The following is a 55,759-nucleotide window of genomic DNA, read 5'->3' on the forward strand; positions in this document are numbered from 1 at the left end:
GCGGCGCGGGTGGCGAAGAGGCCGGGGGCGGTGAAGCAGGAGGCGACCGCGATCCGGTGGCGGCCCCGGGCGGCGAGGGCGGCGACGGCCTCGGGGACGGTGGGCGCGGCGGCGGAGGCGTACGCGGGGACGACGGGCACGCCGAGGCGCTCGCCGAGGAGGGCGGCGATGCGGCGGGTCTCGGCGCCGGACCGGGGGTCGCGGGAGCCGGCGGCGGCGAGGACGACGCCGGTGGTGCGCCGGTCGTCCTCCCCCGGGGTCCAGCCCGCCTCGGCGAGGCGGTCGGCCAGGGCCTCGGCCAGGAGGGGGTGGGCGCCGAGGGGTGCGGCGACACGGGCCCGGAGGCCGGGGACGGCCGCGACGGCGGCGGGCAGGTCGTGGGTGACGTGGTGGCCGGGGGCGAAGAGGAGGGGGACGAGGACCGCCTCCCGGCCCTCGGCGGCGAGACCGGCGAGGGTCTCGTCCAGGAGGGGGGCGTTCAGCTCGATGTGGGCGAGGCGGACGTCGAGCCCGGGGCGGAGCTCGCGGACGCGGTCGAGGAGCCGGAGCAGGGTGGCGCGGGCGCGCGGGTCGCGACTGCCGTGGCCGACGGCGACGAGGGTCGCCGGTCGGCGAGCGGCGGCGGGGGCGGGGCGGTGGTGCATGGCGGGTGTACCTCCTCGTCGGGCTTCCCCTGCGGGAGGCCGTACGGACGCACCCGGCCGGATTCCTCCGGCGGGCGGCCGGGGGGCGGGGGCGCTGTGCCCGACGTCGTCGGCGGGCGGAGACCGGGCGGGAGCGTCCGCGTCTGCGGCGGACCGGTGCCGGGCGAGGGCGGCCGGGCCTCCGACGGCCGGGCTTCCAGCGGTCGCACCTCCGGTGGCCGGGCCCCCGCGCAGCGGTTGCCGTACGGGCGCACCTCGCCGAGCCGGGTGCCGAGCCGCTCGGTGATCCTGGTGAGCAGTTCGGCGGTGGTGTCGAACGTGCTGTCCGGCTCCGTCATGGACCGATCCTGCGGGCCCCTCGTTGCCTGCCCGTTGCGCGGGGGTCACGGCTGTTTTCCGTGACCTCACGGCCGCCGCGCGCGCCCTGTCAGGAGGGTTCCGGGAGCCACACGTACCGGGCGTCCGGCTCGCGCTCCTCGTTGCGCGAGCCGTCGGTGTGCTCGGCGGCGACGAAGCCGTGCCGCTCGTAGAAGCGCCGCGCCGGGGCGTTGACCTGGAACGTCCAGAGCTCCAGGCCGGCCGGGCTGCGCCGCTTGGCCAGGTCCACGAGCCGGTCGCCGACGCCCCTGCCGCGCCACGGCGGGTCGACGTAGAGCTGGTCCAGTTCGCCGCCGTCCAGGACCATCACGGCGACGGTCGCGTCCCCGGCCGTCGCCACCCAGGTCTCCCGGTGGGGGACGAGCAGCTCCCGGAACCAGTACCCGACCTCGTCGTCGGTGTGCGCCCGGCGCACGCCGGGGAGCGCCGCCGCGTAGGAGCGCAGCCAGACCTCGGCCGCTTCGGCGGCGTCGGAGCCGACCGCGCGGCGGAGGACGAGGTCGGGGCGGTCGGGGCGGTCCGCATGACCGGCGCGGTCGGCGAGTGCGTCGCGGTCGGTGGGGTCGTCGCGGTCGTCGGTCTTCGTGGCCTTCACGGTCCGGATCGTACGGACCCCGCACCCCTCCCCTCCCCCCTTTTTTCGTTCCGAATCACGGAATATCTTTTCCACCATGAGAATGTCCCCCGCGTCGCTCCCCCGGCGCGCCGCCGCCGAGTTCATCGGCACCGCCGCCCTCGTCGCCGTCGTCGTCGGCTCCGGCATCCGTGCCGACTCCCTCAGCCAGGACACCGGCGTCCGGCTGCTCGCCAACGCCTCCGCCTCGGCCCTCGGCCTCGGGCTGCTCATCGCCCTCATCGGCCCGCTCTCCGGAGCCCACTTCAACCCCGTCGTGACGCTCTCCGAGTGGTGGTCCCGGCGGCCCGAGAACGGCGGGCGCGAGGCGATCGCCTACATCGGCGCGCAGCTCGCGGGGGCCGTCGCGGGCGCCCTGCTCGCCGAGGCGATGTTCGGCCGGGCGCCCGGCGCCTGGGCCACCGAGCCGCGCGCGGAGCCGCACCTGCTGCTCGGCGAGGCCGTCGCCACCGCCGGGCTCGTCCTGGTCGTGCAGGGCCTGCGGCACATCGGCCGCCCCGGTCTCGCCCCGGTCGCCGTGGCCGGCTACATCGGCGCGGCGATCTGGTTCACCTCCTCCGGCTCCTTCGCCAATCCGGCGGCCACCGTCGGCCGTTCCCTCTCCGACTCCTTCACCGGGATCGCCCCCGCCTCGGTGCCCGCCTTCGCCGCCGCGCAGCTCCTCGGGATGCTGGGCGGCCTGGTCCTGGCGGGTGTGCTGTACGGAACAGACAGGGCGTCCGGTGAACCGAACGCGGTCGAGGCGCGTCGGACGGGGTGACAGCACACCCGTTCCCGTCCACGGAGGTTCCCGCATGCCGGCACGGTTCTCCCGGTGGCTCCCCCGTACCGTCCGGGCCCGCCGCCGCGCCGTCCAGGCCGTGATGGCGGGCGCCGTCCTCGCGCTGCTGCCCGCCACCTGGATGCACACGGCCGCCGCCGGGAAGCTCCGCACCACCGCCGACGTGCCCGCCCGGGACGTCGCCGTCGTCTTCGGCGCCGGACTGTGGAAGGGCCGCCCCACCCCGTACCTCGCGCACCGGCTCGACACCGCCGCCGAGCTGTACCGCACGGGCAAGGTGCGGGTCCTCCTCGTCACCGGCGACAACAGCCGGACCGCGTACGACGAGCCCAGCGCCATGCGCGCGTACCTCACCGGGCGCGGGGTGCCGGACGGGCGGATCGTCAGCGACTACGCGGGCTTCGACACCTGGGACTCCTGCGTCCGGGCCCGGAAGGTCTTCGGCGTCGACCGGGCCGTCCTCGTCACCCAGGACTTCCACGTCAAGCGGGCCGTCGCGCTGTGCGGCCGGGCGGGCGTCGACGCGTACGGGGTCGGGGTCGCCGAGCCCCGCGACCGCACCTGGTACTACGGCACCACCCGGGAGGTGTTCGCGGCGGGCAAGGCGGCCCTCGACGCCGGTCTGCGGCCCGATCCGCACTTCCTCGGGCCGGAGGAGAAGGGCGTCACCGAGGCGCTGGCCCTCCCGGAACCGACCCGCTGAGACACCGCCCTCCCGGAGCCGCCCCGCCGAGGCACCGGGCCTCCCCCGCTCGGGCCCGCCGGGACGGTACCGCCCTCACCCCCCGCCGCCCGCCCGGCGGAGGGCATGGCACCGCGCCCGTAATACGCCGCGCCGCCCCGCGTAACACTCCCGTCGCACCCTGGCGGCATGTCCGACGCCACCGCCGTCCCCACCCACTGCCCCTACTGCGCCCTCCAGTGCGGGATGTCGCTGCGCCCCACCGGCGCTCCGGAGGCGCCCGCCGAGGTGGTCGAGCGGACCGACTTCCCCGTCAACCGGGGCGCCCTGTGCGGCAAGGGCCGCACCGCCCCCTCCGTACTCTCCTCCCGGGTCCGGCTCACCGAGCCCCTGGTCCGATGCCCTGACACGGGGGCCCTGGTGCCCGCGTCCTGGGAGGAGGCGCTCTCCGCCGTCGCCGACGGGCTGCGCCGGACCCGCGCCGACCACGGTCCCGATGCCGTGGGGGTCTTCGGCGGCGGCGGCCTCACCAACGAGAAGGCGTACTCCCTGGGGAAGTTCGCCCGGGTCGTCCTCGGCACCTCGCAGATCGACTACAACGGGCGCTTCTGCATGTCGTCGGCGGCCGCCGCGCACCAGCGGGCCTTCGGCCTCGACCGGGGCCTCCCCTTCCCCCTGGAGGACGTCCCCCGGGCCGGGTGCGTGATCCTCGTCGGCTCCAACCTCGCCGAGACCATGCCGCCCGCCCTGCGCTACCTCACCGAGCTGAAGGAGAACGGCGGGAAGCTGATCGTCGTCGACCCGCGCCGCACCCGCACCGCCGAGCAGGCCGACCTGCACCTGGCGCCGCGCCCCGGCACCGACCTCGCGCTCGCCCTCGGCCTGCTGCACCTGGTGGTGGCGGAGGGGAGGGTGGACGAGGAGTTCGTACGGGAGCGGACCACCGGCTGGGAGGAGGCCCGCGCCGGGGCCATGTCCCACTGGCCCGAGCAGGTCGAGCGGATCACCGGGGTCCCCCTGCCGAGCCTGCGCGAGGCCGTCGCCCTGTTCTGCGACGCGCCCACCGGCATGGTGCTGACCGCGCGCGGCCCCGAGCAGCAGTCCAAGGGCACCGACACCGTCGGCGCCTGGATCAACCTGTGCCTGGCCACCGGCCGGGCGGGCAGGCCGCTGAGCGGGTACGGCTGCCTCACCGGCCAGGGCAACGGGCAGGGCGGGCGCGAACACGGCCAGAAGGCCGACCAGTTGCCCGGCTACCGCAAACTCGACGACCCGGCCGCACGCGCGCACGTGGCCGGCGTGTGGGGCGTGGACCCGGAGTCGCTGCCGGGGCCGGGGCGGAGCGCGTACGAACTCCTCGACGCGCTCGGCGGGGACGTGAAGGCCCTGCTGCTCATGGGCTCCAACCCGGTGGTGTCCGCGCCGCGCGCCGCGCACGTCGAGGGGCGGCTGCGGTCGCTCGACTTCCTCGCCGTCGCGGACGTGGTGCTCTCCGAGACCGCCGCGCTCGCCGACGTCGTCCTGCCCGTGACCCAGTGGGCGGAGGAGACCGGCACCATGACCAACCTGGAGGGGCGCGTCCTGCTCCGCCGCCGGGCCCTCACCCCGCCCGCCGGGGTGCGCAGCGACCTGGAGGTGCTGCACGGGCTCGCGGACCTCCTCGGACACGGGAAGGGCTTCCCGACCGATCCCGAGGAGGTCTTCGAGGAGCTGCGCCGCGCCTCGGCCGGCGGGCCCGCCGACTACTCGGGCATCGACTACCGGCGCGTCGAGGAGGAGCGGGGGGTCTTCTGGCCGTGCCCCGCGGCCCCGGACGGCGCCGACGCGCACCCGGGGACGCCCCGGCTGTTCCTGGACCGGTTCGCGACGGCCGACGGGCGGGCCCGGTTCGTGCCGGTGACGCACCGGGCGGCGGCCGAGGAGACGGACGCCGAGTACCCGGTGGTGCTGACCACGGGCCGGGTGGTGTCCCAGTACCAGTCGGGGGCGCAGACCCGGCGGGTGGACGAGCTGAACGCGGCGGCGCCCGGCCCCTTCGTGGAGCTGCACCCGAGGCTGGCCGAGCGGATCGGGGTGGCCGAGGGCGAGCGGATCACGGTCGTCTCGCGGCGCGGCCGGGCCGTCGCGCCGGCCCGGATCACCGCCTCGATCCGGCCGGACACCGTCTTCATGCCGTTCCACTGGGCGGGCGAGGGCCGGGCCAACACGCTGGTCAACCCGGCGCTCGACCCGGTCTCCCGGATGCCGGAGTTCAAGGTGTGCGCGGTGCGCCTGGAGCGCGCCTGAGACCGTCCCGGCCCGGCGTCCGCGCGGTGTGCCCGGAGCGCGCCGGGAACGCCGCTACGGGCGGTCGAACCAGTCGCCGCTCTCGATGACCGGGCCCAGGGGCGCGTCCGGGGCCGCCAGGAACACCCAGGCGAGGACCCGCGCCCCGTCCCGTTCCCGTACGACCTCCTTCGCCACCCGCTCGTACCCCACGGGCAGTTCGAGGCGGTCGAGCAGGCCGAACAGTTCGCCGTAGGAGCCGGGCGCGGGCGTGAGCAGGGTGCCGGTCACCCGGCCCTTCTCCGCCGGGACGACGTACGGGTAGCCGGGCCCGTCGTGCAGGACCGCGCCGTCCATGACGGCGTCCGCCTCGGCGCCGATCCGGCCGGCGAGGAACCGGTCGTGGTTGTACGCGCCCGGCCGGAGCGTCCCGTACACGAAGAACGGCAGTTCGTCGTCGGCCACCGGGCCCTCGACCGCCGGGTCCGGCGAGGTCTCCCGCTCGACCCAGCGGGCGTACCCCTCGCTGACCCGGGCGACCCGGGTGGCGAGGATCTCGGGCGTCTCGTAGTCGTGGGCGGCGAGGAGGTGTGCCTCCAGGGCGGGGTAGCGGGCCTCGGTGGTCTTGAGGACCACCTCCCACTCCTCGGTGCTCTCGATCGCGCCCCGCCAGTGGTAGACGGAGGTGACGGGCCCCGCGATCTGCGCGCAGGCGGCGAGGCGGGCCTCGACGGCGCCGCGCGCCAGGGCGTCGGCCTTGGCGCGCGCGTCGGTGGTGGTGCGGACGGTGACGATCACGCCTCCACCGTACGGGCGAACTGGGCCGCGTGCAGCCGGGCGTACGCGCCCCCGGCGGCCAGCAGCTCCTCGTGGGTGCCCTGCTCGGCGATGGCGCCGCGCTCCATCACGAGGATGGTGTCGGCGTCGCGGATCGTGGAGAGCCGGTGGGCGACGACGAAGCTGGTGCGGCCCGCGCGCAGCGAGGACATGGCCTGCTGGACGAGGAGTTCGGTGCGGGTGTCGACGGAGCTGGTGGCCTCGTCCAGGACGAGGACCACCGGGTCGGAGAGAAAGGCCCGGGCGAGGGTGACGAGCTGCTTCTCGCCGGCGCTGAGGCCGCCGCCGTCCTCGTCCAGGACGGTGTCGTAGCCGTCGGGCAGGGTGCGGACGAACCGGTCGGCGCGGGCGGCCTCCGCCGCGGCGACGATCCGCTCGCGGGAGACCTCGCCGGGGACCCCGTAGGCGATGTTCTCGGCGATGGTGCCGCCGAAGAGCCAGGTGTCCTGGAGGACCATGCCGGTGTGGGAGCGCAGCTCCTCGCGGGTCATCGCGGCCGTGTCGACGCCGTCGAGGGTGATCCGGCCGCCGGTCGGCTCGTGGAAGCGCATCAGCAGGTTGACCAGGGTCGTCTTGCCGGCGCCGGTGGGGCCGACGACGGCGACGGTCCGGCCGGGCTCGACGGTCAGGGACAGGTCCTCGATCAGCGGCCGGTCGGGGTCGTGGCGGAAGGAGACCTCCTCGAAGGAGACCCGGCCGCGCACCGGTGCGGGCCGCAGGGGTGCGGCCGGGTCGGGGGTCTCCTCCTCGGCGTCGAGGAGGTCGAAGACCCGCTCGGCGGAGGCCACCCCGGACTGGAGCAGGTTGGCCATGGCGGCGATCTGGGTGACGGGGCCGTTGAACTCGTACGAGTACTGGACGAAGGCCTGAACGTCGCCGACGGTGAGGGTGCCGCTCGCCACCCGCAGTCCGCCGACCACGGCGACGGCCACGTAGTTGAGGTTGCCGACGAAGGTCAGGGCGGGCTGGATGAAGCCGGAGACGACCTGGGCGCGGAAGCCCGCCCGGTACAGCTCCTCGCCCAGCTCGTCGAAGCGGCGCACGGCCTCCTCGCGCCGCCCGAAGGCGACGACCTCGGTGTGGCCGGTGACCATCTCCTCGACGTGGCCGCCGAGCCGGCCCGTGACCGCCCACTGCTTCACGAACTGCGGCTGGGCGCGCCGCCCGACGAGGGCGGCGACGGCGAGGGAGACGGGGACGGTGCCGAGGGCGACGAGGGCGAGCGGCGGGGAGATCCAGAACATCATCGCGAGGACGCCGACCAGGGTGAGCAGGGCGCGCACCATCTGGCTGAAGGCCTGCTGGAGGGTCTGGGTGATGTTGTCGATGTCGTTGGTGGTGCGGGAGAGGACCTCGCCGCGCGGCTGCCGGTCGAGGTGGGAGAGGGGCAGCCGGGCCAGCTTGTGCTGGGCCCGCTCGCGCAGCCGGTGTCCGGCGCGCTGGACGACGGTGGTGGCGATCCGCTGCTGGAGCCAGATGAAGACGGAGGAGCCGAGGACGACGGCGGCGGAGAGGGCGAGGACCCGGCCGACGGCCGCGAAGTCGACCCCGGCGGGGCGGGTGACGCCGGTGACGACGAGGTCGGTGGCGCGGCCGAGGAAGAGGGGGCCGAGGACGGAGAGGGCGACGCCGGTGGCGCCGGCGGCGAGCAGGGCGACGAGGAGGGCCCGGTCGGGGGCGAGGGTGCGCAGGAGGCGGAGGCCGGAGGCGCGGAAGGAGAGGGAGCGTTCGAGTGAGGGGGTGCCGGGACCGGGGCCGGTCTGCCGCGGGGGGCCGGTGCGGGCGGGGGCGGTGGGGGCCTTGTCGCGGGGCTCCGTGGTCGTGGTCACGCGGCCTCCTCCTCGGTGAGCTGGGAGAGGACGATCTCCCGGTAGGTGGGGTCGTCCCGCAGGAGGGACGCGTGGGTGCCGGTGGCGACGACCCGCCCCCGGTCGAGGACGACGATCCGGTCGGCGTGGCGGACGGTGGAGATGCGCTGGGCGACGACCACCACGGTGGAGCCGGCCGTCTCCTCGGCGAGCGCGGCCCGCAGCCGCGCGTCGGTGGCGGCGTCGAGGGCGGAGAAGGAGTCGTCGAAGAGGTAGAGGCGGGGGCGGGCGGTGAGGACCCGGGCGATGGCGAGCCGCTGGCGCTGGCCGCCGGAGAGGTTGGCGCCGCCCTGGGAGACGGGCGCGTCGAGGCCCGCGTCGAGTTCGCGGACGAAGTCGGCGGCCTGCGCGGTCTCCAGGGCCCGCCACAGCTCCTCGTCGGTGGCGTCTGGCTTCCCGTAGCGGAGGTTGGAGGCGATCGTGCCCGAGAAGAGGTACGGCTTCTGGGGGACGATTCCGACGGTCCTCGCCAGGAGGGCGGGGTCGAGGGTGCGGACGTCGGCGCCGTCCACGAGGACCCGGCCCCCGGTGGCGTCGAAGAGGCGGGGCACGAGGCCGAGGAGGGTGGACTTGCCGCTGCCGGTGGAGCCGACGATCGCGGTGGTCTCGCCGGGCCGGGCGGTGAACCGGACGTCGTGCAGGACGGGTTCCTCCGCTCCGGGGTACCGGAAGCCGACGCCGTCGAGTTCGAGCCGGCCGGGGCCGTGGAGCTCGCGGACCGGGTGTGCGGGCGGGACGACGGAGGAGCGGGTGTCGAGGACCTCGCGGACGCGTTCGGCGCCGGCCTCGGCGCGCGGCATGTGCATCAGGAGGAAGAGGGTCATCATCACGGACATGGAGGTCTGGAGCAGGTAGCCGAGGAAGGCGACGAGCCCGCCCGGCTGGAGGGCGCCGGAGTCGATGCGGTGGGCGCCGACGTACACCAGGGCGACGGTGGTCAGTTCCCAGACCACCAGGACCGTGGGGAACATGACGGCCTGTAACCGGCCGGCCCGCAGGCCGACGGCGAACAGCTCGTCGTTGGCGGCGGCGAACCGTTCCCGCTCGTGCCGGTCGCGGACGAAGGCGCGGACGACCCGGACGCCGGTGATCTGCTCGCGCAGGATCCGGTTGGTCCGGTCGACGCGGAGCTGCATGCCCCGGAAGAGGGGCCGCAGGCGCAGCACGACGGTGCCGACGGCCCCGGTCATCACGGGCACGAAGAGGACGAGGACGAGGGCGAGCGGCACGTCCTGGCGCAGGGCCATGGCGATGCCGCCGACGCACAGGAGCGGGGCGGCGACCAGCATCGTCAGGACGAGGACGGTGAACGTCTGGATCTGCTGGACGTCGTTGGTGGTGCGGGTGATGAGGGAGGCGGCGCCGAAGCGGCTCCGCTCCCGGGCGGAGAACTCCTGGACGCGCCGGAAGACCTCGGAGCGCAGGTCGCGGGCGACGCCCATGGCGATCCGGGCGCCGGTCCAGGTGGCGGCGGCGGCCGCCGCCACCTGGAGGAGGGTGACGGCGGCCATGGTGGCGCCTCCGGAGAGGACCCGGCCGGTGTCCCCGCGCAGGACGCCGTGGTCGATGACGCCGGCGTTGAGGGCGGGCAGGGCGAGGGAGGAGAGGGTCTGGACGAGCTGGAGGCCGACGAGGAGGGCGAGGAGGGGCCGGTACGGGCGGAGGCGGGGGAGGACGATCCGGAACAGCACGGCGTCGTCTCCTCACGCGCCGTACGGGCGGACGGACTTGGCGTCCCGGAGGGCGTGGCCCCACCAGGCGAGCTGGTCGAACAGGGCCTTGGCCGCGCCCTCGGCCCCGGCCGGGTCCTTGTGCCGTCCGTCCTCGTCGAACTGCTCGTGGGCGTGCTGGAAGGAGACGGTGTCGCGGACGGTGACGGCGTGCATCTCGGCGAAGACCTGGCGGAGCTGTTCGACGGCCCGCAGGCCGCCGGAGATCCCGCCGTAGGAGACGAAGCCGACGGGCTTGGCCTGCCATTCGGTGTAGTGCCGGTCGATCAGGTTCTTGAGGGCGGCGGGGAAGGAGTGGTTGTACTCGGGGGTGAGGACGACGAAGGCGTCGGCGGCTTCGAGGGCGGGGGTGACCTTGGCGAGTTCGGCGCGGACGGCCGGGGAGGGGGCGTACGAGAGGGAGGTGGGGAGGTCGACCCCGGCGAGGTCGACGACCGTGGTGGTGAAGTCCTCGCGTTCGGCGAGGCGGGAGAGGAGCCAGTCGGCGAGGACGGGGGCGAAACGTCCTTCGCGGTCGCTGGCGACGACGAGGGCGAGGGAGAGGGGGGCGGGGGGAGCGGAAGGGACGGAGGGGACGGAAGCGGTGGAGGGGACGGTGGGCTGCGTGGAGTTCGTGAGGTCCATGCCGGTGATCGTGGTACCTCAAGTTTGGTTGAGGTCAAGCGGCGTCCGGGACCGCGCGGCGGAGGGCGCCCGGGGCGCCTCGGTCACCCGTTCGGCACCGGTCGCGACCCGGCGTGTCGAAAGCACCCCCGACCTGCGGAAACGTCCGGAATCCAGCCGACGCGCCGTATCGAACGGCCCCATCCTGACGTCCCGTCAGCAGGCGGAGGGCGCGCGGCCGCCCTTATCTCGGTCCCAGAAGGTCCGTCACCGGGAAGCCCCTCCCGGGAGGACCGTCCCGGCATGACCGTACGCGCGCTCCGGAGGACCCCATGCGCACCACTGCCCGCCTGCTCACCGGTACCGCCCTGACGGTCGCCGCGCTCGGGGCGTTCGCCGTCCCGGCGGCGCACGCCGGCGAAGAGTGGAACGACTCCGGGGGGCGGCACGAGACCCTCGAGATCTACCCGTCGTCCGCGTCCCCCGGCACCACCGTCACCGTGAACACCCTCGCCTGCGGCAAGAACGGGCGCGGCGTCGGCGACGCGAACGCGCTCGGCGCGGGCGAGTTCCACCTGAAGCCGAGCACCCACAAGGAGATCGTGGTCGGCCAGTTCACCGTGCCCCGGCACGCCGAGGCCGGTACGTACGGCATCAGCGTGGCCTGCGACAACGGCAAGACGGCCCGGGGCGACCTGACCGTCACGCACCGGCGTCCCAGCGGGCACGTCCAGACCGGTGTCGGGGGCAGCGTCGGCCCCGACACCACCCAGGTCGCGGCGGGCGCGGCGGTGCTGGCCGCGGCCGCCGTCGGCGGTGCCTGGCTCCTGCGCCGCCGGGCGAGCGGCGCGCGGGGGCACTGAGGCACCGCCCCTTCCTGCCCCCGCCGCACGCCCGTACGGGCCCGGCGGGGGCAGGACCACATCCCGGCGCGTTCCGGCGGCGCCGCGAAGGACCGAAGAGACGGACGCGAAGGACCGCAGAGACGGAAGGGAGCCGGGCAGGTGAGCAACAGGAGCAAGGGCTGGGGCATAGCGGTGGCCGCCTGCGTGGGCGTCTGGCTCGTCCAGAACGGCTCGGCGGACGTCACCCCGCCCGTGCCGTCCGCCGCCCAGGCCTTCGCCGCCGGGCCGAGCGTCCACACCGACGCCGCCGCCGACCCGCTGCCGCCCTCGGCGCCCGTACGGCTGCGCATCCCCGAGACCGACGTGGACACCCCGATGACGGGGCTCGGCCTGGCGGCGGACGGATCGCTGGAAGTGCCGCCCGCCGAGGACCGGAACCTGGCGGGCTGGTACGAGGGCGGGACCGCGCCCGGCGCGAAGGGCACCGCGATCGTCGCGGGCCACGTCGACAACGCGGACGGGCCCGCCGTCTTCTACACCCTCGGCGCGCTGAAGAAGGGCCACCGGATCGAGGTGGACCGGGAGGACGGGCGCACCGCCGTCTTCACGGTCGACGCGGTCGAGGTGTACGAGAACGACGCCTTCCCGAGCGACAAGGTGTACGCCGAGGCGGACCGGGCCGAGATCCGGGTCATCACCTGCGGCGGCGGCTTCTCGAAGAAGAACGGCTACCAGGGGAACGTGGTCGCCTTCGGGCACCTCATCGGGGTCAGGGGACCCGCCTCCTGACCGCTCACCCCCACTGGTCGAAGGCGAGCTTCGCGACCAGCGAGAAGACCACCACGAGCAGCACGCCCCGGACGAACCCGGCGCCCCTGCTCAGCGCCATCCGGGCGCCGACCGTCCCGCCGACCAGGTTGAAGACCGCCATCACGGCGGCGAGCTGCCAGTACACCGTGCCCTGGTACGCGAACATCGCGAGGGCGCCCGCGTTGGTGCAGACGTTGACGATCTTGGCGGTGGCGGAGGCGGTCACCAGGTCGAGGTGGAGGACGGCGGTCAGGGCGAGGACCAGGAAGGTGCCGGTGCCCGGCCCGAACAGGCCGTCGTAGAAGCCGATCCCGCCGCCGACGACCACGATCGCGGTCACGATCCTGGCCCGGGTCAGCGGCGCCCGCTCCTCCCCCTCGGCCCGCGCGCCGAAGGACGGCCGGAGCATCACGAAGGCCGCCACCCCGAGCAGCACCACCATGATCACCGGGCGCAGCACGTCACTGCTGATCCCGGCGGCGAAGAAGGCGCCGGTCATGGAGCCGGCGAGGGCCGCGAGCCCGATCCGCACGGCCGTCCCGACCCGGACGGGGGCCTTGCGGACGTAGGTGACGGCGGCGCCGGTGGTGCCGACGATCGCGACCGCCTTGTTCGTGCCGAGGATCTGCGCGGCCGGGGCGTGCGGGAGCCCGAGCAGCAGGGCGGGCAGCAGGAGCAGCCCGCCGCCGCCCACCACGGCGTCGATCCAGCCCGCCAGGAGCGCGGCGAGGCAGAGCAGGACGAGGGTGGTCAGCGATATCTCGGGCATGGGCACGACCCTAGGGACGTGATCGTTGGCCCGTCCATCAATCCCGGGAGAGTTGAGCTACGTCAGAGCTTGCCGTGCCCGGCGGGCGGTCGGGCGCGGGTGGCGCGGCCGGGGTGACGGTGGCGGTGAGCAGGGTCGCGGCGAGCGCCCCGGTGCCGAGGAGCCCGGCGGCGAGCAGGCGGCGGGCCCGTTCCGTCGGAAGGCTCGGTGCTCCGTGTCTAGGCATGGTCGAAGTCCTCGCTGTGGATGCGGGAGGCCGGGACCCCGGCCCGGCGCAGGGAGGCGGTCGCGGCCCGGGCCATCGCGGGCGGGCCGCACAGGTACACGTCGTGGGCGGCGAGGTCGGGCACGAGGTTGCGCAGGGCGCGCGGGGCCAGGGGATCGAAGGAGCCGCCGGAGGGGCCGAGGAGGAAGTGCAGGTCGGCCCGCCGCTCGCGGGCGATGGCCTCCAGCTCCTCGCGCAGGACGACGGAGGAGGAGTCCGAGGCCCTGTAGAGGAGGGTCACGTCGCCGGGCCCGCCGGGCAGGGTCTCGAAGAGGGCCCGCAGCGGGGTGATGCCGACCCCGCCCGCGAGCAGCAGGACCTTGCGGCGGGTGCGGCGGTGGGCGGTGAGCGCCCCGAAGGGGCCGGTGGCGAGGACGCGGGTGCCGGGGCGCAGCCGCCGGACGCGGCGGGTGTGGTCGCCGAGCGCCTTGACGGTGATCCGCAGGGTGTCGTCGCGGACGGGCGCGGAGAGCGAGAAGGGCAGGGCCGTGGCCCACAGGCCGCGCCGCAGGAAGCGCCAGCGGAAGAACTGGCCGGGTTCGGCGCGCAGCCGGTCCACTCCCCTGCCCCGGATCAGGACCGAGACGACCCCGGGGCCCTCGTCGCGGACCTCGGCGACCCGCAGGTCGTGACGGAGGGCGGCGCGGACGGGGACGACGATCCGGTACCAGACGAGGAGGACGGCGACGACGGCGTGCGCCAGGGACCAGAGCCAGCGGGTGAGCAGGCCGCCGGCGATGTCGGGGCCCGCGAGCTGGTGGACGAAGCCGAGCGCGGCGGCGAGCAGCGCGCCGAGGTGGACGGCCCGCCAGGTCTCGTGCCGGAGCCTGCGGCGTACGGAGCGGGCGGAGGTGATCCCGACGGCGACGAGCAGGGCGGTACCGGCGGTGGCGGCGGCGATCGCCCCGTACGAGAGGAGGTCCCCGGCGGCGGTGACCAGGTCGGCGTGGGTGTGGACGGCGTGGCCGCAGAGGGCGAGGACGGCGTGGGCGGCGATCAGGCCGAGGACGTACCGGCCGCCGAGGGCGTGCCGGCGGGCGAGCCGGTCGGCGCCGACGCCGTGCTCGACGGCCGGGATCCGGGCCATGAGCAGCAGCAGGACGAGGACGCCGTAGCCGGCGAGGAGGCCGGTGAGGTGGGCGCCGGACGCGAAGAGGACGTCGAGCCGGGCGGAGGGCCGGGCCTGGAGCCCCCAGAGGAGCCCGACGGCCCCGGCCCCGGCGGCGACCCCGGCCCGCAGCCGCCCGGGGGCGAGCCGGAGGGCGGGGGCGGCGGAGGGGGCGGCGGACGGACGGATGGGCCGGGCGGCGACCGGGTCTGTGGGCCGGACGGAGCGGGCGGACCGGGCAGGCCGGGCGGACCGAGTAGGCCGGGCAGGCCGCGTGGCCACCGGTTCCGCGGGCCGGACGGACCCGGCGGCGGGCGGTTCCGCGGGCCGGGCGGGCGGGACCGGAGGGCGCCGTCGGCGGCGGGGCTCTTCGGCCCGCGGCGCGGTGAGGGGCGCGAGGGGTACGTAGAGGGGGTGGCTGGCCTCGGTGGTCACATCCGGCACCCTAGGGGCGCCCGTATACGGGAATCCGCAGCTCAGCCGCGCCCGCCCGATCCTTAAGGCGCCCTTGAGGCGAGGCTGACCACGGGTTAACCCGGAGGCCGGTCCGGCGGCCCGCCCCCCCCGGCCCTCACAGCGGGCGGGCCCGGGGGCGGAGATCAGCGTTCCGTACGGGAAACAGACGGGATGCCGCCGGGTAACACCGGCCCCGCACGCTTCCGGTCATGAGTACACGGATCGTGGTGGTCGGGGGCGGGACGGCGGGCGCCCGGCTCGCCCGGCGCCTGCCCGTCACCCTCCTCGGCGAGGAGCCGCACGCACCGTACAACAGGGTGCTGCTCGCCGACGTCCTCGCCGGGCGGTACGCCCCCGAGGTGATCGCCCTGCCCGGGACCCGCGAGCCGGCCCGGCTCGGGACGCGGGCGGTGCGGATCGACCGGGCGACCCGGACGGTGGAGTGCGCGGACGGCTCGCGCGTCGGCTACGACCGGCTGGTCCTGGCGACGGGCTCCAACCCGGTGCTGCCGCCGCTGCGCGGACTGCGCGGCGCGGCCCTCCCGGCGGGCGTCCACCCCTTCCGTACGCTCGACGACTGTCTGGCGCTGCGCGCGGCGGTACGGCCCGGGGCCCGGGCCGTGGTCGTCGGCGGCGGGCTCCTCGGGGTGTCGGCGGCCCGGGCGCTCGCGGAGCTCGGCGCGGACGTGGTCCTCGCCCAGCAGGGCGAGCGCCTGATGGAGCGCCAGCTCGACGCGCACGCGTCGGCGCTGCTCCGGGAGCACGTCGAGTCCCTGGGGGTCGAGGTGCACACCGAGTGCCGGGTCGGCGGCCTGCGGCAGCGGGACGGGGCGGTCACGGCGGTCGAACTCGCCGACGGCTTCGTGCTCGACGCGCAGGTCGTGGTGCTGGCCTGCGGGGTGCGGCCCCGGGTGGCCCTGGCCCGGGAGGCGGGACTCGACGTCGCCACCGGGATCGTGGTCGACGACGAGCTGCGGACCTCCGACCCGTACGTCCACGCGGTGGGCGACTGCGCGGAGCACGCGGGCCGGGTGTACGGGCTCGCGGGCCCGGCGCTCGAACAGGCGGACGCGCTGGCGGAGGTGCTGGCGAGGGAGACCGGGACCGAGGCCTCCGACGCGCCCACGCCCGTGCCCACGGCCCCCTACACCGGCACCCGTGCCCTCACCCGGCTCACCCTCACCGGCCCGCGCCCGCTCGACCTGGCCGCCTTCGGCGAGGTCACCGCGCGGCCGGGCGACGACACCGTCCAGCTCACCGACCCCACCCGCGGCGCGTACCGCAAGGTCGTCGTCCGGGGCGACCGGCTCGTCGGGGGCGTCCTCCTCGGCGACCTGGCCGCGGTCGGCGCGCTCGCCCGGGCCTGGGAGGGCGACGAAGCCCTCCCGGAGGCCCCCCTGCTCCACCTGCTCACCCACGACGGAGGCTCCTGACATGAGCGCTGACGCTGACACCACCGCGCACACCCCGACGATCGTCCTGGTCGGCCACGGAATGGTCGGCCAGCGGTTCCTGGAGGCGCTCGCCGACCGCGGCGTCACCCGGCGGGCCCGGATCGTGGTCCTCTGCGAGGAGCCGCGCCCGGCCTACGACCGCGTCCAGCTCACCTCGTACTTCTCCGGGAAGACCCCCGACGACCTCTCCATGGTCGGGGCGGGGTTCATGGAGGAGCACGGCATCGAGCTGTACGTGGGCGACGCGGCCGAGTCGGTGGACCGGGAGGCCCGGACGGTCACCGCCCGCTCGGGCCGGGTCTTCGCGTACGACACCCTCGTCCTGGCCACCGGCTCGTACCCCTTCGTGCCGCCGGTGCCCGGCAAGGACGCCCGGGGCTGCTTCGTCTACCGCACGATCGAGGACCTGCTCGCGATCGAGGAGTACGCGAGGACGGCGACGACCGGCGCGGTGGTCGGCGGCGGCCTGCTCGGCCTGGAGGCGGCGGGCGCGCTCAAGGGCCTCGGCCTGGACACGCACGTGGTGGAGTTCGCGCCGCGCCTGATGCCGGTGCAGGTGGACGAGGGCGGCGGCGCGGCCCTGCTGCGCACGATCGAGCGGATGGGCCTGAGCGTCCACACGGGGACGGGCACGCAGGAGGTCGTGACGGCGGACGGCGCCGTGACGGGCATGAGGCTGTCGGACGGCTCCGAACTGGCCGTGGACATGGTGGTCTTCTCGGCGGGCGTACGGCCCCGGGACCAGCTGGCGCGGGACTGCGGGCTCGCCGTGGGCGAGCGCGGCGGCATCGCCGTGGACGAGCGGTGCCGGACCTCGGACCCGGCGGTCTTCGCGATCGGCGAGTGCGCGCTCGCGGTCGACGGGCGGGTCTACGGCCTGGTGGCGCCGGGCTACGAGATGGCGCAGACGGTGGCGGCGGTCCTCGCAGAGGAAGAGGACCAGGGTTTCACCGGTGCCGACATGTCGACCAAGCTGAAGCTGCTCGGCGTGGACGTGGCCTCGTTCGGCGACGCGCACGGCACGGCCGAGGGCTGCCTCGACGTCGTGTACTCCGACTCCCGCTCGGGCGTCTACAAGAAGCTGGTGGTGGACGGCGAGGGCGTGCTCCTCGGCGGCGTCCTGGTCGGCGACGCCGACTCGTACGGGCTGCTGAGGCCGCTCACCGGCACGGTCCCGCCGGTCTCCCCCGAGCAGCTGGTGCTCCCGGCGGGCGCGGGCGCGCCGGTGGCGCTCGGCCCGTCGGCGCTGCCGGACGACGCGGTGATCTGCTCCTGCCACAACGTCACGAAGCACGCGATCGGCCAGTGCTCCTCGCTCGCCGAGGTGAAGAAGTGCACCAAGGCCGGCACGGGCTGCGGCAGTTGCGTGAAGGTGATCGAGAAGCTGCTGCCTGCCCCCGTCGACCAGGGGCTCTGCGGCTGCTTCTCGTACAGCCGGAGCGAGCTGTACGAGATCGCCCGCACCCTGCGCCTGACCTCGTTCGCCGCGCTGCTCGACTCGCACGGGCGGCCGGAGGCGCGGGGCGGCGAGGGCTGCGAGGTCTGCAAGCCGACCGTGGGCTCGATCCTCGCCTCCCTCAACAACGGGTACATCCTGGACGGCGAGCAGGCCTCCCTCCAGGACACCAACGACCACTTCCTCGCCAACATGCAGCGCAACGGCTCCTATTCGGTGGTGCCGCGCATCCCCGGCGGCGAGATCACCCCGGACAAGCTGATCGTGATCGGCGAGGTGGCCCGCGACTACGGCCTCTACACGAAGATCACCGGCGGTCAGCGGATCGACCTCTTCGGGGCGCGGGTGGACCAGCTCCCGGCGATCTGGACGCGGCTCGTGGACGCGGGCTTCGAGTCGGGGCACGCGTACGGCAAGTCGCTGCGGACGGTGAAGTCCTGCGTGGGGCAGACCTGGTGCCGGTACGGCGTGCAGGACTCGGTGAAGATGGCGATCCAGCTCGAACTGCGCTACCGGGGCCTGCGCTCGCCGCACAAGCTGAAGTCGGCGGTCTCGGGCTGCGCCCGCGAGTGCGCCGAGGCGCAGTCGAAGGACTTCGGGATCATCGCGACGGCCAACGGCTGGAACCTGTACGTCGGCGGGAACGGCGGCGCGACCCCGCGCCACGCGGACCTGCTGGCCCAGGACCTGTCGGACGCCGAACTGGTCCGGCTGATCGACCGGTTCCTGATGTTCTACATCCGCACGGCGGACCGCCTGGAGCGGACCTCGACCTGGCTGGATCGCCTGGAGGGCGGGCTCGACCACCTCAAGGACGTGGTGGTGCACGACTCGCTCGGCCTCTGCGACGAGCTGGAGGCCCTGATGGCGGCGCACGTCGACGCCTACCAGGACGAGTGGGCGCAGACCCTGGACGACCCGGAGCGGCTGCGGCGCTTCGTCTCCTTCGTGAACGCCCCGGACACGCCGGACCCCTCGGTCCGGTTCGTGCCGGAGCGCGACCAGATCAAGCCGGACCTGACGTTCCTCACCCTGGAAGGGGTCGCCTCCCGATGACGACGCTCGAACCGCTCAAGACGCTCGAACTCTCCCCCTCCCCCGAGTCCTGGATGACCGTCTGCGAGGAGTCCCGGCTGACCCCGGGGCGCGGCGTGGCGGTGCTGCTGCCGGACGGCCGGCAGGCGGCGGTCTTCCGGGACCGGTCGGGCCGGACGTACGCGATCGACAACCGCGACCCGTTCACGGGGGCGCAGGTGCTCTCCCGGGGGCTGGTCGGCTCGGCGGGCGGGCGCCCGTTCGTGGCCTCGCCGCTCCTGAAGCAGCGGTTCGACCTGGAGACGGGCCGCTGCCTGGACGACGAGGAGGTCACGGTGGCGGTGTATCCGGTACGGGCGGTCCAGCTCGATCCGGCGCTCCCCTAAGGAACTTGACCGATCGTTCCAGATAAATCTAGGGTCATGGCGTGGCCAGGACCAAGGAATTCGATCCGGACGCCGCGCTCCGGGCAGCCCTCGAACTGTTCTGGGCGCGCGGCTACGAGGCGACGACGATGGCGGACCTCGTGGAGCACCTCGGGGTGGGCCGCGCCAGCATCTACGCGACCTTCGGGAACAAGCACCAGCTGTACCTGAGGGCGCTGGACCGGTACGCCGAGAGCCAGGACCCCCGGCTCGTCGAGGAACTGTCCGCGCCGGGCCCCGCCCTGCCGGCCGTCCGGGCGCTCGTCCGCCGCTTCGCCGCCGAGGCGGCGACCGACGGGGAGCGCCTGACCGGCTGTTTCGTCACCAACTCGGCGGCGGAGCTGGGGCCGCACGACACGGCGGTGGCCCGCCGGGTCGAGCTGAGCTGGGAGCAGCTGGAGACGCTGCTGCACGCGGCGCTCGTCCGGGCCCGCGCCGGGGGCGAGCTCCCGGCCGGGCGCGATCCGCGCGCGCTGGCCCGGATGCTCCTGGTCCTGCTCCAGGGCGTCCGGGTGGTCGGCAAGGCGTCGAGCGACCCGGCCAGGGTGCGGGACGCGGCGGAACAGGCGCTGACCCTGCTGGACTGAACGGTCCGCCGGCCCGAACGATCCGGGGAGGGCACCCTCGCGGGTGCCCTCTCTTCGGCCCTCATATTGGAACGTACGGTCAAGAATTTGCCGTCACGACAGAAGGAGTCCCTCGTGTCCGCACGCTTCGCCGATCGCGTCGTCCTCGTCACCGGAGCCGGTTCCGGTCTCGGCCGGGCCGTCGCGCTCGCCTTCGCCGCCGAGGGCGCGAAGGTCGTCGCCGCCGGACGCACGGCGGAGACCCTGGAGGAGACGGTCGCCCTGATCGGGGCCGCCGGGGGCACCGCCGCGGCGGTCACCGCCGACGTGACCGACGCCGTCTCCACCCGGGAGCTGGTCCGGCGCACGGTCGAACTCTTCGGCGGCCTGGACGTCGCCGTGAACAACGCGGGGATCTTCCGGGGCGGCGGCCACAGCGCCGCCGACCTGCCCCTGGAGGACTGGAAGGCCCTGCTCGACGTCAACGTCACGGGGGTCCTGCACGCCCTCCAGGCCGAGGTGGCGCACATGCGGGCGCACGGCGGCGGGGCGATCGTGAACGTCTCGTCCAACCTGGGCGCACACGTCCGGGTCCCCGGCGTCTCCGGCTACCAGGTCTCCAAGGCGGCCGTGTCGGCGCTCACCCGGGCCGCGGCCCTGGACCACATCGGCGACGGGGTCCGGATCAACGCGGTCAGCCCCGGCGCCTCGGAGTCCACGATGTCGCTGCGGCCCGGCGAGACCGAGGCCGAGCGGGAGGTCCGGATGAAGGGCGAGTCGCCGCTCGGCCGGATCTCGTCCGCCGCGGAGGTCGCGGCGGCGGTCCTCTACCTCGCCTCGGACGCGGCCGGCTCCGCCGTCGGCACGGACCTCGTGGTCGACGGCGGCGTCGCGGCCTGAGTCCCCGCCCGCTCCGGGGGTCAGCCCTGGGAGGCGGGGTCCATGCGTCCGGGCTCAGCCCTGGGAGGCGGGGTCCATGCGTCCGGGCTCAGCCCTGGGAGGCGGCCGGGTCCATCCAGAAGACCTCCCAGTGGTGGCCGTCCAGGTCGGTGAAGGAGCGCCCGTACATGAAGCCCATGTCCATCGGGTCCTTCGCCGGCGTGCCGCCCGCGGCGAGGGCCGCGTCGGCCAGCTCGTCCGCCTTCTCGCGGCTCTCGGCGCTCAGCGTGATCAGGACCTCGGTGGCCTTCGTGGCGTCGGAGATCTCCTTGCCCGGGGCGGTGAACTCCTTGAACTTCTTCTCGGTGAGCAGCATCGCGAAGATCGTGTCGCTGATGACGAGACAGGCGGCGGTGTCGTCGCTGAACTGCGGGTTGAAGGAGTAGCCGAGCTTCTCGAAGAAGGCCTTGCTGGCGTCGAGGTCCTTCACGGGCAGGTTCACGAAGATCGACTGCGGGGCCATGGCGTTCTCTCCTCTTCGGCGGGCCGGCCCGCTCGGTGCGTTCCGGCGCTTTCAAGAGGTAGGACGGGAGCGCCGCCCGGAACTCATCGCCGTTCCGGAAAGAATTTTTTCGCCCGGGTCGGCCGGCCGCCCCGCCCGGCCCGGTCGCCGGGGTCAGACCGCGGCGGTGCGCAGCCGGAGGGTCGCGAGGGGTACGAACCCGCCGTCCCCGCCCCCGGTGGGCGCGTCGGGCCCGGCGAGCCGCCGCAGCAGGGCCAGGGCGATCCGCTCCCCCTGCGCCTTGGCCCGCTCGGCCCGCGGCCCCGCGTGGAGGCCGTCGACGGTGGCGCGCCAGAGCTGCACCCAGCGCCCGAAGTGGGCGGCGGTGAGCGGCCGGACGGCGTGGAGGGCGGCGTGCGGGGCGAAGGCGTCCCGCCCGTAGGAGGCGGTACGGAACAGGGCCCGCTCCCAGAAGTCGGTGATCCCCGGCAGGTGCGCCTCCAGGTCGGTCCCGGCGACCTCCGTGAAGAAGGGCCCGATGAGCGGGTCGGCGAAGGCCTCGGTGTAGAAGCGGCGCAGCAGCACGTCGAGGTCGGCGCGGTCGCGGATGTCGCGGACGACGCGGGTGTCACGGGCTTCCCGGGCGGCAGACATGCTCCCAGTCTCCCCCGCGCCGGGCCGCTCCCCCAGTGCCGAAGGTCCCGGCCCCGCCGTCCGGGCTCAGCCCTCCGCCGCGCTCCAGCGGTGCAGCGCCCCGCCCTCCTCGTCGTACGTGAGCCAGGTGCCGTCGCCGAGCGGGCGGGCCGGTCCTTCACCGGGGTGCGAGGGGTACGCGACGGATCCGCGCACCTCCAGGGTGCGGGCGTCGAGGAGCCAGTGGCGGACGCCCTCGTCGTCCTCGTCGCACTCGTGGCCGGTGCAGGCCATGACGGTGCCGGCGTCGACGAACCCGCCCGCGCAGTCCCACGGCACCTCTTCCCCGCGCTCCTCCCGCTCGGCCAGGGCCGTGCCGTCGAGGGCGTGCAGCCGCAGGTCCGCGCCGTAGTGCTCGACGGTCAGGAAGCCTTCGTGCGCCGGGTGGACGTCGAGGAGGATGCGGTCCGCCGTGTCGTTCAGGTCCCACGCGGTGACCTTCCCGCCGTCCAGGCGCCCCCAGTACAGCAGGATTCCGTCCTGGCCCATGCCGACGCAGAGCCCCATGCGGACGCCGTCCGGGTGGGAGAGGTGGTGCGAACCGGCGGCCGCGCCGTCGTCCAGGGGCAGCCGGGCGACCTCGCGCCCGTCGCGCGCGTCCAGGACGGCCCAGGCCTCGTCGTACTCCTCGTCCGCGACCGCCACGTGCGCCCAGACGAACCGGCCGTCGTCGGAGACCCGGCACGAGCCGTGCTCGAAGCCGGCGCAGACCTCCTGCTCGTCGCCGGTGTGCGGATGGCCGAGCAGGGGGCCCCAGCAGGCGTGCCGGTACTCCCACAGCGTCGCGCCGTCCGCGCCCACGGCCCGTACGGCCCGCTGCCCGGAGAAGACCGCGAAGGAGCCGTCGGGGCTCAGCGAGGCCCGGCCCCGGGTCCACCCGGGCCACGGCAGGGGGAAGACCGCCCGCGGCGCCCGCTCCCCGGCGAACAGCTCGTCCAGGTGGTGCACCTCCAGGTCGGCGCCCCGGAACAGCAGGGCACGGCGCGCGCCGCCGGCGCGGGACTCGAAGGCGCCGTCGTCCACCAGGGGCATGGCTCCGGCCAGGGGGACCGAACCGAGCAGGCGCGCGGGAACCGACGGCGGGGAGATCGACATGCCCCGAAGGTAACGGCCGCCTCCGACACCCCGACCTCCGCCCCCGGCCTCCTCCGGTCGCCCCGCACCCGCCGTCTCCCCTTCACCGCTCGTTGACGCCCCGTCAACTCTCCGCTCCTAGGTTCCGGAGACGCGCGACCCCGGCGCCGACCGGTGCGGCGGGGCGGTTCACCATCCTTCTCGGGAGTGAGACGTGGAGCGACGCGGTTTCCTGCGCGGAGCGGTCATCGGTACCTCGGCCGCCGCCTTCGGCGGCAGCCTCTGGCACGGTGCGGCCTTCGCCGCCCCGGCCCAGCCCGGCGCCGGCCCCTACGGGGCGCTCGGCCCGGCGGACGCGAACGGCATCCAGCTGCCGGCCGGGTTCACCAGCCGGGTGATCGCCCGGTCCGGCCAGACGGTCACCGGCACCTCGTACACCTGGCACAACGCCCCCGACGGCGGCGCCTGCTTCGTCGACGGCACCGGCTGGATCTACGTCTCGAACTCGGAGATCAATCCGAACGGCGGCGCGAGCGCGGTCAGGTTCAACGCCTCGGGCACGATCACCGGCGCGTACCGCATCCTCTCCGGCACCCGGCAGAACTGCGCGGGCGGCGCCACCCCGTGGAACACCTGGCTGTCCTGCGAGGAGGTGTCCCTGGGCTACGTCTACGAGTCGAACCCGTGGGGCGGCACGGCGTACCGCCGGGACGCGATGGGCCGCTTCAAGCACGAGGCGGCGGCCGCCGACCCGGTCCGCAGGGCGATCTACCTGACCGAGGACGAGTCGAACGGCTGCTTCTACCGCTTCCTGCCCACCACCTGGGGCAACCTCTCCTCCGGCACCCTCCAGGTGTTCAAGGCCTCCACGGCCACCTCCGGCACCTTCACCTGGCAGAACGTGCCGGACCCGGACGGCTCCCCGACCGCCACCCGCGACCAGGTCTCCGGCGCCAAGCGCTTCAACGGCGGCGAGGGCTGCTACTACGCGGACGACACCGTCTGGTTCACCACCAAGGGCGACAACCGGGTCTGGCAGGTGAACCTCGCCGCCGGCACGTACGAGCTGGCCTACGACGACTCGCTGGTCTCCGGCGGCGCCCCGCTGACCGGCGTCGACAACGTCACCGGCGCCGCCTCCGGCGACCTGTACGTCGCCGAGGACGGCGGGAACATGGAGATCTGCGTCATCACCCCGGACGACGTCGTCGCCCCGTTCCTGCGGATCAACGGCCAGTCCGGCTCGGAGATCACCGGACCGGCCTTCTCCCCCGACGGCAGGCGGCTGTACTTCTCCAGCCAGCGGGGCACGAGCGGCAGCTCCTCGGGCGGCATCACCTACGAGGTGACGGGCCCGTTCCGCGCGTAGCAGCGCGGCTCCACCTGCTTCTGCCGGGCGCCGCCGAGGAGGGCGGCGCCCAGCGGCGTCAGGGTGTGCAGGACCGCGTTGCCGTGGCGCAGGGTCGCGATGAGCCCGGCCTCGCGCAGGACGCCCGCGTGCTGGCTGGCCGAGGCGAGCGACACCCCGGCGCGGCGGGCGAGTTCGCTGGTCGTGCCGCCGTCGCCGATGGCGTGCAGGACCGCCGAGCGGGTCTGGCCGACGAGCTTGGCGAGCGAGGAGCCGCCGGGCGCGCGGACGGTCGGCGCCTCGCCGTGGGTGACGGGGTAGACGAGGACCGGCGGCAGCGCGGGGTCGCGCAGCACGACCGGGGTCCCCCGACAGAAGTACGAGGGCTGGAGCAGCAGCCCCCGCCCGTCGAGGTGCACGTCCCGGTCCACCGGGTAGTCGGCCTCCAGGACGGGCGCGCGCCAGCGCAGCATCGGTGGCAGCGAGGCGAGCAGCTCCTCGGCGCCGCCGTCCAGGAGGGCCCGGCCGCGGCGGGCCCGGTCGGCCTCGACGCGGGCCAGGATGTGCGGCCAGTACGGCTCGACGACGGCCCGGTGGTAGCCGCGCAGCGCCCCCAGGAGCCGGTCGAAGGGCTCCGCTCCCCCGTCGGCGAGGGCGCGCAGCGAGTGGGGCACGGTCCGCCCGCCGGAACGGTCGGCGGCGAGCAGCGAGAGCTCTCCGCGCAGCCGGCCGGGGTCGGTCGCGCGGATCGCCTGGAGGCCCTCGTCCAGGCCGTTGACGCCCTCGGCGGGCGTCAGGAAGTCGGGGAAATAACCCCGGCTGGGAACGAGGGCGGCGAGGAGACGGGTCTCACCGCCGAGCCGCGCCCGGGCCTCGGAGCGCCATTCCCCGTAGACGACGGAGCCGCGCCGGTCCCTTAAACGGTGAAAGCTCAGAATCGTTTCCCACAGAACATCCGGCCGGGCCGCCGTCCGCACCCCCGCCAAGTCGTTTCCGGTGAAATGAATCCGCAGCATGAGGTCCCCACCTGTGCACTCGCAACCACCCCCGACGACGAGTATGCACAGCATCACTGCACGTTACCAGGGTGTTTCAGCCACAGTTGAAAAGCATCGCGGCGAACGCGGCGGAACCGAAAAGCTGTACGGGTCGGGCAGGAAACCTTCTGGACCGAGGTGACGTGGTGAAGACCGTGGGGGGCTTTGCCCGTCCGGCGGCGGTCGGCGAGGGTTGCGGCTCACCTGCCCGGCATCGGTAAAGGGCGTGGCCTCCGGGTGGGGATCCGGGGGCCGCGCCCGCCCCGCCCTTTGCGGCGCGGAAACAGAAAAGTTCAACGGCGAATAATTCAAACGGCCGTAATTGAACACGAATCCACATCTGATCGACGGCTCGGCGAAATGAGCGGCCGGCCCCCGGGAGAAACACGACGGGACGGACACCTCCGCACAAAGGTGTCCGTCCCGTCCCTGTGAATCCGGAGCCGCCGCCCGCCGGTGAGGGTGGTGAAGTGGACCGGCGGCGGCCCCGGTGCTTCGGTGAATCCGCTGCTGAACGGGGGTTCAGCAGGGAATCGGGCCGGCTCCTGAACCGGGGTTCAGGAGCGGCCGGGCCTCCGGCCGGACCGGAGCCCGGCGGAAGCCCGTACCGCCTCAGCGGCTGTCGCTGCCCTTCGACTCGGCCGCCGCGCGGCCCGCCTCCAGACGCGCCACCGGGATCCGGAAGGGCGAGCAGGAGACGTAGTCGAGGCCCACCTCGTGGAAGAAGTGCACCGACTCCGGGTCGCCGCCGTGCTCGCCGCAGACGCCGAGCTTGATGTCGGGGCGGGTGGCGCGGCCGGCCTCGACGGCGCTGCGGACCAGGGCGCCCACGCCGTCCTTGTCGATGGTCTCGAAGGGGCTGACGCCGAAGATGCCCTTCTCCAGGTACGCGGTGAAGAAGCTGGCCTCCACGTCGTCGCGGGAGAAGCCCCAGACCGTCTGCGTCAGGTCGTTGGTGCCGAAGGAGAAGAACTCGGCGGCCTCGGCGATCTGCCCGGCGGTGACGGCGGCGCGCGGCAGCTCGATCATGGTGCCGAGCGCCAGCTTGAGGTCGACGCCGGTCTGGGCCCGGACCTCCTCGATGACCTGCTCGGCCTCCTCGCGGACGATCTCCAGCTCCTGGACGGTGCCGACGAGCGGGATCATGATCTCGGCGCGCGGGTCGCCCTTGGCGTCGATCCGCTGGGCGGCGGCCTCCGCGATGGCCCGGACCTGCATGGTGAACAGGCCGGGGATGACCAGGCCGAGGCGGACGCCGCGCAGACCCAGCATCGGGTTCTGCTCGTGCAGCCGGTGCACGGCCTGGAGCAGGCGCAGGTCGTTCTCGTGCGGCTCCTTGCGGGACTCGGCGAGGGCGACGCGGACCGACAGCTCGGTGATGTCGGGCAGGAACTCGTGCAGCGGCGGGTCGAGCAGCCGGACCGTGACGGGCAGCCCGTCCATGGCCTCGAAGAGCTCCACGAAGTCCTGCTTCTGGAGCGGCAGGAGGGCCTTGAGGGCGTCCTCGCGCTCGGCGTCGGTGTCCGCGAGGATCAGGCGCTCGACGTACTGGCGGCGCTCGCCGAGGAACATGTGCTCGGTGCGGCACAGGCCGATGCCCTGGGCACCGAAGCGGCGGGCGCGCGAGGCGTCCTCGGCGTTGTCGGCGTTGGCGCGGACCCGCAGGCGGCGGACGCGGTCGGCGTAGGCCATGATCCGGTGGACGGCCTGGACCAGCTCGTCGGCGTCGTCGGCGCCGGCGTGCATCCGGCCCTCGAAGTACTCGACCACCGGGGACGGTACGACGGGCACCTCGCCGAGGTAGACCTTGCCGGTGGAGCCGTCGATGGAGACGACGTCGCCCTCCTCGACGACCTGGCCGTCGGAGGTGGTCATCCGGCGCCGCTTGGTGTCGACCTCCAGCTCCTCGGCGCCGCAGACACAGGTCTTGCCCATGCCGCGGGCGACGACGGCGGCGTGCGAGGTCTTGCCGCCGCGGGAGGTGAGGATGCCCTCGGCGGCGATCATGCCGTCCAGGTCGTCGGGGTTGGTCTCGCGGCGGATGAGGATGACCTTCTCGCCGGAGCGGGACCACTTGACGGCCGTGTACGAGTCGAAGACGGCCTTGCCGACGGCGGCGCCCGGGGAGGCGGCGATGCCGCGCCCGATCTGCTCGACCTTGGCGTCCTCGTCGAACTTGGGGAACATCAGCTGGGCGAGCTGGGCGCCGTTGACGCGCTGGAGCGCCTCGGCCTCGTCGATCAGGCCCTGGTCCACGAGCTGGGTGGCGATGCGGAAGGCGGCACCGGCGGTGCGCTTGCCGACGCGGGTCTGGAGCATCCAGAGCTGGCCGCGCTCGATGGTGAACTCGATGTCGCAGAGATCCTTGTAGTGGGTCTCCAGGGTCTCCATGATGTGCATGAGCTGGTCGTACGACGTCTTGTCGATCGACTCCAGGTCGGCGAGCGGCACCGTGTTGCGGATGCCGGCGACGACGTCCTCGCCCTGCGCGTTCTGGAGGTAGTCGCCGTAGACGCCCTGGTGGCCGGAGGCGGGGTCGCGGGTGAAGGCGACGCCGGTGCCGGAGTCCGGGCCGAGGTTGCCGAAGACCATCGAGCAGACGTTGACGGCGGTGCCGAGATCGCCCGGGATGCGCTCCTGGCGGCGGTAGAGCTTGGCGCGGTCCGTGTTCCAGGAGTTGAAGACGGCCTCGATGGCGAGGTCCATCTGCTCGCGCGGGTCCTGCGGGAAGTCGCGGCCGGTCTGGGCCTTCACGATCTTCTTGAACTGCTTGACGACCTTCTTGAGGTCGGCGGCGTCCAGGTCGGTGTCGCTGGCGACCTTCTTCGCGGCCTTGACCTCGTCGAGGGCGTCCTCGAAGAGCTCGCCGTCCACGTCGAGGACGGTCTTGCCGAACATCTGGATGAGCCGGCGGTACGAGTCCCAGGCGAAGCGCTCGTTGTCGGCCTGGCGCGCGAGGCCCGTGACGGACTCGTCGGAGAGGCCGATGTTGAGGACCGTGTCCATCATGCCCGGCATGGAGAACTTGGCGCCCGAGCGGACGGAGACGAGCAGCGGGTCGTCGGCCTGGCCGAGCTTCTTGCCCATCTTCCGCTCCAGGGCGTCGAGGTGGGCGGTCACCTCGTCGCGGAGCTCGACCGGCTCCGAGCCGCTCTCCAGGTAGACCTTGCACGCCTCGGTGGTGATCGTGAAGCCGGGGGGGACCGGCAGGCCGAGGTTGGTCATCTCGGCCAGGTTCGCGCCCTTGCCACCGAGCAGGTCCTTCAGGTCCCTGTTGCCCTCGGTGAAGTCGTAGACGAACTTCTGATCATTGTTTTCCGACACGGGCCACGACTCCTCGACGACTCGGTTGGCTGCCCTGACGGCGAGGAACATACCCAGATCGAAGGCTTCTAGGGAGGTACGCCTAGCGGTCAGCTGGTCTTAACCACCCGTCCGCCAGCGCTTCGAAAGTAACCGAGCGGTAGCTTCCGCTTTCAGGGTCCGAAGACGCGATGACCGAAAACAGAGGCAAGACGCTCAAGTGAGCGATCATCGCGACTTTTGCGTTCAACTCGTGAACGCAAAAAGGGTGGCACCCGGTGCCACCCTTCAGGCGGTGCAGTCGTTCGCAACCTGCTCATGTGAGCACCCACCCCCTCAAGGGTGGCGAGGATCACTCCCCGGAAAAGGCCGGATCTCAGCCGCCGGACGTGTCCAGCTCCGCGTCCTCGCTCACCCCGGAGCAGTCGTACGGGTCCTTCAACCAGCCGTCCGGCAGGACGACTCGGTTGTTTCCGGACGTACGACCCCGGGGGCCGTCCGCGCCGACGGGCCACGGCTGGTCCAGGTCGAGCTCGCTCAACTGAGCGCGCAGCTCCTCCAGGGACGAGGTGATCGCCAGCTTCTTGCGCATCTCCGAACCGACCGCGAAGCCCTTCAGGTACCAGGCCACGTGCTTGCGGAAGTCGATGACACCGCGTGCCTCGTCGCCCAGCCACTCGCCGAGCAGCCGCGCGTGGCGCACCATCGCGTCCGCGACCTCCCGCAGGGCCGGCCGCGCATACGCGCCGGTGCCCTCGAAGCCCGCCACGAGGTCCCCGAAGAGCCACGGGCGGCCCAGGCAGCCGCGCCCGACGACCACGCCGTCGCAGCCGGTCTCGCGCATCATCCGCAGGGCGTCGTCGGCCGACCAGATGTCGCCGTTGCCGAGGACCGGGATCTCCGGCACGTGCTCCTTGAGGCGCGCGATGGCGTCCCAGTCGGCCGTGCCGCCGTAGTGCTGGGCCGCCGTCCGCCCGTGCAGGGCGATCGCCGTGACGCCCTCCTCGACCGCGATCCGGCCCGCGTCCAGGAAGGTGATGTGGTCGTCGTCGATGCCCTTGCGCATCTTCATCGTGACCGGCAGGTCGCCCGCGTTGGTCACGGCCTCGTGCAGGATCGCCCGCAGCAGCGGCCGCTTGTAGGGCAGGGCCGAGCCGCCGCCCTTCCGGGTCACCTTGGGGACCGGGCAGCCGAAGTTCAGGTCGATGTGGTCGGCCAGGTCCTCGTCCACGATCATCCGCACGGCCTTGCCGACCGTCACCGGGTCCACCCCGTACAACTGGATCGAGCGCGGCTTCTCCGTCTCGTCGAACCGGATGAGCTGCATCGTCTTCTCGTTGCGCTCGACCAGGGCGCGCGTCGTGATCATCTCGCTCACGAACAGCCCCTTGCCGCCGGAGTACTCGCGGCAGAGGGTGCGGAAGGGGGCGTTGGTGATGCCGGCCATGGGGGCGAGCACCACCGGGGGCTGCACGATGTGGGGCCCGATGGCGAGGGGGGTGAACGCGGTCATTCGCCCATTGTCGCGCACGGCGGAAGTGACGGGTCGGCCGTACCGGAGGGGGCCGGGGCGCGCGTGCGCCCCGGCCCCCTCCGTCATGTCGTGCCTACTCCCGGCCGGCGACCTCGGAGGCGGCGTCCGGAGCCTCCGAAGCGGAGTCCGAGGTGCCGGAGGCGGCCTCCGGGGTCTCGGAGGCGGTGTCCGGGGCCTCGGCCCCCTGGGCGCGGTCGCGCATCTTCCGCAGGAGCTCCTGCTTCTGCTCGTCGGCCGTGCGCCGGTCGGCGGCGCGGTCCCGGGTGGTGGCCTGCTGGTCGGCGCGGGACAGCTTCTTGCGCTGTCCGCCGACGCCGAGGAGGTTGTTGCGGCTCTTCGCCATGGTGTTCTCCCGTCGTTCGGTGAGGTGGTCGGTGGTCGCGGGCCCGGTCAGCCCCGGCGCTGGGCGCTCACTCGTAGATCTGGAAGAACGAAGACATGCCGGGGACGCTACCCCGGCCGCTCCCCGGAAGCACCCGGTTTTCCCCGCACCACTCGAAGGAATGACAGATATTGAAATCTGTCATCGCCCGTGCCAAGGTTGAACCATGACCACGACACCGAGCACCACCCCCGCCCCCGACCGCCTCCCCACCCGCCGGCTCGGCGCCACCGGCCCCCGGGTCTCCGCCCTCGGCCTCGGCTGCATGGGCATGTCCGCGCTGTACGGCGAGAGCGACCGCGCCGAGTCGATCGCGACGATCCACGCCGCCCTGGACGCCGGGGTGACCCTCCTGGACACCGGCGACTTCTACGGGATGGGGCACAACGAACTGCTGATCGCCGAGGCGCTGCGGACCGCCCCCGCCGCCGCCCGCGAGCGGGCCCTCACCAGCGTGAAGTTCGGCGCGCTCCGCACGGTCGAGGGCGGCTTCACCGGGTACGACGGGCGGCCGGCCGCCGTGAAGAACTTCGCGGCCTACTCGCTCCAGCGCCTGGGCGCCGACCACATCGACGTCTACCGGATCGCCCGCGTCGACCCGGACGTGCCGATCGAGGAGACCGTCGGCGCCATCGCCGAGCTGGTCGAGGCGGGACACGTGCGGCACGTCGGGCTCTCCGAGGTCGGCGCGGACACCCTGCGCCGGGCGGCGACCGTGACCCCGATCTCGGACCTCCAGATCGAGTACTCGCTGATCTCCCGGTCCATCGAGGAGAAGATCCTGCCGACCGCCCGCGAGCTGGGCATAGGGATCACGGCGTACGGCGTGCTCTCGCGCGGCCTGATCAGCGGCCACTTCACCCGGGACCGCGAGCTGGCCCCGGACGACTTCCGGGGCATGAGCCCGCGCTTCCAGGGCGAGAACCTCCGGCGGAACCTGGACCTGGTGGACCGGCTGCGGGCGCTCGCGGAGGCCAAGGGCGCGTCCGTCGCACAGATCGCCGTCGCCTGGGTCCTGGCCCAGGGCGAGCGGCGGGGCGCGGACGTCGTGCCGCTGGTCGGCGCCCGGCGCCGGGACCGGCTCGCGGAGGCGCTGGGCGCCCTGGACGTCGTGCTCGACGCCGCCGACCTGGCCGCGATCGAGGAGGCCGTCCCGGCGGGCGCGGCGGCCGGCGAGCGGTACCCGGCGGCGCAGATGGCGCACCTGGACAGCGAGCGCTGACGGGTGGCCGGCAGAGGCCGGCGGTCCGGGTCCGCCGGGTACTGTCCTTCCATGGCCGCCACCGAGACCCTGACCGCAGAGCGCATCCTCGAAGCCACCGAGGAGGTGCTGCGGCGCTACGGCCCGGCGAAGGCGACCGTGGTGGACGTGGCCCGGGTCCTCGGCGTCAGCCACGGCAGCGTCTACCGCCACTTCCGCACCAAGGCGGCGCTGCGCGAGGCGGTGACCGAGCGGTGGCTCTCGCGCACCGAGACCGCCCTCGCCGAGCTGACCGCGGCCCCGGACCGGCCGGCGCCGGAGAAGCTGCACGCCTGGTTCGCCCACCTCTTCGAGGCCAAGCGGCACAAGGCGGGCGACGACCCCGAGCTGTTCGCCACGTACAACGTGCTGATCGACGAGAACAGCGGAGTGGTCGAGCAGCACATCGGCGTCCTGATCGACCAGGTGCGGTCGATCGTGGCGGAGGGCGCCCGGGAGGCGGAGTTCGCCGCCCCCGACCCGGACGCGACCGCCCGCGCCCTCTTCGACGCGACCTCCCGCTTCCACGACCCGGCCTACGCGCCGGAGTGGCGGCGCCCCACGATCGAGACCGAGTTCGAGGCCGTGGTGGGACTGCTGCTGCGCGGCCTGCGCGCCTGACGGGCCCCGTACGACGGGAAAGCCCCCGGCTCCGTGGTCCGGAACCGGGGGCTTCGCCGTACTGCCGTATGACAGGAGTGCCGCGACTCAGCAGCCGAGGAGGCGGCTGCCCAGGTAGCCCTGGATCTGGTCGAGGGAGACGCGCTCCTGCTTCATGGTGTCGCGCTCGCGCACGGTCACCGCGTTGTCCTCGAGGGTGTCGAAGTCGACGGTGATGCAGAACGGGGTGCCGATCTCGTCCTGGCGGCGGTAGCGGCGGCCGATGGCGCCGGCGTCGTCGAACTCGATGTTCCAGTTCTGGCGCAGGTCCGCCGCGAGGCCCTTGGCCTTCGGGGAGAGCTGCGGGTTGCGGGAGAGCGGCAGGACCGCGGCCTTGACCGGGGCCAGGCGGTGGTCGAGACGCATGACGACGCGCTTCTCCATGACGCCCTTGGCGTTGGGGGCCTCGTCCTCGGTGTACGCGTCGAGGAGGAAGGCCAGCATCGTGCGGCCGACACCGGCCGCGGGCTCGATGACGTACGGCGTGTAGCGCTCGTTGGACTCCTGGTCCAGGTAGGTCAGGTTGGCGCCGGAGGCCTTGGAGTGGGCGTTCAGGTCGTAGTCGGTGCGGTTGGCGACGCCCTCCAGCTCGCCCCACTCGCTGCCGCCGAACTGGAAGCGGTACTCGATGTCGGCGGTGCGCTTGGAGTAGTGGGAGAGCTTCTCCTGCGGGTGCTCGAACCAGCGCATGTTCTCCTCGCGCAGGCCCAGGCCGGTGTACCAGTTCCAGCGCTGCTGCATCCAGTACTCCTGCCACTGCTCGTCCTCGCCCGGCTTGACGAAGAACTCCATCTCCATCTGCTCGAACTCGCGGGTCCGGAAGATGAAGTTGCCCGGAGTGATCTCGTTCCGGAAGGACTTGCCCATCTGCGCGATGCCGAACGGGGGCTTCTTGCGCGCGGTCGTCTGCACCTGGGCGAAGTTGGTGAAGATGCCCTGGGCGGTCTCGGGGCGCAGGTACGCGACGGAGCCGGAGTCCTGGGTGGGGCCGAGGTGGGTGGAGAGCAGGCCCGAGAAGTTCTTCGGCTCGGTGAAGGTGCCCTTGTTGCCGCAGTTGGGGCAGTTGAGGTCGGCGAGGCCGTTCTCGGGGAGGCGGCCGTGCTTCTCCTCGTACGCCTCCTCCAGGTGGTCGGCGCGGAAGCGCTTGTGGCAGGAGGTGCACTCGGTCAGCGGGTCGGTGAAGGTCGCGACGTGGCCGGAGGCCTCCCAGACCTCGGTGGCCAGGATGACCGACGAGTCGATGCCGACGACGTCCTCGCGCGAGGTGACCATGTAACGCCACCACTGGCGCTTGATGTTCTCCTTGAGCTCGACGCCCAGGTGCCCGTAGTCCCAGGCGGCGCGCTGACCGCCGTAGATCTCACTGCAGGGGAAAACGAAGCCACGGCGCTTGCTCAGGCTGACGATGGTGTCGATCTTGTCGGCGGCCACGGTGCTCTCTTCATTACGACGACGAAGTGCGAATGCCACAGGTTACCGGCGCCCGTACCCTCCGCATCAAATCGGTTCCCGGTGAGGAGGGGGCGCGGAGGGGCGGGCCGTCGCGTGGGTAGGACCACATACAAGGCAATTGACAACCGTTTCCAATTTTGTTGAAAATGAGTGTCATGAACGTACGCCGTCTGATACCCACCACCGCCCTCGCCGGAGCCGTCGCGCTCGGCCTCGTCTCCCTCTCCGCCTGCGCCGGGACCTCCGACGCCGCCGACGGGGGGAACGGCGGCAAGCTGGACGTGGTGGCGTCGTTCTATCCGATGCAGTACCTGGCCGAGCAGATAGGCGGCGGCCACGTCGCCGTCGAGACGCTCACGAAGCCCGGCGTCGAGCCCCACGACCTGGAGCTGAAGCCGAAGCAGATCGGCGCGCTCGGCGAGGCCGACGTCATCCTCTACCTCAAGGGCATCCAGCCCGCCGTGGACGAGGCCATCGCCCAGGCCGGTGTGAAGAACACGGTCGACGCCGCGACCCTCACGAAGCTCGAAGCGCACGGCACCTCGACCGGCCACGACCACGGCCACGGCGAAGAAGGCCACGAGCACGCCGACGAGCACGGGGCGGAAGAGGGCCACGAGGGTCACGACCACGGCTCCGAGGCCGGCGCCGACCCCCACGTCTGGCTCGACCCCGTGAAGTACGCCGAGGTCGCCAAGGGCGTCGGCAGCGCCTTCGAGAAGGCCGACCCGGACCACGCGGCCGACTACAAGAAGAACACCGACGCCCTGGTGAAGAAGCTCGGCGACCTGGACACCGAGTTCGAGACGGGCCTGAAGAACACCGCGACCCGCACCTTCATCACCACCCACTCCGCCTTCGGCTACCTCGCCGAGCGCTACCACCTGGACCAGGAGGGCATCTCCGGCCTCGACCCCGAGTCCGAGCCGAGCCCCGCCCGCATGAAGGAGCTCCAGGAGGTCGCGGCCAAGGACAAGGTATCCACGATCTTCTTCGAGACCCTGGCCAGCGACAAGACGGCGAAGACCCTCGCGGGCGACACCGGTCTGAAGACCGACGTGCTCGACCCGCTGGAGGGCATCACCGACAAGTCCCGGGGCGGCGACTACATCGAGGTCATGCGCTCCAACCTCACCGCGCTGAAGAAGGCCCTCGGCGCCAAGTGACCACAGCACAGCAGGAGGTACGGCCCATGGCACAGGGAACCCCCGCCGAAGCCGCCGACACCACCGAGGCCCCCGAAGCCGTCGTCTCCGTCCGCGGGGCCGCGGCGGCCCTCGGCGCCCGGCCCGTCCTCCGGGGCGTCGACCTCACCGTCCACCGCGGCGAGGTCGTCGCGCTGCTCGGCGCCAACGGCTCCGGCAAGTCCACCGCCGTCCGCTCCGTCATCGGCCAGGTGCCGCTGACCGGCGGCACGATCGAGCTGTTCGGCACCGAGCGGAAGCGGTTCCGCGACTGGGCCCGCATCGGCTACGTGCCGCAGCGCACCACCGCCGCGAGCGGCGTCCCCGCCACCATCCGCGAGGTCGTCACCTCGGGCCGCCTCTCCCGCCGCCGGTTCGGCCGCCTCTCCAAGGACGACCGGGCGGCCGTCGAGCGGGCCATCGCCCTCGTCGGCCTCGCCGACCGGGCCGGGGACTCCGTGGACGCCCTCTCCGGGGGCCAGCACCAGCGGGTCCTGATCGCCCGCGCGCTCGCCTCCGAGCCCGAGCTCCTGATCATGGACGAGCCGATGGCGGGCGTGGACCTCGCCAGCCAGGAGGTCCTGGCCGCGACCCTGCGCGAGCAGGTCGCGGGCGGCGCCACCGTCCTCCTCGTCCTGCACGAGCTGGGCCCCCTGGAGCCGCTGATCGACCGGGCCGTCGTCCTGCGCGACGGCTGCGTCGTCCACGACGGGCCGCCGCCCGAGGCCGTCGGACAGCACGCCCTGCCCGGCCACGACCACGTACATCCGCACGCGGCCGGAGAGCCGCTCCGCACGGGACTGCTGAGCTGATCATGGAATTCCTCGAACCCGCCTTCATGCAGCGGGCGCTGATCGCCGCACTCCTGGTCGGGATCACCGCCCCCGCCGTCGGCGTCTACCTCGTGCAGCGCCGCCAGGCGCTGATGGGCGACGGCATCGGGCACGTCGCCATGACCGGTGTCGGCCTGGGCTTCCTGCTGAACTCCAGCCCGATCTGGATGGCGACCCTCGTCGCCGTCGCCGGCTCGGTCGCGATGGAGCTGATCAGGGCGTACGGCAAGACCCGCGGCGACCTGGCGCTCGCGCTGCTCTTCTACGGCGGCATGGCGGGCGGCGTCCTGCTGATCAACCTGTCGCCGACCGGCTCGAACGCCAACCTCACCTCGTACCTCTTCGGCTCGCTGACCACCGTCTCGCCGGAGGACGTCACCGCGATCTCGATCCTGGCGGCCTTCGTGGTCCTGGTCACGGTCGGTCTGCGCCGCCGGCTCTTCGCGGTCAGCCAGGACGAGGAGTTCGCCCGGGTCACCGGACTGCCGGTGCGCGCCCTGAACCTGCTGATCGCGATCACGGCCGCGGTGACCGTCACCGTCGCCATGCGGGTCGTGGGCCTGCTCCTGGTCAGCGCGCTCATGGTGGTCCCGGTCGCGGCGGCCCAGCAGCTCTCCCGCTCCTTCCGCGCCACGTTCGCCGGCGCGGTCCTCATCGGGGTCGTCGTCTCCCTGTCGGGCACGATCACCACGTACTACGTGGAGGCCCCGCCCGGCGCGACGATCGTGCTGTACGCGATCGGGGTCTTCGTCCTGCTCACGCTGCTCGCCACGCCGCTCGCGAGGCGGCGGGCGCGGGCGGCCGAGGCGGAGGCGGCGGACCCGGCGGCCTGCGACGTACGGGTTCCGGCCGGGCGGCGGCCGGGCGACGACGCGAGGGTGTGAGCCACGACCGATTCCGGGGGCGCGGGGGGCTGGCAGAATGGCGGGGGCAGACAAGCATCCAAGGAGGCCCCCGTGGTGACGGCAGGACCCCCCGTACGCGGCCGCTCGACCAAGCAGCGGGCCGCCGTGTCGGCGGCACTGAACGAGGTGGACGAGTTCCGCAGCGCCCAGGAGCTGCACGACATGCTCAAGCACCGCGGCGACTCGGTCGGCCTCACCACCGTCTACCGCACGCTCCAGTCCCTGGCGGACGCGGGCGAGGTGGACGCGCTGCGCACCAGCGACGGCGAGACGGTCTACCGCCGCTGCTCGACCGGCGACCACCACCACCACCTGGTCTGCCGCCTCTGCGGCAAGGCCGTGGAGGTGGAGGGCCCGATGGTGGAGCAGTGGGCCGAGGCGGTCGCCGCGGAGCACGGCTTCGTGAACGTGGCGCACACGGTGGAGATCTTCGGCACGTGCGCGGAGTGCGCCGCGAAGTGACCTGACATACGTGGAACACGCGGGAGGGCCCGCACCGGACGCTTCCGGTGCGGGCCCTCCCGCATGCCGTGCGGCCGGTCAGCCCTTGTCGAGCACGGCCATGTCGGCCGGGTCGACGCCGCCGAAGCGGCGGTCGCGGGAGGCGTACTCGACGCAGGCGCGCCACAGGTCGCGGCGGTCGAAGTCCGGCCAGAGCACGTCCTGGAAGATCATCTCGGCGTAGCTGCTCTGCCAGATGAGGTAGTTCGAGGTGCGCTGCTCGCCGCTCGGGCGCAGGAAGAGGTCCACGTCCGGCATGTCCGGGTAGTACAGGTACTTCTGGAAGGTCTTCTCGTTGACCTTCGACGGGTCCAGCTTGCCGGCCGCCACGTCCCGGGCGATGGCCTGTGCCGCGTCCGCGATCTCGGCGCGACCGCCGTAGTTGACGCAGAAGTACAGGGTCATGGCGTCGTTGCCGACGGTCTGCTCCTGGGCGATCTGGAGCTCCTGGACGACCGACTTCCACATCTTGGGCATGCGGCCGACCCAGCGGATGCGGATGCCCAGCTCGTCCATCTCGTCGCGGCGGCGGCGGATGACGTCCCGGTTGAAGTTCATGAGGAAGCGGACCTCGTCGGGCGAGCGCTTCCAGTTCTCGGTGGAGAAGGCGTAGAGGGAGAGGTTCTTGACGCCCATCTCCAGGCAGCCCTTGAGCACGTCCAGGACGACGCCCTCGCCGACCTTGTGGCCCTCGGTCCGCGGCAGGCCCCGCTCCTTGGCCCAGCGGCCGTTCCCGTCCATCACGCAGGCCACGTGGTTCGGCACCAGCTCGGCCGGGAGCTTCGGCGGGCGGGCGCCGGACGGGTGCGGCTCGGGGAGCTTGTACTCCCGGCGCTGCCGTCCGAGGATTCCGCGTCGTGCGATGGCCATGGCGATGGATCTCCTACCTAGGTCTTCTCTACGTATCGCAGGGAGCGCAGGCCGCGCTCCAGGTGCCAGTGCAGGTAGGCGGAGACGAGTCCGCTGCCCTCCCTGACGTGACGCGGCTCGCACGCGTCCGCCGTCGCCCAGTCGCCGGTGAGGAGCGCGCTGAGCAGGCCGATGGCCTCCGCAGAGGGTACGACGCTTCCGGGCACCCGGCAGTCGCCGCATATGACTCCGCCCGCCGCGACCGAGAAGAACCGGTTCGGCCCCGGGAGTCCGCACTTGGCGCAGTCCCCGAAGCTGGGTGCGTAGCCGTTCACGGCGAGGGAGCGCAGCAGGAAGGCGTCCAGGATGAGGTGGGGGGCGTGCTCGCCCCGGGCGAGGGTCCGCAGCCCCCCGACGAGGAGGAGGTACTGCTGGACGGCCGGCTCGCCCTCGTGGTCGGTGAACCGCTCGGCCGTCTCCAGCATGGCCGTGCCGGCGGTGTAGCGGGCGTAGTCGGTGACGATCCCGCCGCCGTACGCGGCGATGGTCTCGCTCTGCGTGCAGAGCGGCAGGCCGCGCCCGATCAGCTCGCTCCCCCGGGCGAAGAACTGCACGTCCACGTGGGAGAAGGGTTCGAGCCGGGCCCCGAACTTCGACTTCGTGCGCCGCACGCCCCGCGCCACGGCGCGTACGCGCCCGTGACCGCGCGTGAGGAGGGTAATGATGCGGTCCGCTTCACCCAGCTTCTGGGTGCGCAGCACGATGCCGTCGTCGCGGAACAGGCTCATGCGGCCCATTCTCCCGTACGGCACCGACACCCGGGTCCGGGGCCGGGCGCCGCTGCCGTACGGGGGGGTCTACGGGGCCCCGCCGCCGCTCAAGGCACCTCGCCCCGGCTGCGGGCGTTGACGTGCGCGGTGGCCGCGCTCAGCCGCTCGGCCGAGGTCGCCTCCCGCACCCCCTCGGGCTCCACGTCCCACTCGCGCCCGCCGCCCAGCGGACGGATCTGGACATAGGGCCCCTCGTGCCCCATGAGCCTCCCGACCCGTCCGGTGCGGATCTCGACCACGTACGACCCGATGGGCAGCGTCACGATCGACTCTCCTCCCTCGGCAGTACGGCGGCGGCGAGGAGCCGGGCCGTTTCCACCGTGCAGCATCCCAATTCCACGAGCGGCCTCGGGGGATCGGCGGCGAGGGTGACGACGTCGAGACCGAGCGAGGGAAGGGTGATTCCCGCGCTCGCGAGCGCCTCGCGCAATTCCGCCACCGCCTCCTGCGCGGCTCCGACCGTCCCCGTGGACGCCTTCGTGATGTCTTCCTTCACCAACGTATGCCTTTCTGAATCCATTTCCCGCTTCGCCTCTCCAGGGTGACCCCTGATCCGTAGAATCGGCGGTTGCGCACGCCGTACAACTGCGCGGTAGGGCAGGGCAGTTAATCCATGGCCAGAGGCAAGCGGCAGGACGTGTGGGAGTTCTTCGGGGGCCTCCTGAAGGAACGCAGGGAGGGGGCGGGGCTCTCGCAGGGCGAACTGGGCGGACGGGTGTTCGTCTCGGGCGCCTACATCGGCCTGTTCGAGCAGGGAATTCGAAAACCCCAACTGGACGTCGCGAAAAGAATCGACGAGGTCCTACAAACCGGCGGTATTTTCGAACGAACATGGCGAAAGCTCATCGACAAGTCACCGTACGCGTCCTATTTTCACGCGGTGGCGGAGCTGGAGCGGGTGGCGACCAGGATCTGCGAGTTCGCGCCTATGGCCATGCCGGGCCTGCTCCAGACAGCGAGCTACACGAGGGCGCTGACGATAGCGACGTACCCGTTCGCCACTGAGCAGTACATCGATGAGCAGATCGCCGCCCGGCTGGAGCGGGCTGCGCTCCTCCAGGACGCTACAAGGCCCGAGTATTGGGTCGTACTGCACGAGAACGCGGTACGCGCCTCCGTCGGCGGCGCCGCCACCATGGTCGAGCAGCTGGAGCACATCCTGGCGCTGGCCCGGAAGCGGTGGGTGCTGGTGACCGTGGTCCCACGCGCAGTCGGTGCGCACGCACACATGACCGGCACGCTCAAGCTCATGGAGTTCATGGACCAGCCGCCAACGGCCTATACGGAGACGGAGTTTTCGGGGACGCTCCTCGACGATCCGGCGGTGGTGAAGCAGGCACGGCACGCCTACGATCTGCTCAGGGCTGCCACCTTGTCGCCGGAGGCGTCCCTCGAACTGATCGAGTCGGCGGCGGAGGACTTCAGACGATGCACTCGTACGACCTGACTCACGCCAACTGGTTCAAGAGCTCCTACAGCAACGCATCGGGCGGCGACTGCGTCGAGGTCCTGGACGACGTCCCCGGTGTCGTCCCGGTCCGGGACAGCAAGAACCCCGGCCCCGTCCTCGTGGTGCGGGCCGACGCCTGGGCGGCGTTCGTGGGCGGTCTGACCTCGTGACGGCCGCCTCCCCCCTCGTGCTGCGCGGGCGCGGCGACGCCGTCCTGCGCTTCACGGGGGCGGCGGTCGTCCTCGGCCGGGCGGACGGGGAGCACCACATACCCCTGGCGGCGATCGAGAGCGTCCACCCCGAGGGGCGCTCCGTCGAGATCGAGCTGATCGCCCTCGCCGACGCCGAACCGGTCGTCTACCGGGTCGAGGACGTGAGCGAGGCCGCCGCCACAGCCTTCGCGGACGCCGTCGAGGCGGCCCTGCCCGACGAGATCGTGGACGTCGACGGCTCCGCCCTCGTCACCCACCGCCCACCCGCCGCCCCGGCGCCGCGCGACCACCGGACGAAGCTGCTCGCGGCCGGGATCGCCGTACCGGTCCTCGCCCTGGACGTGTTCCTCGGCGTGGCCGGCCGGCTGGAGTACGCGCTCACGTTCTGGATCGCGTTCGTGGTCACCGCCGTCGGCGGGCTCCTGGCGGGCGACATGGGGCGGGACCTGTACCGGATGTGGCGCCTGCCGCGGTACGGCATCACCGTGACGGCGGAGTCATGGCACAAGGCGTACGGGAGCTGGGTGTACCGCTACAGGGACACCACGGGGGTCCTCCACACCTACAAGACCCGTTCGGTCCTCGCGTCGAAGGAGCTGTCCTACGACCCCCGCGATCCGAAGGTGGCCATCCATCACGAGGGCGCCCCCGCGCGCTGCGGGATGGCGTTCATCACGCTCCTCGGCTGCGGCATGGCGGGCGGCGGGCTCTTCGGGATCGGCTGGCTGGTCCTCGAAGTCCTCAAGGGCTGAGCGCGGACGACGACCCCGCCTAGCTCTGCTTATGGAAGTCATAAGTTCAACTTATGAGCCCATAGACCGGGCCCGGGTACCGCTCCGCGTCGTGCATTATTTAGGGTGACCTAAGTGTCGGCGGCTTCGCCGCCATGTCGCTGCGAAGGGAACCCAGTCATGCCCCGCCCCCTCCGGGTCGCGATCGTCGGCGCCGGCCCCGCCGGAATCTACGCCGCCGATGCGCTGCTGAAGTCCGAGGCCGCCACCGAGCCGGGCGTGTCGATCGACATCTTCGAGCGGATGCCGGCGCCCTTCGGCCTCATCCGCTACGGCGTCGCCCCCGACCACCCGCGCATCAAGGGCATCATCACCGCGCTCCACCAGGTCCTCGACAAGCCGCAGGTCCGCCTCTTCGGCAACGTCGACTACGGCACCGACGTGCACCTGGACGACCTGCGCTCCTTCTACGACGCCGTCGTCTTCTCGACCGGCGCCATGGCGGACCGCGAGCTGAAGATCCCCGGCGTGGAGCTGGACGGCTGCCTCGGCGCCGCCGACTTCGCCTCCTGGTACGACGGCCACCCGGACGTCCCGCGCACCTGGGACCTGTCCGCCGAGAAGGTCGCCGTCCTCGGCGTCGGCAACGTGGCGCTCGACATCGCCCGCATCCTGGCGAAGACGGCGGACGAGCTGCTGCCGACCGAGATCCCGCCGAACGTCTACGAGGGCCTGAAGGCCAACAAGGCGCTCGAAGTCCACGTCTTCGGCCGTCGCGGCCCGGCGCAGGCGAAGTTCAGCCCCATGGAGCTGCGCGAGCTGGACCACTCCCCCAACATCGAGGTCATCGTCAACCCCGAGGACATCGACTACGACGAGGGCTCGATCGCGGACCGCCGCAAGAACAAGCAGACCGACATGGTCGCGAAGACCCTGGAGAACTGGGCGATCCGCGACATCGGCGACCGCCCGCACAAGCTCTTCCTGCACTTCTTCGAGTCCCCGGTCGAGGTCCTCGGCGAGGACGGCAAGGTCGTCGGCCTGCGCACCGAGCGCACCGAGCTGGACGGCACCGGGAACGTCAAGGGCACGGGTCAGACCACCGACTGGGACGTCCAGGCCGTCTACCGCGCGGTCGGCTACCTCTCGGACGAGCTGCCCAAGCTCCCGTGGGACGCCGTCAGCGGCACCGTCCCGGACCAGGGCGGCCGGGTCGTCCAGGAGAACGGCGAGCACCTGGCGTCGACCTACGTCACCGGCTGGATCCGGCGCGGCCCGGTCGGCCTCATCGGCCACACCAAGGGCGACGCCAACGAGACCGTGGCGAACCTCCTGGACGACTTCGCGAACGGGCGCCTGCTGGAGCCGGCCACCCCGGAGACGGACGCGGTCGTGGCCTTCCTGGAGGGCAAGAACATCACGTACACCACGTGGGAGGGCTGGTACGCCCTCGACGCCGCCGAGAAGGCGCTCGGCGAGCCCGAGGGCCGCGAGCGCGTGAAGATCGTGGAGCGCGAGGACATGCTGCGCGCGAGCGGCGCGATCCAGTAGTCGCGGGACGAACACGGCTCCGCGGGCCCGGACACCTTCCGGGCCCGCGGAGCCGTTTCTTCCTGCCCGCGTCTTCTACGACTACGAAACGGTCCGCGCGGAGGCGAGGAGCCGGACCGTGTCGTCCGGGGGCAGCGAGAGCGCGGTGCCGACGGTCCCCAGGACCTCCGTCTCGGCCGGGCTGTACGGGCCGTCGGCCAGGGCGATCCGGGCGGCCTGGACGAGGATCGACTCCCGCCCGGACGGGGCCAGGTGCGGGGCGAGCGGCTCCAGGGCCTCGTGGATCTCGATCGCGAGGATCGTGCCCTCGGGGTTCACCTCGGGCATGAAGCGCCCCGTGTCGGCCTCCAGGGCCTCCACGAGGTCCACGAGCTGGACGGCCGTGCACTCCGCGAAGCCGGCGGACCGGACCGCGCTGACGGCCCGGTCCAGGACCGCGCGGGAGCCGGTGCCGCCGGCCGCGAGGACGGCCAGGGCGACGGTGTGCACGCCGTCCCGCAGCATCGCGGAGAAACGGCTCGTCGTCGGGTGGTCGAGCACCTCCGTACCGAAGTGCGTGTGACAGGCCGCGCACTCGACCACGGGGCCCGTACAGCCCCGGGGCAGGACGGGGACGCCCAGGACGGCGAACCTGCGGCGGCCGGTGCGGCGGCGGTAGTTGCGGTCGCCCCCGCACACCTCGCAGAAGAACTCGCCGTCCCCCACGGTGTTCCAGGAGGTGCGGATCCCGCAGATGCCCACTTTCCCACCACGTGAATTCCGGGCAGACCGCATACGCACCTCCTCGACGCCCCGGCTGCACTGCCGGCGTGGGCGTGATGTTAGCCACATCCTTGATGTGGCGTCAGCACCCCGGAAGCAGTTCACCGTGGAGATGGCCGAGACACGTCACCGTTCGAAAGGCTTCGCGAAGCCTCCGCGAAGGGCCTCAGGAGGCGCGGCGGCGGCGCTTCGCGAAGGCCAGGAGGGCTCCGCCGGCGAGGACGACGGCCGCTCCGGCGCCGATGACGCCGGGTCCGACGGACGAACCGGTCGTCGCGAGATCACCCTCCGGAGTGGCGGACGGAGCGGGGGTGGTGGGGGTCTCGGTCGGCTTCGGGGGCTCGGGGGTGACGATCGGGCCGGGGGTGGTCCCGCCCGGGAGGCAGCCGGTGAAGTTCATCCGGTGGGTCTCGGCGCCGGGGACGGTCGTCAGGGACTCGGCGATGACGGAGCCGTTGACGTGGCCGGGGCCGTAGCTCGCGCTGCCCGTGGAGACGGCGGCGTCGGGGGCGAGGATGGTGCCGGGCCGGGAGGAGTGGTTCTTCTTGACGGTCTCGGCCTGCGGGAGGTTCCACAGCAGCTTGGAGCGGACCTGCTTGAAGGCGTCGCTGCCCGAGTTGTAGTCGTCCTGGACGAAGCCCTTGGTGTTCTCGTCCCAGATCCACACGCCGTAGGTGGGCTCGGCGTGCATGTCGTACGAGCCGCCGAGCACGTTGACGAGGGTGGAGGAGCCGGCCGGGACCTTGAGCGATATCGCGCCGGCCCTCTCCAGGTCGGAGGCCTTCACGGCGAAGACGTTCAGCTTCGCGTCGGTGCCGGTGAGGAAGACGCCCTGGCCGCTCGGGTCGGCGGAGACCTCGCCGTCGGGCCGGACGCCCGCCCAGCCGGTGGAGAGCTTGCGCAGCTCCGTGAACTCCTTGCCGAAGTCCACCGGGGAGGTACCGGTCCTCACCTTGTCGCCGTCGACGCCGAAGCCCCGGCCGGGGGTGGAGCGGTTGACGACCTCGCCCGCGACGCCGGTCCCCTTGTCGAGGACGACGTTGTTGGCGTACAGGGTGCCGCCGACGACGACGCTGTGGCCGCCGGGGAGCTCCGCGGGGTCGGCGGCGGTCAGCCGGCTGCCGACGGAGAAGCCGGAGGGCTTCGCCGGGTCGCCGAAGTACGCGTCGCCGCCGACCGCGACCGCACCCTCGGAGTCCGAGTGCCGCACGGAGTCCTTCTCCACGAACTCGGCGTACAGGCCGACCGCGCCGAACGGGTTGGTCACCAGATACCAGTACGGACACGACACTGCCCCGCACCCTCCGGGAGGATGCGGGGCAGCGGTGTCGCGTCGGTGGTGCCGGGGCGGGTCAGCGGGCGGCGCGGTTGACCGCCGAGATGACCGCCTTCAGGGAGGCGCGGGTCGTGTTGGCGTCGATGCCGATGCCCCACAGGACCTTGCCGTCGATGGCGCACTCGATGTACGAGGCGGCCTGCGCGGAGGCGCCCTCGCTCATCGTGTGCTCCTGGTAGTCCAGCAGGCGGGCGTCCACGCCGACGGCCTGCAGCGCGGCGAAGAAGGCCGAGATGGGGCCGTTGCCGGAGCCGGTCAGGACGGTGTCGACGCCGTCCACGACCGCCTCGACGGTCAGCGTGTCCGTGCCGTCGGTGTCGGAGGTGGTCTGGCCGGAGCGCAGCTGGATGCGACCCCAGGCGTTGTCCGGGTTGGGCAGGTACTCGTCCTGGAAGACGGACCAGATCGCGGCCGGCGTGACCTCGCCGCCCTCGCTGTCGGTCTTCTGCTGGATGATCCGGGAGAACTCGATCTGCATCCGGCGGGGCAGGTCCAGCTTGTGGTCGTTCTTCAGGACGTACGCGATGCCGCCCTTGCCGGACTGCGAGTTGACCCGGATGACGGCCTCGTAGGAGCGGCCGACGTCCTTCGGGTCGATCGGCAGGTACGGGACGGCCCACTCGATGTCGTCCACGCTCTTGCCCTGCGCGGCCGCGTCGGCCTCCATGGCGTCGAAGCCCTTCTTGATGGCGTCCTGGTGGGAGCCGGAGAAGGCGGTGTAGACCAGGTCGCCCGCGTAGGGGTGGCGCGGGTGGACCTCCATCTGGTTGCAGTACTCGCTGGTGCGGCGGATCTCGTCGATCTGCGAGAAGTCGATCTGGGGGTCGACGCCCTGGCTGAACAGGTTCATGCCCAGGGTCACCAGGTCCACGTTGCCGGTGCGCTCGCCCTGGCCGAACAGGCAGCCCTCGACGCGGTCGGCGCCGGCCATGACGGCCAGCTCGGCCGCCGCCACGGCCGTGCCGCGGTCGTTGTGCGGGTGGGCGGACAGGCAGACGTACGCGCGGTGGGTCAGGTTCCGGGCCATCCACTCGAACCGGTCCGCGTACGTGGACGGCGTCGAACGCTCCACGGTGGCGGGCAGGTTGAGGATGATCTCGCGGCCCGGGCCCGGCTGCCAGACGTCGCAGACGGCCTCGCAGACCTCCAGGGCGAAGTCCAGCTCGGTGTCGGTGAAGATCTCGGGGCTGTACTGGTAGCCGAAGGTCGTCTCCGGGCCCAGCAGCTTCTCCGCGTACTCCATGACCAGGCGCGTGCCGTCCACGGCGATCTGCTTGATGTCCTCCTTCGAGCCGCGGAAGACGACCCGGCGGAAGGTGGGCGCGGTGGCGTTGTACAGGTGGACGGTGGCGCGCTTGGCGCCGACCAGGGACTCGACGGTCCGCTCGATCAGGTCCTCGCGGGCCTGGGTCAGGACGGAGATGGTGACGTCGTCCGGGATCGCGCCCTCTTCGATGATGGAGCGCACGAAGGCGAAGTCGGTCTCGCCGGAGGACGGGAAGCCGACCTCGATCTCCTTGTAGCCCATGCGTACGAGCAGGTCGAACATCTCGCGCTTGCGGGCCGGGGACATCGGGTCGATCAGGGCCTGGTTGCCGTCGCGCAGGTCGGTGGACAGCCAGCGGGGGGCCTTGGTGATGCGCCGGTCGGGCCAGGTGCGGTCGGGGATCTCGACGGCCTCGTACCGGCCGTACTTGTGGATCGGCATCCCGGACGGCTTCTGCAGCGGGGCCTCGTTGGTGACGGGCGTGGGGCGGCCGATGAACGGGGACTGCGACATTGCGTAGGGCTCCTCGGGTGTCCTGCGGAGTGGACGGCCGACTGTCGAACGCAACACCAGGTCCCGCGGGGAGGGGGTCGGCCTACGACTACAGGCCCTCGCCGCGGCAGCTAAGGAGAAGCAGCCCGAAACGCATGATGTGCCGCAGCTTAGCCCAGGGACGTGGAAGCGGACGTCCCGTTCCAGTATGCGGGACGCCCCCGGAATCAAACTCGAACAGTGGCGTATCACTCCATTTCGCCAATCCTCGTCTCCCCTAGTGACAGCGTGGTCACGCACTGCCACATTGCTGGAATGACCGCTCACACACCTGTCTTCTGTTCGATCGTGCCGCCGCACCTCCTGGAGCACCTGGCGCGCTCCTCCGACCCCGCCGTGGCCGCCACCGCCCGCCGCACCCTGGCCGCGGACGCCTCCGCCCGGTCCGCCCGGGCGCTGCCCCGGCCGGGCTCTCCCCCGACGGCCGCCCCCCGCGCCGCCGCCACGCCGCACCGCACCGTCCACGACTGCCGGCACGGCACCGACCTGCCGGGCGAGAAGGTCCGCGCCGAGGGCGAGGAGGCGACCGGCGACGCCTCCGTCAACCGCGCGTACGCGGGCCTCGGCGCCACCTTCGACCTCTTCCTGAACGCCTTCGGGCGCGACTCGATCGACGGCTCCGGACTGCCCCTGATCGCCTCCGTCCACTACGACCGGGACTACGGCAACGCCTTCTGGAACGGCGAGCAGATGGTGTTCGGGGACGGCGACGACGAGATCTTCCTCGACTTCACCCTGCCCGTGGACGTCATCGGCCACGAACTGGCCCACGGCTTCACCCAGCACACGGCGAACCTGGAGTACTTCAGCCAGTCCGGCGCCCTCAACGAGTCCGTCTCGGACGTCTTCGGCTCCCTCGTGAAGCAGTACGCCCTCGGGCAGAGCGCCGAGGCGGCGGACTGGCTCATCGGCGAGGGCCTCTTCCACCCGAACGTGGAGGGCAGGGCCCTGCGCTCCATGAAGGCCCCGGGCACGGCGTACGACGACGACGTCCTCGGCAAGGACCCGCAGCCCGCCCACATGGACGACTACGTCCGCACGGGAAGCGACAACGGCGGGGTGCACATCAACTCCGGCATCCCCAACCACGCCTTCTACCTCGCGGCGACCGAGCTGGGCGGCAACGCCTGGGAGCGGGCCGGGCAGATCTGGTACGACGTGATGACCGGCGGCACCCTCACCCCCGAGACCCGCTTCGCCGAGTTCGCGGCGGCGACGGCGAAGGCCGCGAAGGACCGGTACGGCGACGGGGCCGAGATCCAGGCCGTCCTGAAGTCCTGGGCCGCCGTGGGCGTGCCGGTGGACTGAGCCGGGGTAGACAAGGGCTCATGCGGATTCGAGTACGGCGCACGGGCGGTTTCGCGGGCATCGAGCGGTCGGCGGAGGTGGACACCGCCGGCCGCCCCGACGCCGGGGAGTGGACCGCCCTGGCGGGGGCGGTCCTCGCGGCAGCCGACGGGGGCGCGGACGACCGGGGCGGTGACCGCTCCCGCGTCCCGGACGGCTTCTCTTACGAGATCACGGTCGACGGCCGCACGGTCCGCTGCGGCGACCCGCACCTGACGGAAGCGCAGAGGACCCTCGTCGCGAGGGTCCTCAAGGAAGGCGCGTAGTTCTTGTACCGGCTCTAGAAGCCCAGCTTCCTCAGCTGCTTCGGGTCCCGCTGCCAGTCCTTCGCGACCTTCACGTGCAGGTCGAGGAAGACCGGGGTGCCGAGAAGGGCCTCGATGTGCTTGCGGGACTTCATGCCGACCTCCTTGAGGCGGCTGCCCTTGGGGCCGATGATGATGCCCTTCTGGCTGGGGCGCTCGATGTACACGTTGGCGTGGATGTCGAGCAGCGGCCGGTCCGCCGGGCGGTTCTCGCGGGGGATCATCTCCTCCACGACCACGGCGATGGAGTGCGGCAGCTCGTCCCGTACGCCTTCGAGCGCGGCCTCGCGGATCAGCTCCGCGACCATGACCTGCTCGGGCTCGTCCGTGAGGTCGCCCTCCGGGTAGAGCGGCGGGGACTCCGGGAGCAGCGGGATGAGCAGGTCCGCGACGAGCTGGACCTGCTTGTCGCCGACGGCCGAGACCGGGACGATCTGCTGCCACTCGAAGCCCAGCTCCCTGCCGAGCTGGTCGACGGCGATGAGCTGCTCGGCGAGGGTCTTGGAGTCGACCAGGTCGGTCTTGGTGACGATCGCGACCTTGGGGGTCTTCCTGATCTCCGCCAGTTCCTTGGCGATGAAGCGGTCGCCGGGGCCGAGCTTCTGGTCGGCGGGCAGGCAGAAGCCGATCACGTCGACCTCGGCCCAGGTGGTGCGCACGACGTCGTTGAGCCGCTCGCCCAGGAGGGTGCGCGGCTTGTGGAGGCCGGGGGTGTCGACCAGGATCAGCTGCGCGTCCGGGCGGTGCACGATGCCCCGGACGGTGTGCCGGGTGGTCTGCGGCCGGTTCGAGGTGATGGCCACCTTCTGGCCGACCAGAGCGTTCGTGAGGGTGGACTTGCCCGCGTTGGGGCGGCCGACGAAGCAGGCGAAGCCGGCCCGGTGGACGGCTTCGGTTTCTTGGTTGCGAGCGCTCATGGGGGCCATTGTCCCCGATGAGCGCCCGCGCCACGCACGCAGTGGGTGCGGAGGGACCGGCGGCGCGCCTCAGCCCGCCGTGACGGCCTTCCGCAGCCGCCCGTCGGGACCCGCGAGCAGGACCGGGGTCTCCGGGCCGCCGAGGTCCCGTACGGCCGCGCGGTCCTCGTCCGAGGCCGCCTCGGCGGTCGTCACGACGGCCGCCGCCTCCAGGGACTCGGCGCCGCTGGCCACCGCCATCGCGACGGCGGTCCGCAGGGCGCTCAGCCGGAGCGAGTCCAGGGCCACGGTCCCGGCCACGTACGTCCGGCCGGTCTCGTCGCGTACGGCCGCGCCCTCGGCCACGCCGTTCCGGGCCCGTGCGCTCCGCGCCAGGGTGATGATCTTGAGGTCCTCGGCGCCGAGGTCGCCGTGCTCGCTGCTGAGTGTCATGGACCGAGCATAGGTTGGGCTCCCGGGCGACCCCGGGTCAGGGGCGGTCGAGGCGGAGCCGTACCGCCTTGGGCAGACCGGCGACGACGAGGTCGTACGAGTCCTCGACCAGCTCCCGGACCATGGGGGCCGGGAGCCCGCCGACGGTCACGGTGTTCCAGTGCCGCTTGTTCATGTGGTGACCGGGGGTGATCGCCGGATGCTCCTCGCGGAGGCGCACGGCCTCGTCCGGGTCGCACTTGAGGTTGACCCGCAGCGGTTCGGAGTCGAGCGCCGAGAGCGCGAAGAGCTTCCCGGCCACCTTGAAGACGGAGGTGTCCGGGCCGAAGGGGAACTCCTCCGTCGCGTCGTTGAACTCCAGGCAGAGGGCGCGCAACTCGTCGGGGGTCACTCGGGCTCCTTCTCCGCCCCGACCGGCTCCACCGGCTCCACGAGCACCGTGACGATCTTGTTCCGGCGGCCGGCCGGGGACTCGGCGGTCAGCCGCAGCGAGCGCCCGTCGGGCAGCTCCACGACGGACTTCGCGCCCGAGATGGGGACGCGGCCGAGGGCCTTGGCGAGCAGGCCGCCTACGGTCTCCACGTCCTCGTCGTCGTACTCGTCGGCGCCCAGGCCGTACAGCTCGCCGAGGTCTCCGATGTCGAGGCGGGCGGTGACCCGGTACCGGTCGTCGCCGAGCTCCTGGACGGGCGGCAGCTCCCGGTCGTACTCGTCGGTGATCTCGCCGACGATCTCCTCCAGGATGTCCTCGATGGTGACGATCCCGGCCGTGCCGCCGTACTCGTCCACGACGACGGCGACGTGGTTGCGCTCCCGCTGCATCTCGCGCAGCAGGTCGCCGGCGTTCTTGGTGTCGGGCACGAAGGCGGCGGGCCGCATCGCGGTCGACACCAGGTCGGACTCCGACTCCCGGTTGACGTGGGTCCGGCGGGCCAGGTCCTTCAGGTACACGATGCCGACGATGTCGTCCTCGTTCTCGCCGGTCACCGGGATCCGGGAGAAGCCGGAGCGCAGGGCGAGGGTGAGGGCCTGCCGGACGGTCTTGTACCGCTCGATGCAGATCAGGTCGGTGCGGGGCACCATCACCTCGCGCACGAGGGTGTCGCCCAGCTCGAAGACGGAGTGCACCATGCGGCGCTCGTCGTCCTCGATCAGCGACTCCTGCTCGGCGAGGTCGACCAGGGCCCGCAGCTCGGCCTCGGAGGCGAAGGGGCCCTTGCGGAAGCCCTTGCCGGGGGTCAGGGCGTTGCCGATGAGGATCAGGAGCTGCGGGATCGGGCCCATGATCCTGGCCAGCGGCACCAGGACGTACGCGGCGGCGGTCGCCGTGTTCAGCGGGTGCTGGCGGCCGATGGTGCGCGGCGAGACGCCGACGGCCACGTACGAGACGAGGACCATGACGGCGATCGCGATGAGCAGCGCCTCCCAGGTCTCCGGGAAGGCCTCCAGGCAGGCGTACGTGACGAGGGCGGCCGCCGCCATCTCGCAGGCGACGCGGACGAGGAGCGCCACGTTGAGGTAGCGGGTCGGGTCGGAGGCGACCCGGGCGAGCTTCCCGGCCCCGCGCCGCCCGGACCGTACGGCCTCGGCGGCGCGGAAGCTGGAGATCCGGGCGAGGCCCGCCTCGGCGCAGGCGGCGAGCCAGGCCACGACGACGAGCGCGACCGCCCCGAGGATCAGCGAGACGTCCATCGGGGTCAGGAGACGGTCGGCGCCGGGGAGGGGCCGGTCAGGCCCTTCTCCGCGCGCCAGCCGTCGACGATCGCCGCCTGGAGGCCGAACATCTCGGCCTTCTCGTCGGGCTCCTCGTGGTCGTACCCGAGGAGGTGCAGCACCCCGTGGACGGTGAGGAGCTGGAGCTCCTCGTCCATGGAGTGCTGCGTCGGCGCGTCCTTGCCCTGCTGGGTGGCGACCTCGGGGCAGAGCACGATGTCGCCGAGGAGCCCCTGCGGGGGCTCCGCGTCGTCCTTCGCCGGCGGACGCAGCTCGTCCATCGGGAAGGACATGACGTCCGTGGGCCCGGGCAGGTCCATCCACTGGATGTGGAGCTGCTCCATCGCCTCCGCGTCCACGACGATCACCGAGAGCTCGGAGAGGGGGTGGATGCGCATGCGCGCGAGCGCGTAGCGGGCGATGTCGAGGATCGCCTGCTCGTCGACCTCGGTGCCGGACTCGTTGTTGACGTCGATCGACATGGTGGTTCTGTGACTACTTCCCGTTGCGGCCGTTGCGGCTGTCGTACTGCTCGTACGCGTCGACGATACGGCCGACGAGCTTGTGCCGGACGACATCCTGCGACGTGAGCGTGGAGAAGTGGACGTCCTGGACCCCGTCGAGGATGTCGCGGACCTGCCGCAGACCGCTCTTCGTCCCGTTCGGCAGGTCGACCTGGGTGATGTCACCGGTGATGACGATCTTCGAGTCGAAGCCGAGGCGGGTGAGGAACATCTTCATCTGCTCGGGGTTCGTGTTCTGCGCCTCGTCCAGGATGATGAACGCGTCATTCAGGGTGCGCCCCCGCATGTACGCCAGGGGCGCGACCTCGATCGTGCCGCTCGCCATGAGCTTGGGGATCGAGTCCGGGTCCAGCATGTCGTGCAGGGCGTCGTAGAGCGGGCGCAGGTACGGGTCGATCTTCTCGTAGAGCGTGCCCGGCAGGAAGCCGAGCCGCTCGCCCGCCTCGACGGCGGGCCTGGTCAGGATGATCCGGTTGACCTGCTTGGACTGCAGGGCCTGGACCGCCTTGGCCATGGCGAGATAGGTCTTGCCGGTGCCCGCGGGGCCGATGCCGAAGACGATCGTGTGCTTGTCGATGGCGTCGACGTACCGCTTCTGGTTGAGCGTCTTGGGACGGATCGTGCGTCCCCGGCTGGAGAGGATGTTCTGCGTGAGCACCTCGGCGGGAGTCTCCTCGCCGCCCTCCGCCGATCCGTTCTCGCTCGCCCTGAGCATGGCGATCGAGCGTTCCACTGCGTCCTCCGTCATCGGCTGACCGGTGCGGAGCACCAGCATCATCTCGTCGAACAGGCGCTGGATCAGCGCGACTTCCGCCGCGTCGCCGACCGCGCTGACCTGATTGCCCCGGACGTGGATGTCGGCGCCCGGGAACGAGCGCTCGATCACCCTGAGCAGGGCGTCACCGGAGCCGAGCAGGGTCACCATCGGATGCTTGGCCGGGACGGTGAAGTGGGCGCGGGCCTGTCCGCGCGCCCCGTCGTGGGGCGCTCCGTCGTGGGCTGTGGGTGTCTGAGTCATGGGCCGGCACTGTGGCCTGCGCATACCTCCCGTGGCAGGGTTCTCGCTGCTCGACAACCTCTGGATCACCAAGCCTACGACTTGGCACCGACAAGACCTAAGGGGTTTACGGAGGGCCGTTCGAGTGGGGTGTTTCCCTTCGAGGGGCACCTACGGGTGAGGGGCGCTTACGGGCGGGGGCGCCTTACGGGCGAGGAGGCGCTTTACGAGGCGGTCGCGCGGAAGCCGATCGTCGGGACCGCCCTGCGCAGCGGCCAGGGGCGGGCGGGGGCGGGCAGGAGGCGCTCCAGGAAGGCGTAGCGGCCGCGCAGGGCCTCGGGGTCCTGCCGGGCGTCGCCCTGCGCCCGCTGCCACCAGGCGGCGATCTCGTCCCAGGTGGGGGCGGAGAGGGAGCCGCCGAACTCCTGGACGGAGAGGGCGGCGGTGAGGCCGGCGAAGGCGAGCCGGTCGGCGAGGGGCCAGCCGGCGAGGGTCCCGGTGACGAAGCCGGCGACGAAGACGTCCCCGGCGCCGGTCGGGTCGAGGGCGGAGACCTGGATGGCGGGGACCTCGGCGGTCTCGCCGGTGGCGCCGTCGACGGCGTAGGCGCCCTCGGCACCGAGGGTGACCACGGCGTAGCGGACCTTGTCGGCGAGGGCGCGGGCGGCGGCCCGGGGGCAGTCGGTGCGGGTGTAGCGCATCGCCTCGGCGGCGTTGGGCAGGAACGCCTCGCAGTGCTCCAGGTCGGGCAGGGCCGCCAGGTCCCAGCGGCCGCTGTCGTCCCAGCCGACGTCGGCGAAGACCTTGGCCCCGGCGCGGGCGGCCTGGGCGACCCACTCCTCGGAGCGGCCGGGGGCGAGGGAGGCGACGGCCGCGCGCGCGTGCGGCGGGTAGGCGGGCAGGGCGGCGTCGGACGGCGGGGCCTCGTGGCCGTGGGAGACCATCGTGCGCTCGCCCTCGTAGGCCATGGAGACGGTGACCGGGGAGTGCCAGCCGGGGACGGTGCGGGAGAAGGAGAGGTCGATGCCCTCGCCCTGCTCCAGGGCGTCCCAGCAGTACTCGCCGTAGTGGTCGTCGCCGAAGGCGGCGGCGAGGGAGGTGTGCAGGCCGAGGCGGGCGAGGGCGGTGGCCATGTTGGCGACGCCGCCGGGGCTGGAGCCCATGCCGCGGGCCCAGGACTCGGTGCCGCGGACGGGGGCGCTGTCGAGGCCGGTGAAGATGATGTCGAGGAAGACCGTGCCGGTGAGGAAGACGTCGCAGGCGGGGTCGGTGGGCTCGCGCAGGCGCTCCAACGGATCGACCTCGGCGTCGTGTTGCGGCTGCTCTCCCCTTGCTGTGGTCACGGCGGACTCCCCGGTCGCGGTGCGGATCCGCCCAGTGTGCCCGATGGGGGGCGGGAGACGGGTGGGACGCACGAGGAAGGACGCTCCACTACCCGAAAATCAGCTCCCCAAACACATAGTGACCCGGATCACGTGACGTACCGGCGGATACCGTCTTCTCCCGCCCCTCGCCCGCTTGATACACATGGTCCCGCGACCCCGTGCCCCTCACGCACCACCGGGCGCTCCACCCTCCCCTTTCTCGTTCCTGGGAACGCCCATGTCGTCGCGGTCTCGCGGCGCGGGGGCCCTCGTCGCCCTCGTCGCACTCTTCACGGCCGGTTACCTGGCCCCGTACCTCCTGCCGACCGTCGTCGGCCGGCTCTCCGCCGGGCTCGGCCTCACCCCCGCGCAGGCGGGCCTGGTCGGCTCCGTGCTGCTGCTCGGCTCCTCGACCGCCGGTTTCACGCTCGCCGCGCGCGGGGAGCGGATCGGGCCGCGCCGGGCGGCCCGCGCGGGCCTGCTCGCCATGGTCGTCGGGTACGGCTCCGCCGCCGCGACCGGCGCCGTGCCGCTGGTGGTCGCGGGCGCCGTCCTCGGCGGCCTCGGCTCGGGCACGGCGACGGCGGTGGCCGCCGCCGGGATCGCCGGGCAGCGGGACCCGCACCGGGCCTCGACCCTCGGCCTGCTGTCCGTCTCGGCCGCGGCGGGCGCCCTCTATCTGACGCTCCCCCACCTGGGCACCGGCCACGCGCCCCCGCTGCTCGCGATCGCCTGCGCGGCGGCGCTGGTGTGGCCGGTGACGGGGCGTCTGGCGGGCGGTACGCGGGCGCGTGCGGGCCGGGAGCCGGTCGCCGCTTCCGTGGCGGGCCCGCTGCCGTACCGGCGGGCGGGGGCCGTCCTCGCGGGCGGCATCCTGTGCTGGTCCCTCGCGCAGAACGCGCTGTGGGGCGTGAGCGGGCGCATCGGAACCACCCAGGCAGGGCTCTCCGAGGTCACCGTCGGCGCGGTCTTCGCGGCGGCGCTCGGCGCGGGGCTCGCCGGGGTCACGGCGGCGGGGGCGCTCGGCTCGCGCCTGGGCCGGGCGATGCCGATCGGGGCGGGCACGGTCGTCATCGCGGGCTGCGTGCTGCTCAGCTCGGCCGCCGGGGACCTGGTCTCCTTCGCGGCCGGCGAGATCCTGTGGAACGCCGTCTACCCGGTCGTCCTGTCGTACCTCCTGGGCCTGGCCGCCTCCCTCGACCCGCGCGGGCGGTGGGCCGTCCTGGTGGGCTCGGCGTCGTCCCTGGGCGTGGCCTGCGGGCCGGTGACCGGCAGTCTCCTCTCGGAGGGCGCGGGCTATCCGGGCATGGGCGCGGTCCTCTGCGGTCTGCTCCTCCTGGTCGCCGTCCCCATGACGGCCGTGGCCCGACACGCCTCCGGCCGCCCCCTGGTCCCCGGCTCGGTCCGCCGCCGCGGGGGCGCGCCCGCGGCCGTCCTCGCCGGCAGCGCGTCGGCTACGCCGTCCCTGGTCCCCCAGGTGGG

At 72.8% G+C, this 55,759-nt stretch carries 55 protein-coding genes (2 of these 55 only partly in view); 24 read left to right on the forward strand and 31 right to left on the reverse strand.

Translation table 11 applies throughout. The features are described from left to right. Together CP977_RS11120 and CP977_RS11125 are read right to left on the reverse strand one after the other, a co-directional pair. On the reverse strand, positions 1–644 hold the 5' portion of the coding sequence (locus tag CP977_RS11120; RefSeq protein WP_062755892.1) for a sirohydrochlorin chelatase. Its footprint begins 133 nt before the window's first position; only the first 644 of its 777 coding nucleotides appear in the window; its start codon is at positions 642–644; its stop codon lies beyond the left edge, outside the window. 427 nt (positions 645–1,071) lie between these two features. After that, on the reverse strand, positions 1,072–1,617 hold the full coding sequence (locus CP977_RS11125; protein ID WP_229991659.1) for a GNAT family N-acetyltransferase: 546 nt from the start codon (positions 1,615–1,617) through the stop codon (positions 1,072–1,074). A 76-nt stretch (positions 1,618–1,693) separates the two neighbouring features. Between CP977_RS11125 and CP977_RS11130 the strand changes: the two genes are divergently transcribed. From CP977_RS11130 to CP977_RS11140, 3 genes are all read left to right on the forward strand, one after another. After that, positions 1,694–2,416, forward strand: a complete 723-nt coding sequence (locus CP977_RS11130) for an aquaporin (protein ID WP_062755890.1) — start codon at positions 1,694–1,696, stop codon at positions 2,414–2,416. Positions 2,417–2,450: 34 nt separating this feature from the next. Next, positions 2,451–3,140, forward strand: a complete 690-nt coding sequence (locus tag CP977_RS11135) for a SanA/YdcF family protein (protein WP_062755888.1) — start codon at positions 2,451–2,453, stop codon at positions 3,138–3,140. Between the two features lie 168 nt (positions 3,141–3,308). Then, positions 3,309–5,405, forward strand: a complete 2,097-nt coding sequence (locus tag CP977_RS11140) for a molybdopterin oxidoreductase family protein (protein ID WP_062755886.1) — start codon at positions 3,309–3,311, stop codon at positions 5,403–5,405. A 54-nt stretch (positions 5,406–5,459) separates the two neighbouring features. Here the strand turns inward: CP977_RS11140 and cutA are convergent, their stop codons facing one another. The 4 genes from cutA to CP977_RS11160 are packed head-to-tail and all read right to left on the reverse strand — an operon-like array spanning position 5,460 to position 10,443. Further along, positions 5,460–6,182, reverse strand: coding sequence for a divalent cation tolerance protein CutA (cutA, locus tag CP977_RS11145; RefSeq protein WP_062755884.1), 723 nt, complete (start codon positions 6,180–6,182; stop codon positions 5,460–5,462). Next, positions 6,179–8,050, reverse strand: a complete 1,872-nt coding sequence (locus CP977_RS11150; protein WP_152370021.1) for an ABC transporter ATP-binding protein — start codon at positions 8,048–8,050, stop codon at positions 6,179–6,181. The genes cutA and CP977_RS11150 overlap by 4 nt, the downstream gene beginning before the upstream one ends. Continuing rightward, the gene (locus CP977_RS11155; RefSeq protein ID WP_152370022.1) at positions 8,047–9,780 is read right to left on the reverse strand and encodes an ABC transporter ATP-binding protein; all 1,734 of its coding nucleotides are present in this window, start codon (positions 9,778–9,780) and stop codon (positions 8,047–8,049) included. Before CP977_RS11155 ends, CP977_RS11150 begins: the two co-directional genes overlap by 4 nt. 12 nt (positions 9,781–9,792) lie before the next feature. Next, positions 9,793–10,443 carry an NADPH-dependent FMN reductase gene (locus CP977_RS11160; RefSeq protein WP_104860538.1) on the reverse strand — a complete coding sequence of 217 codons (651 nt, stop codon included), beginning with the start codon at positions 10,441–10,443 and terminating at the stop codon, positions 9,793–9,795. Positions 10,444–10,754: 311 nt separating this feature from the next. On the opposite strand from CP977_RS11160, the gene CP977_RS11165 reads away from it, so the two are divergent. Continuing rightward, positions 10,755–11,285, forward strand: coding sequence for a hypothetical protein (locus CP977_RS11165; protein WP_062755878.1), 531 nt, complete (start codon positions 10,755–10,757; stop codon positions 11,283–11,285). Positions 11,286–11,426: 141 nt separating this feature from the next. Beyond that, the gene (locus CP977_RS11170) at positions 11,427–12,056 is read left to right on the forward strand and encodes a class F sortase (protein ID WP_062755876.1); all 630 of its coding nucleotides are present in this window, start codon (positions 11,427–11,429) and stop codon (positions 12,054–12,056) included. Between the two features lie 4 nt (positions 12,057–12,060). Here CP977_RS11170 and CP977_RS11175 read toward each other — a convergent pair whose 3' ends face one another. Genes CP977_RS11175 through CP977_RS11185 form a run of 3 tightly spaced genes read right to left on the reverse strand, consistent with a single transcriptional unit; the run spans position 12,061 to position 14,654 of the window. Next, positions 12,061–12,846 (reverse strand): sulfite exporter TauE/SafE family protein, encoded by a 786-nt coding sequence (locus CP977_RS11175; protein WP_109185896.1) that lies wholly within the window; start codon positions 12,844–12,846, stop codon positions 12,061–12,063. Between the two features lie 37 nt (positions 12,847–12,883). Further along, positions 12,884–13,072 (reverse strand): hypothetical protein, encoded by a 189-nt coding sequence (locus CP977_RS11180; RefSeq protein ID WP_152370023.1) that lies wholly within the window; start codon positions 13,070–13,072, stop codon positions 12,884–12,886. Beyond that, on the reverse strand, positions 13,065–14,654 hold the full coding sequence (locus CP977_RS11185) for a ferredoxin reductase family protein (protein WP_269145162.1): 1,590 nt from the start codon (positions 14,652–14,654) through the stop codon (positions 13,065–13,067). The genes CP977_RS11180 and CP977_RS11185 overlap by 8 nt, the downstream gene beginning before the upstream one ends. Positions 14,655–14,884: 230 nt before the next feature. On the opposite strand from CP977_RS11185, the gene CP977_RS11190 reads away from it, so the two are divergent. The 5 genes from CP977_RS11190 to CP977_RS11210 all read left to right on the forward strand — a co-directional run bounded on the left by CP977_RS11190 (position 14,885) and on the right by CP977_RS11210 (position 20,511). Next, entirely contained in the window at positions 14,885–16,108 is a 1,224-nt protein-coding gene (locus CP977_RS11190; RefSeq protein WP_062755869.1) for an NAD(P)/FAD-dependent oxidoreductase, read from the forward strand. Between the two features lies 1 nt (position 16,109). Further along, on the forward strand, positions 16,110–18,641 hold the full coding sequence (nirB, locus tag CP977_RS11195) for a nitrite reductase large subunit NirB (protein WP_109185897.1): 2,532 nt from the start codon (positions 16,110–16,112) through the stop codon (positions 18,639–18,641). Then, on the forward strand, positions 18,638–19,006 hold the full coding sequence (gene nirD, locus CP977_RS11200; protein ID WP_109185898.1) for a nitrite reductase small subunit NirD: 369 nt from the start codon (positions 18,638–18,640) through the stop codon (positions 19,004–19,006). Before nirB ends, nirD begins: the two co-directional genes overlap by 4 nt. Positions 19,007–19,047: 41 nt before the next feature. After that, positions 19,048–19,632 carry a TetR/AcrR family transcriptional regulator gene (locus CP977_RS11205; protein ID WP_062755859.1) on the forward strand — a complete coding sequence of 195 codons (585 nt, stop codon included), beginning with the start codon at positions 19,048–19,050 and terminating at the stop codon, positions 19,630–19,632. 114 nt (positions 19,633–19,746) lie between these two features. Beyond that, positions 19,747–20,511, forward strand: coding sequence for an SDR family NAD(P)-dependent oxidoreductase (locus CP977_RS11210; RefSeq protein ID WP_152370024.1), 765 nt, complete (start codon positions 19,747–19,749; stop codon positions 20,509–20,511). Positions 20,512–20,599: 88 nt separating this feature from the next. Here the strand turns inward: CP977_RS11210 and CP977_RS11215 are convergent, their stop codons facing one another. The 3 genes from CP977_RS11215 to CP977_RS11225 all read right to left on the reverse strand — a co-directional run bounded on the left by CP977_RS11215 (position 20,600) and on the right by CP977_RS11225 (position 22,780). Continuing rightward, complete coding sequence (locus CP977_RS11215; protein WP_062755854.1) at positions 20,600–21,013, reverse strand: VOC family protein; 414 nt, start codon at positions 21,011–21,013, stop codon at positions 20,600–20,602. 153 nt (positions 21,014–21,166) lie between these two features. Next, positions 21,167–21,646, reverse strand: coding sequence for a group III truncated hemoglobin (locus CP977_RS11220; protein WP_062755852.1), 480 nt, complete (start codon positions 21,644–21,646; stop codon positions 21,167–21,169). A 66-nt stretch (positions 21,647–21,712) separates the two neighbouring features. Next, complete coding sequence (locus tag CP977_RS11225; protein WP_104860537.1) at positions 21,713–22,780, reverse strand: hypothetical protein; 1,068 nt, start codon at positions 22,778–22,780, stop codon at positions 21,713–21,715. Positions 22,781–22,973: 193 nt separating this feature from the next. Between CP977_RS11225 and CP977_RS11230 the strand changes: the two genes are divergently transcribed. Further along, complete coding sequence (locus CP977_RS11230; RefSeq protein WP_062755850.1) at positions 22,974–24,128, forward strand: alkaline phosphatase PhoX; 1,155 nt, start codon at positions 22,974–22,976, stop codon at positions 24,126–24,128. Here the strand turns inward: CP977_RS11230 and CP977_RS11235 are convergent. The 4 genes from CP977_RS11235 to CP977_RS11250 form a co-directional block, all read right to left on the reverse strand. After that, positions 24,098–25,123 (reverse strand): ArsR/SmtB family transcription factor, encoded by a 1,026-nt coding sequence (locus CP977_RS11235; protein WP_062755847.1) that lies wholly within the window; start codon positions 25,121–25,123, stop codon positions 24,098–24,100. The genes CP977_RS11230 and CP977_RS11235 overlap by 31 nt on opposite strands. Before the next feature lie 633 nt (positions 25,124–25,756). After that, a complete protein-coding gene (gene ppdK / locus CP977_RS11240; RefSeq protein ID WP_109185901.1) occupies positions 25,757–28,468 on the reverse strand; it encodes a pyruvate, phosphate dikinase in 2,712 nt (903 codons plus the stop codon). A gap of 355 nt (positions 28,469–28,823) precedes the next feature. After that, positions 28,824–29,960 carry a tRNA dihydrouridine synthase DusB gene (gene dusB, locus CP977_RS11245; protein ID WP_062755843.1) on the reverse strand — a complete coding sequence of 379 codons (1,137 nt, stop codon included), beginning with the start codon at positions 29,958–29,960 and terminating at the stop codon, positions 28,824–28,826. Positions 29,961–30,054: 94 nt separating this feature from the next. Then, entirely contained in the window at positions 30,055–30,324 is a 270-nt protein-coding gene (locus tag CP977_RS11250) for a DUF6243 family protein (protein WP_152370025.1), read from the reverse strand. A gap of 205 nt (positions 30,325–30,529) precedes the next feature. Between CP977_RS11250 and CP977_RS11255 the strand changes: the two genes are divergently transcribed. Together CP977_RS11255 and CP977_RS11260 are read left to right on the forward strand one after the other, a co-directional pair. Further along, positions 30,530–31,585, forward strand: a complete 1,056-nt coding sequence (locus CP977_RS11255; protein WP_152370026.1) for an aldo/keto reductase — start codon at positions 30,530–30,532, stop codon at positions 31,583–31,585. 51 nt (positions 31,586–31,636) lie between these two features. Further along, on the forward strand, positions 31,637–32,224 hold the full coding sequence (locus CP977_RS11260; RefSeq protein ID WP_062755835.1) for a TetR/AcrR family transcriptional regulator: 588 nt from the start codon (positions 31,637–31,639) through the stop codon (positions 32,222–32,224). Positions 32,225–32,311: 87 nt separating this feature from the next. Here CP977_RS11260 and CP977_RS11265 read toward each other — a convergent pair whose 3' ends face one another. Then, complete coding sequence (locus CP977_RS11265; RefSeq protein ID WP_062755832.1) at positions 32,312–33,694, reverse strand: glycine--tRNA ligase; 1,383 nt, start codon at positions 33,692–33,694, stop codon at positions 32,312–32,314. A gap of 176 nt (positions 33,695–33,870) precedes the next feature. On the opposite strand from CP977_RS11265, the gene CP977_RS11270 reads away from it, so the two are divergent. The 4 genes from CP977_RS11270 to CP977_RS11285 all read left to right on the forward strand — a co-directional run bounded on the left by CP977_RS11270 (position 33,871) and on the right by CP977_RS11285 (position 37,099). Further along, positions 33,871–34,881, forward strand: a complete 1,011-nt coding sequence (locus CP977_RS11270; RefSeq protein ID WP_152370027.1) for a metal ABC transporter substrate-binding protein — start codon at positions 33,871–33,873, stop codon at positions 34,879–34,881. 26 nt (positions 34,882–34,907) lie between these two features. Continuing rightward, the gene (locus tag CP977_RS11275) at positions 34,908–35,711 is read left to right on the forward strand and encodes a metal ABC transporter ATP-binding protein (RefSeq protein ID WP_109185904.1); all 804 of its coding nucleotides are present in this window, start codon (positions 34,908–34,910) and stop codon (positions 35,709–35,711) included. 2 nt (positions 35,712–35,713) lie between these two features. Further along, entirely contained in the window at positions 35,714–36,616 is a 903-nt protein-coding gene (locus CP977_RS11280; RefSeq protein ID WP_109185905.1) for a metal ABC transporter permease, read from the forward strand. A 72-nt stretch (positions 36,617–36,688) separates the two neighbouring features. Further along, positions 36,689–37,099 (forward strand): Fur family transcriptional regulator, encoded by a 411-nt coding sequence (locus CP977_RS11285; RefSeq protein WP_062755824.1) that lies wholly within the window; start codon positions 36,689–36,691, stop codon positions 37,097–37,099. A gap of 78 nt (positions 37,100–37,177) precedes the next feature. On the opposite strand, the gene CP977_RS11290 is transcribed toward CP977_RS11285, so the two are convergent. From CP977_RS11290 to CP977_RS11305, 4 genes are all read right to left on the reverse strand, one after another. After that, on the reverse strand, positions 37,178–38,002 hold the full coding sequence (locus CP977_RS11290) for an isoprenyl transferase (protein ID WP_062757100.1): 825 nt from the start codon (positions 38,000–38,002) through the stop codon (positions 37,178–37,180). A gap of 23 nt (positions 38,003–38,025) precedes the next feature. Beyond that, positions 38,026–38,775 (reverse strand): DNA repair protein RecO, encoded by a 750-nt coding sequence (recO, locus tag CP977_RS11295; protein ID WP_062755820.1) that lies wholly within the window; start codon positions 38,773–38,775, stop codon positions 38,026–38,028. 89 nt (positions 38,776–38,864) lie between these two features. Then, positions 38,865–39,080 (reverse strand): hypothetical protein, encoded by a 216-nt coding sequence (locus CP977_RS11300; RefSeq protein WP_062755819.1) that lies wholly within the window; start codon positions 39,078–39,080, stop codon positions 38,865–38,867. Continuing rightward, complete coding sequence (locus CP977_RS11305; protein WP_229991658.1) at positions 39,077–39,313, reverse strand: hypothetical protein; 237 nt, start codon at positions 39,311–39,313, stop codon at positions 39,077–39,079. The genes CP977_RS11300 and CP977_RS11305 overlap by 4 nt, the downstream gene beginning before the upstream one ends. 117 nt (positions 39,314–39,430) lie before the next feature. Between CP977_RS11305 and CP977_RS11310 the strand changes: the two genes are divergently transcribed. The 4 genes from CP977_RS11310 (at position 39,431) to CP977_RS11325 (ending at position 42,761) form a co-directional block, all read left to right on the forward strand. Next, positions 39,431–40,264 (forward strand): helix-turn-helix domain-containing protein, encoded by an 834-nt coding sequence (locus tag CP977_RS11310; protein ID WP_152370028.1) that lies wholly within the window; start codon positions 39,431–39,433, stop codon positions 40,262–40,264. After that, on the forward strand, positions 40,246–40,437 hold the full coding sequence (locus tag CP977_RS11315) for a DUF397 domain-containing protein (RefSeq protein WP_062755816.1): 192 nt from the start codon (positions 40,246–40,248) through the stop codon (positions 40,435–40,437). The genes CP977_RS11310 and CP977_RS11315 overlap by 19 nt, the downstream gene beginning before the upstream one ends. Next, positions 40,434–41,231, forward strand: coding sequence for a hypothetical protein (locus tag CP977_RS11320; RefSeq protein ID WP_062755814.1), 798 nt, complete (start codon positions 40,434–40,436; stop codon positions 41,229–41,231). The genes CP977_RS11315 and CP977_RS11320 overlap by 4 nt, the downstream gene beginning before the upstream one ends. A gap of 159 nt (positions 41,232–41,390) precedes the next feature. Then, positions 41,391–42,761, forward strand: a complete 1,371-nt coding sequence (locus CP977_RS11325) for an FAD-dependent oxidoreductase (RefSeq protein WP_152370029.1) — start codon at positions 41,391–41,393, stop codon at positions 42,759–42,761. Positions 42,762–42,842: 81 nt separating this feature from the next. Here the strand turns inward: CP977_RS11325 and CP977_RS11330 are convergent, their stop codons facing one another. The 3 genes from CP977_RS11330 to leuA form a co-directional block, all read right to left on the reverse strand. Next, positions 42,843–43,535, reverse strand: coding sequence for a tellurite resistance TerB family protein (locus CP977_RS11330; RefSeq protein ID WP_062755810.1), 693 nt, complete (start codon positions 43,533–43,535; stop codon positions 42,843–42,845). A 154-nt stretch (positions 43,536–43,689) separates the two neighbouring features. Next, a complete protein-coding gene (locus CP977_RS11335; protein WP_229991657.1) occupies positions 43,690–44,790 on the reverse strand; it encodes a choice-of-anchor A family protein in 1,101 nt (366 codons plus the stop codon). Between the two features lie 85 nt (positions 44,791–44,875). After that, positions 44,876–46,639, reverse strand: coding sequence for a 2-isopropylmalate synthase (gene leuA / locus CP977_RS11340; protein WP_062755806.1), 1,764 nt, complete (start codon positions 46,637–46,639; stop codon positions 44,876–44,878). Positions 46,640–46,933: 294 nt separating this feature from the next. Here leuA and CP977_RS11345 point away from each other — a divergent pair, with 294 nt between their 5' ends. Then, the gene (locus tag CP977_RS11345) at positions 46,934–47,986 is read left to right on the forward strand and encodes a M4 family metallopeptidase (protein ID WP_104860536.1); all 1,053 of its coding nucleotides are present in this window, start codon (positions 46,934–46,936) and stop codon (positions 47,984–47,986) included. Positions 47,987–48,006: 20 nt separating this feature from the next. Next, a complete protein-coding gene (locus CP977_RS11350; RefSeq protein WP_062755804.1) occupies positions 48,007–48,291 on the forward strand; it encodes a protealysin inhibitor emfourin in 285 nt (94 codons plus the stop codon). A gap of 14 nt (positions 48,292–48,305) precedes the next feature. On the opposite strand, the gene era is transcribed toward CP977_RS11350, so the two are convergent. The 7 genes from era to CP977_RS11385 form a co-directional block, all read right to left on the reverse strand. Then, on the reverse strand, positions 48,306–49,256 hold the full coding sequence (gene era, locus CP977_RS11355) for a GTPase Era (RefSeq protein WP_372460653.1): 951 nt from the start codon (positions 49,254–49,256) through the stop codon (positions 48,306–48,308). Positions 49,257–49,316: 60 nt separating this feature from the next. Further along, a complete protein-coding gene (locus CP977_RS11360) occupies positions 49,317–49,679 on the reverse strand; it encodes a hypothetical protein (RefSeq protein WP_062755799.1) in 363 nt (120 codons plus the stop codon). A gap of 37 nt (positions 49,680–49,716) precedes the next feature. Further along, positions 49,717–50,070, reverse strand: a complete 354-nt coding sequence (locus CP977_RS11365; protein ID WP_062755797.1) for an MmcQ/YjbR family DNA-binding protein — start codon at positions 50,068–50,070, stop codon at positions 49,717–49,719. Further along, positions 50,067–51,371, reverse strand: a complete 1,305-nt coding sequence (locus CP977_RS11370; protein WP_152370031.1) for a hemolysin family protein — start codon at positions 51,369–51,371, stop codon at positions 50,067–50,069. The genes CP977_RS11365 and CP977_RS11370 overlap by 4 nt, the downstream gene beginning before the upstream one ends. Positions 51,372–51,376: 5 nt before the next feature. Further along, positions 51,377–51,874 (reverse strand): rRNA maturation RNase YbeY, encoded by a 498-nt coding sequence (gene ybeY / locus CP977_RS11375; protein WP_152370032.1) that lies wholly within the window; start codon positions 51,872–51,874, stop codon positions 51,377–51,379. Between the two features lie 13 nt (positions 51,875–51,887). After that, positions 51,888–52,934 (reverse strand): PhoH family protein, encoded by a 1,047-nt coding sequence (locus CP977_RS11380; RefSeq protein WP_062755790.1) that lies wholly within the window; start codon positions 52,932–52,934, stop codon positions 51,888–51,890. 203 nt (positions 52,935–53,137) lie between these two features. Further along, entirely contained in the window at positions 53,138–54,256 is a 1,119-nt protein-coding gene (locus CP977_RS11385) for a carbohydrate kinase family protein (RefSeq protein WP_152370033.1), read from the reverse strand. Between the two features lie 259 nt (positions 54,257–54,515). Here CP977_RS11385 and CP977_RS11390 point away from each other — a divergent pair, with 259 nt between their 5' ends. Continuing rightward, positions 54,516–55,759, forward strand: the 5' portion of a protein-coding gene (locus tag CP977_RS11390; protein WP_152370034.1) for an MFS transporter. Its footprint extends 106 nt past the window's final position; only the first 1,244 of its 1,350 coding nucleotides appear in the window; the start codon lies at positions 54,516–54,518; its stop codon lies off the right edge, out of view.

It is taken from the genome of Streptomyces cinereoruber, assembly GCF_009299385.1.
In the GTDB taxonomy this organism is placed as follows: domain Bacteria; phylum Actinomycetota; class Actinomycetes; order Streptomycetales; family Streptomycetaceae; genus Streptomyces; species Streptomyces bikiniensis.

What these genes read in the sequence shown, in the direction of transcription:
- CP977_RS11345 (WP_104860536.1), top strand. Translation starts at nt 46,934, where the DNA reads ATGACCGCTCACACACCTGTCTTCTGTTCGATCGTGCCGCCGCACCTC.
- CP977_RS11180 (WP_152370023.1), bottom strand. Translation starts at nt 13,072, where the DNA reads ATGCCTAGACACGGAGCACCGAGCCTTCCGACGGAACGGGCCCGCCGC.
- CP977_RS11140 (WP_062755886.1), top strand. Translation starts at nt 3,309, where the DNA reads ATGTCCGACGCCACCGCCGTCCCCACCCACTGCCCCTACTGCGCCCTC.
- CP977_RS11315 (WP_062755816.1), top strand. Translation starts at nt 40,246, where the DNA reads ATGCACTCGTACGACCTGACTCACGCCAACTGGTTCAAGAGCTCCTAC.
- CP977_RS11235 (WP_062755847.1), bottom strand. Translation starts at nt 25,123, where the DNA reads ATGCTGCGGATTCATTTCACCGGAAACGACTTGGCGGGGGTGCGGACG.
- CP977_RS11165 (WP_062755878.1), top strand. Translation starts at nt 10,755, where the DNA reads ATGCGCACCACTGCCCGCCTGCTCACCGGTACCGCCCTGACGGTCGCC.
- CP977_RS11325 (WP_152370029.1), top strand. Translation starts at nt 41,391, where the DNA reads ATGCCCCGCCCCCTCCGGGTCGCGATCGTCGGCGCCGGCCCCGCCGGA.
- CP977_RS11215 (WP_062755854.1), bottom strand. Translation starts at nt 21,013, where the DNA reads ATGGCCCCGCAGTCGATCTTCGTGAACCTGCCCGTGAAGGACCTCGAC.
- CP977_RS11280 (WP_109185905.1), top strand. Translation starts at nt 35,714, where the DNA reads ATGGAATTCCTCGAACCCGCCTTCATGCAGCGGGCGCTGATCGCCGCA.
- CP977_RS11225 (WP_104860537.1), bottom strand. Translation starts at nt 22,780, where the DNA reads ATGTCGATCTCCCCGCCGTCGGTTCCCGCGCGCCTGCTCGGTTCGGTC.
- leuA (WP_062755806.1), bottom strand. Translation starts at nt 46,639, where the DNA reads ATGTCGCAGTCCCCGTTCATCGGCCGCCCCACGCCCGTCACCAACGAG.
- CP977_RS11360 (WP_062755799.1), bottom strand. Translation starts at nt 49,679, where the DNA reads ATGACACTCAGCAGCGAGCACGGCGACCTCGGCGCCGAGGACCTCAAG.
- recO (WP_062755820.1), bottom strand. Translation starts at nt 38,775, where the DNA reads ATGAGCCTGTTCCGCGACGACGGCATCGTGCTGCGCACCCAGAAGCTG.
- CP977_RS11190 (WP_062755869.1), top strand. Translation starts at nt 14,885, where the DNA reads ATGAGTACACGGATCGTGGTGGTCGGGGGCGGGACGGCGGGCGCCCGG.
- CP977_RS11135 (WP_062755888.1), top strand. Translation starts at nt 2,451, where the DNA reads ATGCCGGCACGGTTCTCCCGGTGGCTCCCCCGTACCGTCCGGGCCCGC.
- CP977_RS11270 (WP_152370027.1), top strand. Translation starts at nt 33,871, where the DNA reads ATGAACGTACGCCGTCTGATACCCACCACCGCCCTCGCCGGAGCCGTC.
- nirB (WP_109185897.1), top strand. Translation starts at nt 16,110, where the DNA reads ATGAGCGCTGACGCTGACACCACCGCGCACACCCCGACGATCGTCCTG.
- CP977_RS11175 (WP_109185896.1), bottom strand. Translation starts at nt 12,846, where the DNA reads ATGCCCGAGATATCGCTGACCACCCTCGTCCTGCTCTGCCTCGCCGCG.
- CP977_RS11330 (WP_062755810.1), bottom strand. Translation starts at nt 43,535, where the DNA reads ATGCGGTCTGCCCGGAATTCACGTGGTGGGAAAGTGGGCATCTGCGGG.
- CP977_RS11370 (WP_152370031.1), bottom strand. Translation starts at nt 51,371, where the DNA reads ATGGACGTCTCGCTGATCCTCGGGGCGGTCGCGCTCGTCGTCGTGGCC.
- CP977_RS11160 (WP_104860538.1), bottom strand. Translation starts at nt 10,443, where the DNA reads ATGGACCTCACGAACTCCACGCAGCCCACCGTCCCCTCCACCGCTTCC.
- dusB (WP_062755843.1), bottom strand. Translation starts at nt 29,960, where the DNA reads ATGACCGCGTTCACCCCCCTCGCCATCGGGCCCCACATCGTGCAGCCC.
- ybeY (WP_152370032.1), bottom strand. Translation starts at nt 51,874, where the DNA reads ATGTCGATCGACGTCAACAACGAGTCCGGCACCGAGGTCGACGAGCAG.
- CP977_RS11255 (WP_152370026.1), top strand. Translation starts at nt 30,530, where the DNA reads ATGACCACGACACCGAGCACCACCCCCGCCCCCGACCGCCTCCCCACC.
- CP977_RS11220 (WP_062755852.1), bottom strand. Translation starts at nt 21,646, where the DNA reads ATGTCTGCCGCCCGGGAAGCCCGTGACACCCGCGTCGTCCGCGACATC.
- CP977_RS11310 (WP_152370028.1), top strand. Translation starts at nt 39,431, where the DNA reads ATGGCCAGAGGCAAGCGGCAGGACGTGTGGGAGTTCTTCGGGGGCCTC.
- CP977_RS11260 (WP_062755835.1), top strand. Translation starts at nt 31,637, where the DNA reads ATGGCCGCCACCGAGACCCTGACCGCAGAGCGCATCCTCGAAGCCACC.
- CP977_RS11380 (WP_062755790.1), bottom strand. Translation starts at nt 52,934, where the DNA reads ATGACTCAGACACCCACAGCCCACGACGGAGCGCCCCACGACGGGGCG.
- nirD (WP_109185898.1), top strand. Translation starts at nt 18,638, where the DNA reads ATGACGACGCTCGAACCGCTCAAGACGCTCGAACTCTCCCCCTCCCCC.
- era (WP_372460653.1), bottom strand. Translation starts at nt 49,256, where the DNA reads ATGGCCCCCATGAGCGCTCGCAACCAAGAAACCGAAGCCGTCCACCGG.
- CP977_RS11250 (WP_152370025.1), bottom strand. Translation starts at nt 30,324, where the DNA reads ATGGCGAAGAGCCGCAACAACCTCCTCGGCGTCGGCGGACAGCGCAAG.
- CP977_RS11350 (WP_062755804.1), top strand. Translation starts at nt 48,007, where the DNA reads ATGCGGATTCGAGTACGGCGCACGGGCGGTTTCGCGGGCATCGAGCGG.
- CP977_RS11275 (WP_109185904.1), top strand. Translation starts at nt 34,908, where the DNA reads ATGGCACAGGGAACCCCCGCCGAAGCCGCCGACACCACCGAGGCCCCC.
- CP977_RS11130 (WP_062755890.1), top strand. Translation starts at nt 1,694, where the DNA reads ATGAGAATGTCCCCCGCGTCGCTCCCCCGGCGCGCCGCCGCCGAGTTC.